We start from the raw sequence: 57,671 nt of genomic DNA, 5'->3' as shown, positions 1-57,671 counted from the left end.
CGATGTTGAGCAGCAAGATCTGGTTGAGTTGCGTGACCGCCTTGGCCGCCCAGTAGTACTGGCGCATCAGCTTTTCGCTGGCCCGCATGGCCAGACGGCCATCGCTGGTGGTGTCAGACTGGTAGCCAAAGGACTCGGCCACGCCGGTTTGCAGGTCGAACACCAGACGGTCTTCGCGGCGGCGCGCTTGCAAGTGCAGGCGCGTGCGAATCAAGCTGAGCAAAGCTTCATTGCGTTTGATCTGGCGAATTTCCAGGGGCGTAGCCAATCCCTTGCGCGCCAGATCTTCCCAGCTTTGGCCCAAGCTTGCCGCTCGGGCCACCCACAAAATGATCTGCAAATCGCGCAAGCCGCCGGGCGACTCCTTGCAATTGGGCTCCAAGGCGTAGGGCGTGTCTTCAAACTTGGTGTGGCGCTGGCGCATCTCCAGCGTTTTGGCCACAAAAAATGCTTGCGGGTCCATCGCCGATTGGTATTGCGCCTGGAACGCCTCAAACAGCTTCAGGTCACCGGTGATGGGGCGCGACTCCAGCAAGGAGGTCTGCACCGTGATGTCTTTGGCCGACTCGGCCAGGCACTCGCTCAGGGTGCGAACGCTGGAGCCGATTTCCAGCCCCGTGTCCCAGCAGCTGCCAATGAATCGCTCCAGCTGCGATTGCAGCGCGGGGTTGTTTTCGGGCGACTGGCCATCGGGCAAAAGCACCAGCACGTCCACATCGGAGTAGGGCAGCAACTCGCCCCGTCCAAAACCGCCCACCGCCACCAGACACACATCGGCCGAAAAACCGGCGTTTTGCCACAGCTGGATCAGCAAGGCATCGGCCAGGCCCGCCAAATGGTGCAAGGTTTTTTGCAGACCTCGGGTGCTGGCACCATTGGCAGCCAGGTTTTGCAGCACCGCTGCCTTGTCGCGTTTGTACGCTTCGCGCAGCGGGGCCAGCTCGGTCATGTCAAGCCGCTTTGGCGGTGATGAAGTCGGGAATGGCCGGGCTGCCTGCTGACAGGGTCAGCACTTCGTAGCCGGTTTCGGTCACCACCACGGTGTGTTCCCACTGGGCCGACAAGGAGTGGTCCTTGGTCACGATGGTCCAGCCATCGCCCAGCTCCTTGATCTCTTTGCGGCCGGCGTTGATCATCGGCTCGATCGTGAAAATCATGCCGGGCACCAGCTCCACCAGGGTGCCGGGCTTGCCGTAGTGCAGCACTTGGGGCTCTTCGTGAAAGCCCCGGCCAATGCCATGACCGCAAAACTCGCGCACCACCGAGAAGCCGTGGCCCTCGGCAAACTTCTGAATGGCATGGCCAATGTCGCCCAGATGGGCGCCGGGCTTGACCTGCTCGATGCCTTTCCACATGGCGTCGTACGTCAGCTTGGCCAGGCGTTTGGCCGCAATCGAGGCTTCGCCCACCATGAACATGCGGCTCGTGTCGCCGTGCCAGCCATCTTTGATGGTGGTGATGTCGATGTTGAGCGAATCGCCTTTTTTGAGCGGCTTGTCGTTCGGAATGCCATGGCAGACTTGGTGGTTGATCGAGGTGCAGATCGACTTGGGGTAGGGCTTGTAGCCCCCGGGGGCGTAGTTCAGCGGTGCAGGGATGCACTGCTGCACATCGACCATGTAGTCGTGGCACAGCTTGTCAATCTCGTTGGTGGTGATGCCCGGCTTGATGAAGGGCTCGATGTAGTCGAGGACTTCCGAAGCCAGGCGGCAAGCGATGCGCATGCCTTCGATGTCTTCGGCGGTTTTGATGGTGATCGTCATGGGACAGGATTATCCCATTGGGCCTTTAGTCGGTCGAAGCTCAGGGTTTCCACGGTTAAAATACCGCCTTTGCCGGTCAGCCCCAGTCAGCGGCCCCGGCGCTACGGTTTCCCGTCTCTTTACAAGGCCACCCCGTGTCCCTGCACATCACGACTTTCGAAGGCGCCAGCGCCCTCAGCGATTTCCGAATGGCCCAGCTTTTGCCCCGCCTGGCCACCGTTTCACCTCAAATTCAAGGCATTTCTGCCCGTTTTGTCCACCTGGTGGCCACCACGGCGCCCTTGCAGGATGCCCAGAAAAAAACGCTTTCAGCCCTGCTGACCTATGGCGAACCTTATGCCGGCCCCACCGATGGCCCCGTGATCGTGGTCAGCCCGCGCATCGGCACCGTCTCGCCCTGGGCGTCCAAGGCCACCGACATTGCCCACAACTGCGGCTTTGAGGTGCGCCGCGTGGAGCGCCTGACCGAATACCGCTTTGTGATGAAGTCCGGCTTGCTGGGCACCGCCAAATTGAGCGCCGAGCAACTGGGCCAGGTCGCCGCTGTACTGCACGACCGCATGACCGAGTCGGCCATGCCCAGTCGGGACGAAGCGGCTGCCCTGTTCACCGCCCTGGACCCCGCGCCCATGGACCATGTGGATGTGTTGGGCGGAGGTCGCGCTGCGCTTGAGGACGCCAACAAGGCTTGGGGCCTGGCCCTGGCCGAAGACGAAATCGATTATTTGGTCACCGCCTTCACGGGCCTCCAGCGCAACCCCACCGATGTGGAGTTGATGATGTTTGCCCAGGCCAACAGCGAGCACTGCCGCCACAAGATTTTCAACGCCGAGTTCACCATCGACGGCGTGGCCCAGCCCAAGAGCCTGTTCGGCATGATCCGCAACACGCACCAGCTGAGCCCCCAGCACACGGTGGTGGCGTATTCGGACAACGCCTCGGTGATGGAAGGCCATACCGTGGAGCGTTTTGTCGCCAGAACTTCGGCTCAAGGCGCAGCGTATCAAAGCGAACAAGCCTTGCACCATGTGCTGATGAAGGTCGAGACCCACAACCACCCGACCGCGATTTCGCCTTTCCCCGGCGCATCGACCGGCGCGGGCGGCGAGATCCGCGACGAGGGCGCCACAGGCCGTGGCTCCAAGCCCAAGGCGGGTTTGTCGGGCTTCACTGTGTCCAAACTCTGGGGCGGCATGTCGGACCAAGAGGGCGGCAAGCCCGAGCACATCGCCAGCCCCTTGCAGATCATGACCGAAGGACCGCTTGGCGGCGCGGCGTTCAACAACGAGTTTGGCCGCCCCAATTTGCTGGGCTATTTCCGCGAATACGAACAGACCGTGGATGGCGTGGTGCGCGGTTACCACAAGCCCATCATGATCGCCGGCGGTCTGGGCCAGATCGACGCCGAGCAAACGAAAAAGATTGAGTTCCCTGCAGGAAGCTTGCTCATTCAACTGGGCGGCCCCGGCATGCGCATTGGCATGGGCGGCAGTGCGGCCAGCTCCATGGCCACTGGCACCAACGCGGCCGATCTGGACTTTGACTCGGTCCAGCGCGGCAACCCCGAGATTGAGCGCCGTGCGCAAGAGGTCATCAACCACTGCTGGGCGCAAGGTGACAACAACCCGATTTTGGCCATCCACGACGTGGGCGCAGGCGGTTTGTCCAACGCCTTCCCCGAGCTGACCAACGATGCGGGCCGTGGCGCACGCTTTGATTTGCGCGCCGTCAAGCTCGAAGAATCCGGCCTGTCGCCCAAAGAAATTTGGTCCAACGAGAGCCAGGAACGCTATGTGATGGCGATTGCGCCCGAATCGCTGGATCAGTTCACGGCGTTTTGTGAGCGCGAGCGCTGCCCGTTTGCGGTGATCGGCGTGGCGACCGAAGAGCGCCAACTGGTGCTGGAAGACAAAGGCAGTGAATCCCCAGTCGACATGCCCATGGACGTGCTGCTGGGCAAGCCGCCCAAGATGCACCGCGATGTGAGCACCGTGACCCGCCAGTCGCCCGCCATGAACCTGACCGGTGTGTCCTTGCAAAAAGCCGTGATCGACGTGCTGAGCCACCCGACTGTGGCGTCCAAGCGCTTTTTGATCACCATCGGTGACCGTGCTGTGGGGGGCCTGACGCACCGCGACCAGATGGTCGGCCCTTGGCAAGTGCCGGTGGCCGATGTGGCCGTGACCCTGGCCGACTACCAAGGCTTTGCCGGTGAAGCCATGAGCATGGGCGAGCGCACGCCGCTGGCCTCGCTCAACGCCGCCGCCTCGGGCCGCATGGCCGTGGCCGAGGCCATCACCAATTTGCTGGCCGCACCTATCGAGCTGCCTCGCGTCAAGATGTCGGCCAACTGGATGGCTGCTTGCGGCGAGCCAGGCGAAGACGCCGCCTTGTACGAAACCGTCAAAGCCGTGGGCATGGAACTGTGCCCGGCGCTGGACATCTCGATCCCTGTGGGCAAAGACAGCTTGTCGATGCGCACGCAGTGGCAGGCTGACGGAGAGACCCTCAAAGTCACCTCGCCCGTGAGCCTGATCATCACCGCCTTCGCCAGCTTGCCCGATGTGCGAGGCACGCTGACGCCGCAGCTGGACGCGCAAACCGATGACACCAGCTTGCTGCTGATCGACCTGGGCCAAGGCCAAAACCGCATGGGCGGCAGCGTGTTGGGCCAAGTGTTGGACCAGTTTGGCGACCAAGTGCCTGATCTGGAAGACCCGAAAAGCCTGGTGAATCTGGTCAACGCCGTCAACGATTTGCGTGCCAAGGGTCAGATCCTGGCCTACCACGACCGCAGCGACGGTGGCTTGCTGGCCGCTGTGGCCGAGATGGCTTTTGCAGGCCATGTGGGCGTGGCGCTCAATGTGGACATGCTGGTCACCGAAGGCGACGGCATCACCGACAGCCGTGCTGACCATGGCGACGCCAAGAACTGGGCGGGCCAGGTCAGCGCCCGCCGCGAAGAACTCACCCTCAAAGCCCTGTTCAACGAAGAATTGGGTGTGGTGATCCAGGTACGTACGGCAGACCGCAACGCGGTGCTGCAAACCTTGCGCGAGCACGGCCTGTCCAAACACACGCACGTCATTGGCAAGACCCGTCCGACTCAATCGACCATTCAAAAAGGCGTGGGCGAACTGAGCATCTGGCGCGACACCAAAGAGGTGTTTGCCGCCAAGCTCGAAGACCTGCACCAAGTCTGGGACAGCGTGAGCTGGAAGATTTGCCAGCAGCGGGACAACCCCGCTTGTGCCGACGCCGAACACGCCGCCGCTGGCCAGGCCAGCGACCCCGGCATGCATGTGGCGCTGAGCTTTGACCCGGCTGAAAACGTGGCTGCGCCATTCCTGAATTTGTCGCGCCCCAAAGTGGCGATCTTGCGCGAGCAGGGCGTCAACTCGCATGTGGAAATGGCCTACGCCTTCCACAAAGCGGGCTTCGAGTCGCACGACGTGCACATGACCGATTTGCAGTCTGGCCGTGCCAACTTGGCCGACTTCCAGGGCTTGGTGGCTTGTGGCGGTTTCAGCTACGGCGACACACTGGGCGCTGGCATCGGCTGGGCGCGCAGCATCACCTTCAACCCGGCGCTGTCTGACCAGTTCAAAGGCTTCTTTGGCCGCACCGACACCTTTGGTCTGGGCGTGTGCAACGGCTGCCAGATGTTTGCCGAACTCGCCGACATCATCCCCGGCGCCGAGGCCTGGCCGCGCTTCACGACCAACCAGAGCGAGCGCTTTGAAGCCCGTCTGTCGATGGTCGAAGTGCTGGATTCGCCCAGCTTGTTCTTGCAAGGCATGGCGGGCAGCCGCTTGCCGATTGCGGTGGCGCACGGCGAAGGCTTTGCCAACTTCAAGCACCGTGGCAACGCGGCCCAGGCCATTGGCGCCATGCGCTTTGTGGACAACCACGGCCAGGCGACTGAGCAGTACCCGTTCAACCCCAACGGCAGCGCGGGCGGCCTCACGGCCGTGACCACCGCCGACGGGCGCTTCACGGCCATGATGCCGCACCCCGAGCGCGTGTTCCGCAATGTGCAGATGAGCTGGACGAGCGGTGACATCGCCGCCACCAGCCCCTGGCTGCGCGTGTGGCAAAACGCCCGCAAGTGGGTGGGTTGACCGTCTGTGCGTGTGAGAACCGAAGTGTCTGAGCAGTGGTTTCCACCGTCTCAGCTGGCGTTTTACTTTGACTCGAATGCCTGGGCCAAGGGCACGGCGCTGTACCTGCAAAACGATGACATCGTCGCCCAACTGAGCCTGCAAGCCGATGGCTGGAAGTTGGTCGCCCAGGTGCCTGAATTGCAGGCGTCACCCTTCACCGTCACAGCGCATTTGCGCGTGTCCGAGGGCGGTAACTTGCAAGCTTGGCGCTCCACCTGCAGCTGCGCGGTGGGACGCATGTGCAAACACGGCGCCGCCTTGGGCATCCATGTGGCCATGCAAGGGCGTTCTCTGCGCGAAGATGTTCGTGATGAGGATGAAACGGGTGAGTTGTCTGAACAGCAATTGCAAGCCCGTCAAGAGCGGGCCATGCAGCAATCTGAATACCAGGTGCGCGACTGGCTTGGGCGACTCGAAACGGCGGATGTGGCACAACACTTCAGCCTGCCCAGCAGCACGCCCGAACATTTTTTGTACTGCATGTCGGTGGACACCGCGGGCCAAAGGCCCGTGTTTCACCTGACCATCAAACGGGCCATCCTCAAGCGTGAGGGCCTCTGGGGCAAGCCCAAAAAAGTGACCACGGAACCCTTCGCGCACGACCCGATCTGGCAGGGCAGTGCGGCCAACGAGCGCGGTATTTTTGACCTTTTCAAAGCGTGCCCAGCCACCAACAGTTTTGGCTCGTATGGTTTTCACAGCGCGGTCAAGCTGCAAGGCTTGGCGGCTGAACTGCTGCTGCAAAAATGCAGCGAAACCGGTCGCCTGTTGTGGGAAGACGACAAGGCCATGACGCCTTTGCAGTGGACCGACGATGCCCTGCCCATCTCCGGCAGCTGGCAGGCCGTGCCCGAGCAAGACGGCGCCCCTGCAGGCTGGAGGCTGCACATGCAGGCCGGGCCAGAAGGGGTGGTTCACGGGCTGAACGAGCCGCCGATTTTTGTGGATGTCGCGCGTGGCCGCTGCGGTCGCCTCGACACCCAAGGCCTGAGTGCCGAGCGCTTGCTGCTGCTGACGCAGTCGCCTGTCGTGCCCGAGCGCGTGGCGCTCAAGTTCCAGCAGCAGTTGATGGAGCGACTCGGCCCCATGCCGCTGCCGCCCGTCATTGAACAGCTGCCCGAAATTCGGGGCGTAGAGCCTGTGGGCGTGCTGCGGATTTCGGCGGTGCCCTTGCAAAAGCGCATGGACCACGGGATTTTCCAGGCGCAATTGACTTTTGATTACGACGGCCAACAAGGCCACTGGACGCATGCCCAAAGGCGTGTGGCGCTGGGCAAAGGAGCGTCTGCCCGCATGCTGCTGCGCGACTTGGCGGCCGAACAGCGCATTGTCGAGACGCTGGAGGATTTGGGCTTCGATGTGGCGCAGGGCGCCACACTCAGCCTGACCGGCTCGCAAAGTGCGGCGCTGTGGCTCGAATGGCTGGAAAGCGACTTTGAACCGCTGCGCGAAGCGGGCCTGGAAGTCCACACCGACAGTGGCTTGAACACTTGGCTGCGTTTGGCCGATGACGTGCACATTGACCTGTCGGGCGAAGACGGCTTCGATGAAACATCGCCATGGTTCAACTTGTCGCTGGGCATGGACATCGATGGCCAGCGGGTCAACATCTTGCCCTGGGTGCCCGCCATTTTGGCGGCCTTGGCAGGCGTTAAGAATGCGGGTGATCCGACCGACATGCAGGGGCTTCCGGCCCATTTGTACCTGCCGGACTTGCAAGGCCCAGGCTACGTGAGGCTGCCCACGGCCCGCATCAAACCCTGGTTGAGCATGCTGATGGAGCTGCACGGCGAGCGCGGCCACGACTGGGATGGCGATGCCTTGCGCCTGTCGCGCATGGACGCATTGCGCACAGCCACATCCTTGGGTGAGGGGGCACGCTGGCAGGGGGCCAACAGCTTGTTGAGTCTTGTGCAGCAAATGCGCGGCCAAGCGGCCTTGACGCCCGTGCCAACACCGGAAGGCTTGCAAGCCACCTTGCGGCCTTATCAGCAGCAAGGCCTCAATTGGTTGCAGTTTTTGCGCGAGCACCGCCTGGCGGGCATCCTGGCCGACGACATGGGCCTGGGCAAAACACTGCAGACCTTGGCCCACATCCTGACCGAAAAGCAAGCGGGTCGACTGACGAAACCGGCCTTGATCGTCGCCCCCGTCAGCTTGTTGGGCAATTGGCAGCGCGAGGCAGCCCGCTTTTGCCCGGCCTTGACCACGCACATCCACCACGGCCTGTCGCGCCACGAAACCCCGCAGGAGCTGTGCCGCTACGACGTGGTCATCACTGCGTATTCGCTGCTCTCGCGTGACCGCGACATGTGGCTGGAAGTGCCTTGGCACCTGCTGGTGCTGGATGAAGCGCAAAACATCAAGAACGCCAACACCAACGCGGCGCAAGTCGTCACCGAGATCCCGGCCGTGCACCGCCTGTGCCTGTCTGGCACGCCCATTGAAAACCATTTGGGCGAGTTGTGGAGCCAGTTTCACTTCTTGATGCCCGGATTTCTGGGCAGCCAAAAGCGTTTCACCGAACTGTTCCGCAACCCGATCGAGCGTCAGGGCAGCGTTGAAAAACTCGCCCAGTTGCGTGCACGCGTAACGCCCTTCATGTTGCGCCGAACCAAAGACCTGGTGGCCAGCGAGTTGCCGCCCAAGATCGAAACCCTGATGCCTGTGCCCCTGCAAGGCCAGCAGGCGGACTTGTACGAGACGATTCGCCTGGGCATGGAAAAAACCGTGCGCGAAGCGTTGCACACCCAGGGCCTGGGGCGCTCGCAAATCACCATCCTCGATGCTTTGCTCAAGCTGCGTCAGGTGTGCTGCGATCCGCGTTTGCTCAAGCTGAGTGCGGCGAGCCAGGTGCAGCAGTCGGCCAAGCTGGAGCAGCTGCTCGACATGCTGCCCGAGATGGTTGCGGAAGGTCGCATGATTTTGTTGTTTTCACAGTTCACCGAAATGCTGGGCTTGATCGAAAAAGCCTTGCCTGCGTTGGGCATCCCGTGGGTCAAACTCACCGGCCAAAGCAAAAACCGCGATGCGATCATCGACAAATTCACCAGCGGTGAGGTGCCGCTGTTCTTGATCAGCCTGAAAGCCGGTGGCGTGGGCCTGAACTTGCCGCAGGCCGATACCGTCATCCACTACGACCCGTGGTGGAACCCTGCGGTGGAAAACCAGGCCACCGACCGTGCACACCGCATCGGCCAAAAGCAAAGTGTCTGGGTGGTCAAACTGGTGGCGCAAGGCACCATCGAAGAGCGCATGCTGGCCCTGCAAGAGCGCAAAGCCCAGTTGGCACAAGACATGTACGAAGGCGCCGTGCAGCGCAAAGAGCCCCTGTTTGGCGAGGCCGATCTGAACGAGTTGCTCAAGCCGCTGGGCTGAGCCGGGCAGGGGATACTGACACCTTGTGACGCAGACGCCGACGCAAGTCTTGAGCGCTCAGCGCAGCGCTCTTCGTGTCATTGCCAGCCAATGATGTCCAGGCCTTTTTCGCCAGCGCAGCGCTGAACAAACTGGCGGTAAGTCCCGCTGGGCTGCTGGCTCATGGCGCCGCGAGTTCCGCCCGCAGCAGCACCGACCACGGCACTTTGCGCGCCATATTTGATGGCCTGGTTCAAATCGCCACGGCCAAACACCAAGCCACCAACGGCGCCCGTGACCCCGGCCACGGCAGCGCCCATGGTCGCACCCGATGCCACCGAATTGTTGCTGTCCAACGGATGCAGACCGCTGGACTGGGCCAGGCTCAGGCATTGGTTCAGGTGCTGGTTGGCGGCGGCTTCGCCCATGGATTTGTAGGCCGTGTTGGGGTAGAGAACGGGCCTGGCTGCACCTTCTCCCATGCCCGCACAACCTGCGAAGGTCAAGACACCGAGCAGGCCAAGGACAGCGCTCAGGCGAATAAAACGGGTGGGTAAAGTTGTGGCGGTCATTGAATGCATCTCGGTGAATGGGACAGCGGGATGCTAGCAGTAGACCTCTAAAAACTTCAAAAATGACAACGTCAGTTTGTAACAAGAAACAGCTGAATCAGTGCAGACCGACCACAGGCCGCGTCTTGTAAAACTGCAGCGGGCTTTCCGGCACGGCGTTGAGCACCGATTTCTTGATCTTGCCGACCACATGCATTTCGCAGGGTTTGCAGTCAAAGCGCAGGGTGAGTTTTTCCTTGCCGTTGATCAGTTGCAGCGGCTCGGCTTTCACCGTGCCTTGCACGCCAGTCACACCTTTGGCTTGCTTGGGGCACAGGCTCAAGCTGAAACGCACGCAGTGCTTGGTGATCATCAGGCTGACTTCGCCCAGTTCTTCTTGCGCTTCGTAGGCGGCGGCGATCACTTTCACGCCGTGTTTGGCGTAAAAATCACGCGCTTTTTGGTTGAACACATTGGCCAGATAGCTCAGCGTGTCTTCGGGATACTGGGCTGGTGGCTCTACAGGCACGGCACGCGGCAGGCGGTGCAGGCCTTGGGCGCGGGCGGTTTCGAGTGCTTGCACGGCATCGCGGCGCAAGGCGTTGAGCTGTGAGGGCGGCACAAACCAGGGGCGGGGCAGGGCCACTTGCACATCCAGCGGCTCAAACAGGGTGTCGCCCAGTTTGCCCAAAGCGGTTTTGAGTTTGTCCTCGGCCTGGGCCGCGTCTTTGGGGGCTTGCCAAGCGATGGCCAGCTCGGCCGTGCCGGTGTGGCCGGCCTCGTCGGTCAGGGTCAGCTGTAAGCCATCAGCGCTTTCAGCCAATTGCATCCACACGCCCATGCGCCGCTCGGCCGATTTTTTGTCCAACGTGCGCACCCAGCTCATGTCGCGGTTGCGGTTGACCTGCACGCCTTTGCGCAAGTCCTTGAAGCCATCCATCGGGTCTTTGGGAAAGAGCTTCCACACACCTTGGGCTTTTTGCGCTTCGGCGCGGTTGATCTGCAGGCCCACCAGTTCTTTTTGCAGGTCGTAGTAGCACAGGCCGTCGCCGTTGTGCAGTTCGGTGGCGGGGTCGTCGGTGGTGATCTCGACGTGTTCGGGCGTGACTTTGCTGACCCAGCCAATGGGCTGTCCCGGGTTTTTGGGGGTGTCAAACGCACCGATGTCCTCTTTGCGGCCTTGCACAAAATAGTCGGTGAACTCGCGGTTGAAGTTCTGGTTCGGGTCCGGCTCGAAGCTGAAGGTGGTGCGGCCATGCGAGGCGGGAGCCAACTCGGGTCGCTCGGTCAGCACTTCGTCAAACAGCTTGCGGTAATGGGCCGTGATGTTCTTCACATAGGCCATGTCCTTGTAGCGGCCTTCGATCTTGAAGCTGCGGATGCCCGCATCCACCAGCGCGCGCAGGTTGTCGCTCTGGTTGTTGTCCTTCATGCTGAGCACATGTTTGTCGTGCGCGATGATGCGGCCTTGGGCGTCTTTGACTTCATACGGCAGGCGGCAAGCCTGCGAGCAGTCGCCACGGTTGGCGCTACGGCCAGTGTGCGCGTGGCTGATGAAGCATTGACCGCTGTAGGCCACGCACAAAGCGCCGTGCACAAAAAACTCGATCACGGTGCGCTCGGTGTCGATCACGTCGCGGATCGCGCTGATCTGGGGAAGGGTCAGTTCACGGGCCAGCACGATCTGGCTCAAACCGGCGTCTTGCAAAAACTTCGCCTTCTCGGGTGTGCGGATGTCGGTCTGGGTGCTGGCGTGCAGCTGGATCGGGGGCAGGTCGATCTCCAGCAGGCCCATGTCTTGCACGATCAAGGCGTCCACTCCCGCGTCGTACAGCTGCCAGGCGAGTTTGCGGGCACCTTCCAGTTCGTCGTCGCGCAAGATGGTGTTGAGCGTGACAAAAATGCGGCTGTGAAACCGGTGGGCGTATTGCACCAGCTTGGCAATGTCTTGTACCGTGTTGTCGGCCGTGGACCGGGCACCAAACGAGGGGCCGCCAATGTAGACCGCATCCGCGCCATGGTTGATGGCTTCAATGCCAATGTCAAAGGTGCGGGCGGGGGCGAGGAGTTCGAGTTGGTGAGGCTGCATGGGTTGGGATTATCCCAGCTTGTGAAGTTGGCCACTCATGCAGACCAACAGCTCTGGGCCAGCGCTCACAGCCCCAGAGCGTACGTCACAGCAATGCGCACCAACAAAAAACGCGGCCGAAGCCGCGTTTGGGATTCAAGCACCGGGCTCAGATCACTGGATCTTGGCTTTGGAGCGCAAGCTTTCCTGGAAGCCGCTGAGCTTTTGCTGTTGCAACTGCTGGGCGATCTGGGGCTTGACTTCTTCCAGCTTGGGCAATTGGGCTTCACGCACATCGTCCACGCGGATGATGTGGAAACCGAACTGGCTCTTGACCGGGGTTTCTGTCATCTGGCCTTTGTCCAGTTTGACCATGGCACCGGAAAACTCGGGCACATAGCTGCTAGCCGCTGCCCAGTCGAGGTCACCACCGTTGGCACCGGAGCCTGGGTCTTTGGAGGCCTTCTTGGCCAGGTCTTCAAACTTGGCGCCTTTCTTGATGTCAGCAATCAAAGCTTTGGCTTCGTCTTCTTTTTCCACCAGGATGTGGCGAGCGCGGTATTCCTTGCCACCATTGGCGGCCACGAACTTGTCGTATTCAGCCTTGATGTCGGCATCGGTCACAGGGTTTTTCTTCTGGAAGTCGGCAAACAGCTGGCGGATCAGGATGGTCTGGCGGGCCAGTTCAATCTGGTTTTTGTACTCGTCGGAAGCATCCAAGCCACGCTTTTTGGCTTCTTGCATGAACACTTCGCGGGCAACCAATTCTTCCTTGATTTGCGCCAGGACTTCGGGAGTCACTGGGCGGCCAGAAGCTTCCACTTGTTGCTTGAGCACTTCCACGCGGGAGGAGGGCACGGGTTTGCCGTTGACCACAGCAAGGTTTTGGGCGAAAGCTGGCGCAGCCATCAATGCCAAAACGGCGGTCGCGGCGCTGAGCATTTGCTTTTTCATGGATTCTTTCCTCAATGACGGTTCGTCAGGTATGAAACAAGGGGGGGAAGTTCAGATCAGCTCAATGGCCAAGGCATGCAAACCTTGGTCGATGAAATCTTGCAGCGCATCATACACAAGGCGGTGACGCTGAACGCGTGACAGGGGTGTAAACAAAGGTGAAGCAATGCACACACGCATGTGGCTGCCTTGGCCTGTGGCGCTGGCACCGGCATGGCCGGCGTGCGAAGCGCTTTCATCGATCACCTTCAACGCCGTCGGCTGCAGGCGCTCGGACAGGCGAGCGTGAATTTGTTCGGCAACGGAGCTCATGGGTTTTATTGGTCCTTGGGCAGGTGACGGGCCACGTAAATGCCTTGCGCCACGATGAACACCAAGGGGAACACGTAACCCCAGACCTTGAAGTTGACCCAGTCTTCGGTCGAAAAATAGGTGGCGACATAGGCATTGATGGCGGCCATGAACAGGCAATACAGCATCCAGGCGATGTTCAGTCGGTGCCAAACGCGGCCAGGCAGTTGCAGTTGTTGGCCCAGCATCATTTGCAGGAAGTTCTTCTTCATCGCCCAATGCGCGATGGCCAAAGCCACGGCCAAGCCGGTGTAAAGCAAGGTGGGCTTCCATTTGATGAAGCGCTCATCGTGCAGGCCCAGTGTCAAGGCGCCAAAGCCCAGCACCAACACCAGCGTGATCTTGTGCATGGTTTGCAGCTTGCCGTCCAACTTGTAAACCAGGGCGGTTTGCACCACGGTGGCGGCCATCAACACCGCTGTGGCGGTGTAGATGTCGGCCATTTTGTAGGCCCCAAAAAACAATGCAATGGGGAAAAAGTCGATCAGGAATTTCATGAAATCAATCGTTGGCCGGGTTCGTCACAGAGGCTCGAAGTCTAACGAAGCTGAGTTCATGCAGTAGCGCAGGCCGGTGGGGGCTGGGCCGTCTTCGAACACATGACCGAGGTGCGCGCCGCATTGGGCGCACACGGTTTCAACCCGTGTCATGCCGTGGCTGCGGTCCACATGCTCCTGAATGGCCGTGTCGGTGATGGCCTGCGAAAAGCTCGGCCAGCCACAACCGGCGTCAAATTTGGTGTCCGACTTGAACAGCTCGGCATCGCAGCAGACGCAGCGGTAGGTGCCGGGCTCCCAGTGGGCTTCGTATTTGCCGGTGTAGGGGCGCTCGGTGGCGGCTTGGCGGGTCACGGCGTAGGCCACAGGCTCGGCGCCTTTGGCTTGCAAAATGTCGCGCCATTCTTGTTCGGTTTTGATGAGGCTCATGATGAACAGCTGATTTCCAGTTGGCTGGCCCAGTCGGGCGGCAAGTCGGCATAGGCTTCAAAGCCCGGATGCTCGTCGAAGGGGGACTTTAGCAAGTTGTGAAGGGTCTCGATTTCCGAGTAGTCACCCGTCTGCGCTTGGCGGATCGCAAGCTCTGCCAGGTGGTTGCGCAAAACAAACTTGGGGTTGGTGCGCAACATGGTTTGTCCGATCCGGCCCAAGTCAGCCTGGCCCAGGCGCACTTGATAACGGCTGAGCCAAGCTTGCCAGCGATGGCGGTCGATGAACAGGTCTTGGACGTCGGTGGCAGGGGCTTGTGGCTTATGCTGACCCCATCCGTTGACCACCGCATGGCTCAGGCGTCGCCAAAACAGGGTGTAGTCCACCCGCTCTGAGGCCAGCACTTGCAGCAAGTCCTCGACCAGTTGCCAGTCGGCTTCGCGCAGGTCTTCGGTGGCCAACTCGCCCGTCAGCCCCAGCTTGGCCCGCATGGCATCGCCCAGTGCGCGAGGGAACCCGCTTTTGTAGCCCTCCAGCACTTGCAAAGTCAGGTCCTGGTCTTCGATCAATGGCAGCAGGGCTTGCGCCAGGCAAAAGAGGTTCCAGTAAGCGATGTTGGGCTGGCGGCTGTAGGCGTAGCGGCCCTGGGTGTCGGTGTGGTTGCAGATGTGGCCGGGGTCAAAACCGTCCATGAACTGGAAGGGGCCGTAGTCGATGGTCAGGCCCAGCAGGCTCATGTTGTCGGTGTTCATCACGCCGTGGCAAAAGCCCACCGCTTGCCACTGCGCCAGCAAATGCGCCGTGCGCTCCTGCACCACTTGCAGCAAAGCCGCATAGACATTGCCGTTCAGGTGTTCTGCACGCGCATGGCATTCGGGCAGGTGGTGAGCGATCGCGTGGTCTGCCAACGTCCGCAGGCTGTCCACATCGCCTTGTGCAGCAAAGTGCTCAAAATGCCCAAAGCGCAAAAAGCTGGGCGCCAAGCGGGTCACAAGGGCGGCGGTCTCAAGGGTTTCGCGCCGGACCGGCTCGGGCGAGGCCACCAGGCACAGGGCCCGGGTGGTGGCAATGCCCAGACCGTGCATGGCTTCGCTGCACAGGTATTCACGGATGCTCGATCGCAACACCGCACGGCCATCGCCACCACGAGAGTAGGGGGTTCTGCCCGCGCCCTTGAGCTGGATTTCTTGCGGACCCAGCCGAGACGGCGCTTCGCCCAGCCAAATGGCGCGGCCGTCGCCCAGCTGGCCTGCCCATTGGCCGAATTGGTGACCGCTGTACACCGTGGCCATGGGGTCCGAGCCGGGCAGCACGCTGTTGCCGGCAAAGGCGCTCAGGTGCGCGTCGTCCAGCAAGGCCGATGACCAGCCCAGCTCGTCCAGCAAGGCGCGGTTGCGCATGGCCCAGACCGGCGCGGCCAAAGGCGTGGGCTGCAGCCGGGTGAAAAAACGCGGGCCCAATTGGGTCAGGCGGTGTGTCCAATCCCAGCTGGGCGATGGGGCAGAAGAAGGCGCGGAGGCTGAAAACATGGCTCGATTGTCACGCCCTTGACAAGGACACATGGTTTGACGGGTCTTCGTTCGAGCCGGCGCGCAAGGCGGGTGCAAAATGAAAGCATCCAATCCACCACCAACAGGAGACCCCCATGCTGGGACTGATGCAACAGCAATCTTTGCTGATTTCTTCCTTGATCGAATTTGCCGAGCGTCACCATGGCGATGGCGAGATCGTCTCGCGCCGCGTTGAAGGCGACATCCACCGCTACAACTGGTCCGCCGCCGCCAAGCGCTCGCGCCAGGTCGCCAACACACTGGACGGCATGCAGATTGAAAAAGGCAGCCGCGTGGCCACGCTGGCTTGGAACGGTTATCGACACCTGGAGCTGTACTTTGGCGTGAGCGGCTCGGGTCGCGTTCTCCACACCATCAACCCGCGTCTCCACCCCGACCAGATCGCCTGGATCGCCAACCACGCCGAAGACCAGGTGCTGTGCTTTGACATGAGCTTTTTGCCCTTGGTGCAAGCGGTGCATGCCAAGTGCCCCACGATCCGCCAATACGTGGCGCTGTGCGATGCCGACAAGCTGCCGGCTGACACGGGCATCCCCGGTTTGGTCAGCTACGAAGCCTGGATCGGCCAGCAGTCCGACCGCTACACCTGGCCCGAATTGGATGAAAACACCGCTTGCACCCTGTGTTACACCAGCGGCACCACGGGCAACCCCAAGGGCGCGCTGTACAGCCACCGATCGACCATCTTGCATGCCTACGCCGCGGCTTTGCCTGATGTGATGTGCATGTCCGCACGTGACTCGATCTTGCCCGTTGTGCCCATGTTCCACGTCAATGCATGGGGCATCCCTTACAGCGCGGCCATGGTGGGTGCCAAGTTGGTCTTCCCAGGACCCGCCTTGGACGGCAAATCGGTGTACGAATTGATCGAAGCCGAAGGCGTGACCTTTGCAGCCGGTGTGCCCACCGTCTGGCAAATGCTGCTGGGTCACATGAAGCCTGCTGGTTTGAAGTTCTCCAAGCTCAACCGCACCGTCATTGGCGGCTCGGCTTGCCCGCCGGCCATGATCACCGCCTTCCGCGAAGACTACGGCGTGGATGTGCTGCACGCCTGGGGCATGACCGAGCTCAGCCCCTTGGGTACCCTGTGCACACTCAAAAACAAGCACCAGAATTTGCCCGAAGCCGAGCAAATGAAGCTGCGTATGAAGCAGGGCCGTTGCATCTTTGGCATCGAGATGAAGATCGTGGACGAGCAGGGCAAAGAGCTGCCACATGATGGCAAAGCCGCAGGGGACTTGCTGGTGCAAGGGCCGTGGGTCATCGCCTCGTATTTCAAACAAGAAGGCGCCAGCCCTTTGGTGGACGGCTGGTTCCCTACAGGTGATGTGGCCACCATCGATGCCGATGGCTTCATGCAGATCACTGACCGCAGCAAGGACGTGATCAAGTCTGGCGGCGAGTGGATCAGCTCGATCGATGTGGAAAACATCGCCATGGCACACCCCGCCGTGGCCATGGCTGCTTGCATTGGCATTCGCCACCCCAAGTGGGATGAGCGCCCCATCGTGTGCGTGGTCAAGAAACCAGGCGCTGAAGTCACTCGCGATGAATTGATTCAGTTTTACGACGGCAAAACCGCGAAGTGGCAGATCCCCGATGACGTCGTGTTTGTCGATGCCATCCCGCTGGGTGCTACCGGCAAGATGCTCAAAACCCGCCTGCGCGAACAACTGACAGACTACGTCTTGCCTGGCCTTTGATGAGCATCAAGTCACCCGTGCGGCACTGAAGTCGCACGGGTGATACGGCTTAGGTGCAAACCCCGAGCGTGTTTGTGAAATCAGCGGTTACGCTGACATCGTCTGATTCACAAACGCAGGAGACTTTGAATGAAATTCACCACCCGCTTGATCGCTGCAGCCGCATTGACCACCTGTGCCTTTGGCGCGTTTGCCCAAAAAGGCGAGACCGTCAAAATCGCCTGGATTGACCCCTTGTCTGGCCTGATGGCCCCGGTCGGCAGCAACCAGCTCAAGAGCTTTCAGTTCTTTGCCGAGAAATTCAGCAAAACCAATCCAGCGGGCGTCAAGTTCGAAGTCATCGGTATCGACAACAAATTGAGCCCCGCTGAAAGCCTGAACGCGCTCAAAGCCGCCATGGACCAAGGTGTGCGTTACATCACCCAAGGCAACGGCTCTTCGGTGGCCGGTGCTCTGATCGAGGCGGTGAACAAACACAACGAGCGCAACCCCGGCAAGGAAATCATTTTCCTGAACCACTCGGCCGTGGATCCTGACTTCACCAACAGCAAGTGCAGCTACTGGCACTTCCGCTTTGATGCCGACACCTCGATGAAGATCGAAGCCATGACCACCTTCATGGCCGATCAAAAAGACATCAAGAAGGTCTACCTGTTCAATCAGAACTATTCACACGGTCACCAGGTCGCCAAGTTTGCCAAGGAAAACCTGGCCCGCAAGCGTCCTGACATCCAGATCGTGGGCGAAGACCTGCATCCATTGGCCCAGGTGCGTGACTTCTCGCCCTACATCGCCAAGATCAAGGCTTCGGGCGCTGACACCGTGATCACCGGCAACTGGGGCTCCGACTTGGCACTGCTGGTCAAGGCCGCCAACGAGGCGGGCTACAACGGCAAGTTCTACACCTACTACACCGGCGTGACCGGCACGCCCACAGCGCTGGGTCAAGGTGGTGCAGGCCGCGTCTACCAGATCGCCTACAACCACTACAACATGGGTGGCGACATCGGCAAATGGATGGCCGAGTTCAAGACCAAGTTCAACGATGACTTCTACACCGGCTCGGTCATCTCGATCTACAACGCTTTGGGTGAGGCCATGGCCAAAGCCAAATCCACTGATCCGGCCAAAGTGGCGGCGGCTCTGGAAGGCCTGAAGTACAAGAACTACAACGGTGAAGTCGAAATGCGCAAGACCGACCACCAGTTGCAGCAGCCGCTGTACATGACGGTGTGGCAAAAGGCGGACAAGAAGTACCCTTACAGCCCTGAAAACACCGGCATGACCTTGGCCCCAGTCAAGGAGTTCCCATCCTACGTGTCCAGCACACCGACCAGCTGCCAGATGAAGCGTCCCGGCTGATCGGGGTTTGGCTCGCGGGCCCGATGACCTCATCCGTTGTCGGGCCTTTTTCTTGGGTGTTCGCGCACCCGCATCACTCGGGTTGACATGACCCACTTTCGGTAACGAAGTTAGGCTCTCGCAGCCTGGAAAGTAGCAGTACCTATGGAGTTTTTCATCATCTCCATGCTCAACGGCCTCAGTTACGGGTTGTTGCTCTTCATGCTCAGCTCTGGGCTGACCTTGATTTTCAGCATGATGGGTGTGCTCAATTTTGCGCACGCCAGTTTTTACATGATCGGCGCCTATTTCGGATACACCCTGTCCGGGTGGATCGGATTTTGGCCAGCACTCGTGTTGGCACCGCTTTTTGTGGGGGCATGCGGCGCATTGTTCGAACGCGTGACCCTTCGCAAGGTGCACCCCTTTGGCCACGTGCCAGAACTGCTGGTCACCTTTGGTTTGTCTTATGTGGTGCTCGAGTTGATTCAGCTGGTGTGGGGGCGCACGGCGGTCGAATTCACGCCCCCTGAAATTTTGCGCAGCTCGGCATTCACCTTGATCACCCATTCCATCAATGGCTTGAGTCTGGTCTGGGGCGCAGCACCCGCAGATTTGTGCAACGCCACTGACGCGGCTGTTCGTGTCGTCTGTTCTCCATTTCCAGCCACGCGTGCCTTCATGATGTTGGTGGCTTTGTTGATGCTGGTGTCCTTGTGGCTTTTGCTCACACGCACCCGCATTGGCCTGGTGATTCAAGCGGCATTGACCCACCCTGAAATGGCCGAGGCGCTCGGGCACAACGTGCCGCGTGTCTTCATGCTGGTGTTTGGCGCGGGCACGGGCCTGGCTGGTCTGGCTGGCGTCATCGGTGGCAGCACCTTTGTCACTGAACCCGCCATGGCTGCTACCGTGGGCTCTGTGATCTTTGTCGTCGTCGTCGTTGGTGGTATGGGTTCTTTGTCTGGTGCGTTTTTGGCGTCGGTCTTGATTGGTGTGATCCAGACCTTTGCTGTGGCCATCGATTACTCCTTCCTGGCTTTGGCCAAGGACATGGGCTGGGCGGTTTCGGCAGCGATGCAGGACAACACCTTTGCCAAACTCACGGTGTCGCAAGTCGCGCCGATCTTGCCGTACCTGTTCCTGGTGCTGATCCTGATCTTCCGGCCCAAGGGTCTTTTGGGTACACGCGAGGGTTAAGCCATGTCTGCTGTTTACAAATTCAAACCCTACAACGTTGGCCGCTGGGTCATCTGGAGCCTGTTTGCGCTGGTCTTGATCGCTGCGCCACTGGTCTTCACCAGCAACTTGTCCACCACCATGCTGGCCCAAATGGGCATCGCCATCATTGCCTGCCTGTCCTATAACCTGTTGTTGGGTCAGGGGGGCATGCTCAGTTTTGGTCATGCGGTGTACACGGGCTTGGGCTCCTACATGGCCATCCACGCACTCAACGCGGTCAGTGCTGGCCAGTGGAACCTTCCGGTCAGCCTCTTGCCCATCATCGGCGGCGTGGCCGGCATGGGCTTTGCCATCTTGCTGGGCTATGTGACCACCCGAAAGTCGGGCACACCCTTTGCCATGATCACGCTGGGTGTGGCCGAACTGGTGTTCGCCATGTCGCTCATGTTCTCCGAGTTCTTCGGAGGCGAGGCCGGTGTGTCAGGCAACCGCGTGGCCGGTCAAGCTTTCTTTGGCATCAACTACGGCCCGCAAATTCAGGTGTATTACCTGATCGCGGCATACACCTTTGTGTGTGTGGCGCTCATGTACGCTTTCACCCAAACGCCTTTGGGCCGCATCCTGAACGCGGTGCGTGACAACCCGGAGCGGGTGGAGTTCATCGGCTACAACACCCAGCGTGTGCGTTACATCGCCTTCATCATCGCCGGTTTCTTTGCCGGTATCGCGGGCGGTCTGGGGGCACTCAACTTCGAGATCGTCACGGCCGAAGTGGTGGGGGCAGGGCGCTCGGGCGCTTATTTACTGTTCACTTTCCTGGGGGGCGCGACCTTCTTCTTTGGCCCCATCATCGGTGCCATCCTGATGGTCATCGCCTTTGTTTTGCTGTCGGAGCTGACCAAAGCCTGGCTGCTTTACCTGGGCTTGGTGTTCCTGTTCATGGTCATGTACGCCCCAGGCGGCATTGCCAGCCTGATCATGATGAACTTGCGGGTAGCCAAGTTTGGCAAGCTCAAACAGATATGGACGAGCTACCTTGGCCTGGCTTTGACGGCATTGGTCATGTTGGCCGGTGCTGGTGCCATGATCGAAATGGTCTACCACTTGCAGCTGAATTCGGCCCTCGGGGATACCGTCAAATTCATGGGCGTCAGTCTGAATGCCAAAGGACTGGACAGTTGGTTTGGCTGCGCCTTCGTCATGCTGACCGGTCTGGGCTTGTTTGAGTTGACTCGCCGACAGTACATGCTCGAATGGGGTGAAATCCAAACCGAGATCGAAAAAGAAATCAAGCGCCGGGAGACTGCAGTATGAGTACGACCTACGCACTGGAACTGAAAGACGTTCGCAAGAATTTCGGCAAGACCGAAATCATCCGTGGTGTGAACCTGGCTGTGCAGTCCGGTGAACGTGTGGCCGTGATTGGCCCCAACGGCGCGGGCAAGTCCACTTTGTTCAACCTGATCAGCGGCCGCTTTGGCCCGACCAGTGGTGACATCTTGCTCAATGGCCAGGCCATCCAGCACAAAAAGCCCTACGAAATCAACCGCATGGGTTTGTCACGCAGCTTCCAGATCACCAACATCTTTCCCAAGTTGAGTGTGTTTGAAAACCTGCGCTGTGCGGTGCTCTGGAGCCTGGGCTACAAGTACACCTTCTTCAAGTTCCTCTCGGGCCTGAAAGATGCCAACGCACGTGCTGAGCAGCTGATGGACATGATCCACCTCGACAAGAAACGCGATGTGCTGGCGATGAACCTGACCTATGCCGAGCAGCGAGCCCTTGAGATTGGGGTGACGATTGCGGGTGGTTCCGACGTGATTTTGCTGGACGAGCCCACAGCGGGCATGAGCAAGAGCGAGACCTCGCGCTTCATCCGCCTCATCAAGGAAGTCACCGTGGGCAAAACCTTGCTGACGGTGGAGCACGACATGGGCGTGGTGTTCGGCCTGGCCGACAAAATCGCCGTGGTGGTCTATGGCGAAGTGATCGCCTTTGACACGCCCGAGGCTGTGCGTGCCAACGCAAAAGTACAAGAGGCTTATCTGGGCTCCAGTGTGGCCGACAGCCAGGCGGGAGGCCACTGAGATGCTCAAAGTCGACAACCTTCACGCCTATTACGGCAAAAGCCATGTGCTCCATGGCGTCAGCTTTGGGGTGGGCCAAGGCGAAATTGTGGCCTTGCTGGGTCGCAACGGCTCTGGCCGCTCGACCACGGCCAAGGCCATCATGGGCCTGGTCGATTGCCAGGGCAGCATCGACTGGCAGGGCCAGCCCATTCAGGGCAAGAAAGCCTACGAAGTGGCGCATCTGGGCATTGGCTATGTGCCCGAAAACCGCGACATTTTCCCCAAGCTCACCGTCAGCCAGAACCTGCAGCTGGGTCAGAAATCGGGGGCCAAAAACAGCCGCTGGTCGTTTGACGACATGTACGCCATGTTCCCGCGCCTCAAGGAGCGCGAGCACACCGAGGCCGGGGTCTTGTCGGGCGGCGAGCAGCAAATGCTGACGCTTTGCCGCACCCTGATGGGCGACCCGGACCTGATCATCATCGATGAGCCCACCGAAGGCTTGGCCCCCAAGATCGTTGAGCTGGTGGGGCAATACCTGCAGCAACTCAAGAGCCGGGGCATTTCCGTGCTCTTGATCGAGCAAAAGCTCACCATCGCGATGAACATCTCGGACCGCGCCTTGGTCATGGGCCATGGCAGCATTGTGTTTGAGGGCACACCCGACGAGCTTCGCCAGAACACCTACATCCGCAAGGAGTGGCTGGAAGTTTGAGCGCCGTCCCGGTTGAGACAGTCCGGGCTGTCATTCCTCCAATCAGCCACTACAATCTTTAAAAACGAACGACCGTTCTTTTTTATTCCACGCTCCATTTCACGCAAAGGAAACCAGCATGACAGCTGAATACAAAGTCCAAGGTGATGTCGCGGTCATCACCCTGATGAACCCGCCCGTCAACGGTTTGGGTCTGTCCACCCGCATCGGCATCACCGATGGGCTGGAGAAAGCCAACAACGATGCAGCAGTCAAGGCCATCGTCATCACCGGTGGTGGCAAGGCCTTTTCGGGCGGCGCGGACATTCGTGAATTTGGCTCGCCCAAGGCGATCCAGGAACCCAATTTGCTGAGCGTCATCCGCGCTTGCGAAAACTCGGCCAAGCCGGTGGTGGCCGCCATCCACTCGGTCGCCATGGGCGGCGGTCTGGAGCTGGCTCTGGGCTGCCACTACCGCATTGCAGCGCCTGGCACCTCGATTGCCTTGCCTGAAGTCAAGCTGGGCCTGATCCCCGGCGCGGGCGGCACGCAGCGTCTGCCCCGCGTGATCGGTGTGGAAGCGGCGCTCAACATGATCGTCAGCGGCGAAGCCATCAAGAGCGAGATGCTGGCCATGTTGCCCGGCCAGAAACTGTTTGACGCGATGGCCCAATCAGCCGAAAGCCTGCCCGAAGAAGCCCTGGCGCTGGCCCGCAAAGTGGCGGCCGCCCATGCAGACGGCTCGCCGCTGCCTCTGGTGAAAAACCTGCCTTGCAAGCACCCCCAAGGCGATGCTTATTTCCAGTTCACGCGAAACATGGTCAAGGGCATGGCCAAAAACCTGCCAGCCCCAGGCAAATGCGTGGACGCGGTCGAAGCGGCCACCAAGAAGAAGTTTGAAGACGGCATGGTCTTCGAGCGCGAAATCTTCATGGCCCTGATGATGACGCCCGAATGCCGCGCACTGCGCCACATCTTCATGGCCGACCGTGCGGCCTCCAAGATCCCCGATGTGCCCGAGGACACGCCCAAGCGCGATGTCAAATCCGTGGCCGTCATCGGTGCTGGCACCATGGGCGGCGGCATCTCCATGAACTTCCTGAACGCGGGCATCCCGGTCAAGATCCTGGAGATGAAGCAGGACGCGCTGGACCGTGGCGTGGCCACCATCCGCAAGAACTACGAAGCGCAAGTCAAAAAAGGCAAGCTCAAGCAAGAAAAATACGACGAGCGCATGGCGCTCTTGTCCACCACGCTGAGCTACGACGACATCGGTCAGGCCGACCTGGTGATCGAAGCCGTGTTCGAAGAAATGGGCGTGAAGGAAGCCGTCTTCAAGAAGCTCGACGAAGTGATGAAGCCCGGCGCGATCCTGGCGTCCAACACCTCGACGCTCGACGTGAACAAGATCGCCTCCTTCACCAAGCGTCCGCAAGACGTGGTGGGCATGCACTTCTTCAGCCCCGCCAACGTCATGAAGCTGCTCGAAGTGGTGCGTGGCGCCCAAACCGGCAAGGACGTGCTGGCCACCGTGATGGCCATCGGCAAGAAGATCAAGAAGACCTCGGTGGTCTCCGGCGTGTGCGACGGCTTCATCGGCAACCGCATGATCGAGCAGTACAGCCGCCAAGCTGGTTTCCTGATCGAAGAAGGCTGCACCCCCGCGCAAGTGGACAAGGCCGTCGAGAAATTCGGTTTTGCCATGGGGCCGTTCCGCATGGGCGATTTGGCAGGCAACGACATTGGCTGGGCAATCCGCAAGCGGCGCTACACGGAAAAGCCGAACCTCAAGTACAGCAAAACCGCTGACTTGCTGTGCGAGATGGGCCGTTATGGCCAAAAGACCGGCGCAGGCTGGTACGACTACCAGGCCGGCAAGCGCGACGCGATCCCGAGCGCAGTGGTGGTCGAGATGATCGAGAAGCACCGCGCCGCGCAAGGCATCACGCCCCGCAAGATTTCCGATGACGAGATCGTGCAGCGCCTGGTGTACTCGCTGGTCAACGAGGCCTGCCACATCCTGGAAGAAGGCATTGCCAGCAAGGCCAGCGACATCGACATGGTCTACATCACCGGTTACGGCTTCCCGTTCTGGCGCGGTGGCCCCATGAACTACGCCGACACCATTGGCCTGTTCAACGTGGCCGAAGCCATGAAACGCTTTGCCAAAAATCCGCATGACGACGCCCAATTCTGGCAACCCGCGCCTTTGTTGGCACGTTTGGTGGCCGAAGGCAAGACATTCAACTGATTTTTTAAATTTTTGGCGGGACAGATCTTTAGCTCTGTCTCCCACATGAAAGGACCATCATGACGAATGCTGTCATCGTATCCACCGCCCGCACCCCTCTGGCCAAGAGCTGGAAGGGCGCTTTCAACATGACCCACGGTGCCACGCTGGGTGGCCACGCCGTGCAACACGCCGTGGCCCGCGCCGGCATTGATGCCGCCGAAGTCGAAGACGTGATCATGGGTTGCGCCACACCTGAAGGCGCCACAGGCGCCAACATCGCCCGCCAGATCGCCCTCAAGGCCGGTCTGCCGATCTCGGTGTCGGGCCTGACCGTGAACCGTTTTTGCTCGTCGGGTCTGCAAACCATTGCCTTGGCTGCGCAGCGCATCATCGCGGGCGAAGGCCAGGTCTATGTGGCCGGTGGCGTGGAAAGCATCTCCTGCGTGCAGCAAGAGATGAACACCCACATGCTGCAAGACCTGTCTTTGGCCAAGATGAAGCCCGAGATTTACTGGAACATGCTGCAAACCGCCGAGCAAGTGGCCAAGCGCTACAAGATCGGCCGCGACGTGATGGACGCGTATGGCGCGGCCAGCCAGCAAAAAGCCTGCGCTGCGCAAGCTGCTGGCCTTTTCAACGACGAGATCGCGCCCATCACCGTGACGCAAGGCGTGATTGACAAGGTCATGGGCATGACCACCAAACAAGTGACCGTGAGCGTGGACGAAGGTCTGCGCGAAGGCACCACCGTGGAAGCCATCAGCGGCTTGCGCTCGGCTTTGCCTGGTGGTTTGGTGTCGGCGGGCAACGCCAGCCAGTTCTCGGACGGCGCAGGCGCTTGCGTGCTGATGGACGAAAAGCTGGCCGAGCAACGCGGCATGAAGCCCCTGGGCCGATTCCTCGGTTTTGCCGTGGCCGGTTGCGAGCCTGACGAAATGGGCATTGGCCCCGTGTACGCCGTGCCCAAAGCGCTGGCGCGTCTGGGTCTTACCGTGAACGACATCGACCTGTGGGAACTCAACGAAGCGTTTGCCGTGCAGGTGCTGTACTGCCGCGACAAGCTGGGCATTCCGGCAGATCGCCTGAACGTCAACGGCGGCGCGATCGCGGTGGGCCACCCCTACGGCGTGTCGGGCCAGCGCCTGACAGGTCACGCCCTGATCGAAGGCAAACGCCGTGGCGCCAAGCGCGTGGCGGTGACCATGTGCATTGGCGGCGGCATGGGCGCTTGCGGCATTTTTGAAGTGCTGTGAACGTGACCGGCATCGGCTGTCGCCTGGATGGCTGATCCGAACAGGGGCAAGAGGCATGATGCTTCTTGCCCTTTTTCATTTGGAAGAGATGAACTGACATGAGCCTGCGCCCCACCGTTGATTTTTTGCTCCACGACTGGTTGAAAGTCGAATGCCTGCAAAGCCGCGAGCGTTTTGCCGACCACAGTCGCGAAACCTTTGATGCGGTGCTCGATACCTGCGAGCGCATTGCGCGTGAGAAGTACGCGCCGTTCAACCGCCTGGTCGACACGCAAGAGCCTCATTTCGATGGCGAAAAAGTCACGCTGCCGCAAGCCACGCACGAGGCCTACAAAGCCTATGCCGAGTCGGGCATGTTGAGTGCCGCGCAAGACTACGAAGTGGGCGGCATGCAGCTGCCCTACACGGTCGAAGCCGCAGCCAACGCCTTTTTTGCGATGGCCTCGGTCAGCATCGGCTCGGGCATGCTCACCAGCGGCAACGCCAATTTGCTCATGGTGCACGGCACCGAGTTGCAAAAGCAGGTCTTTGCCTTGAACGAATTCAGTGGCCGTTTCTCCGGCACCATGTGCCTATCCGAGCCGCAAGCGGGCTCGTCGCTGAGCGACGTGATGACCCGCGCCACGCCCGATGGGGCCGACTTCGAAGCCGATGCTTTGGGCGCACGCTACCGCCTCAAGGGCAACAAGATGTGGATTTCGTCGGGCGAGCACGAACTCTCCGAGAACATCATCCATTTGGTGCTGGCCAAGATCCCCGACAGCTCAGGCCAACTGGTGCCGGGCGTCAAAGGCATTTCGCTGTTCATCGTGCCCAAAAAGATGGTTGGCGTGGATGGGCAGTTGACCGGCGAGCGCAACGATGTGGCGCTGGCGGGCCTGAACCACAAGTGCGGCTGGCGCGGCACCACCAACACGCTGCTGAACTTTGGCGAGGGCAAGTACCCGGTCAGAGGTGATACAGGTGGGGGCCTGGACGGCGCTGTAGGCTACCTCGTCGGCAAGCCTGGCGAAGGCCTGCGCTGCATGTTCCACATGATGAACGAAGCCCGCATCGGCGTGGGCATGGCCGCCACCATGCTGGGCATGGCCGGTTATTACGCCAGCCTCGACTACGCCAAAAACCGCCCACAAGGCCGGCCCACCGGGGCAGGGGGCAAGGATGCGAGCCAGCCCCAGGTGCGCATCATCGAACACGCCGACATCAAGCGCATGCTGCTGGCTCAAAAAGCCTACAGCGAAGGCGCTTTGGCACTGGCTTTTTACAGCGCCCGCTTGGTCGACGAGCAGCACACCGGCACCGCCGAAGACGCCGATGTGGCGCGCCTGCTGCTGGAAGTGCTGACGCCCATCGTCAAGAGCTTCCCCAGCGAATGGTGTCTCGAAGCCAACAGTCTGGCCATCCAGATCCACGGCGGCTATGGCTACACGCGTGACTTCCCGGTCGAGCAGTACTGGCGCGACAACCGCCTGAACATGATCCACGAGGGAACGCACGGCATCCAGGCCATGGACCTGCTGGGCCGCAAGGTGCTGATGGAAAACGGACGCGGCCTGCAACTGCTCGCCGAGCGCATGCTGGCCACGGCCACCAAAGCCGAATCGGCTTGGGGACCGGAAGCGGCGGCCTTGCGCGATGCATTGAAACAAATCGGCCAAGCCACCCAGCAAGCCTGGGCCGGTGCCGAGCCCGCACAGGCCCTGGCCAATGCCGTGCCCTATTTGCAGGCCTTTGGCCACACGGTGATCGCCTGGATCTGGCTCGACGTGGCCAGCAGCCTGGGCGATGACAACAGCCCGGCAGCCCAAGGCCGCCGCGCCGCTTGCCGCTATTTCTTCCGTTATGAATTGCCCAAGATCGGCGCTTGGCTCAACGTGGTCAAAAGCCGCGACCCCACTTGCGCCGACTTGCACGAGGAGGCTTTCTGATGATCCGACACATCGTGATGTGGAACCTGCAAGACCATGCCGCAGGGGCCGACAAAGCCACCAACCTCGTCAAAGCCAAAGCTTTGCTCTTGTCGTGCGCCCAGGTGGTGCCCGGCATTCAGACTTTTGAAGTGGCCACGGCCACACCCGGCATGGACTGCACCAACGATCTGGTGCTGCACATGCTGGTCGATGACGCGCAGGTGCTAGCGGCTTACCAAAATCACCCTGATCATGTGGCCATCAAGCCTTTCATGAAGTCGGTGGTCAAAGAACGACGCTGCATGGATTACACGGTCTGAATTCACATTCCATTTTCAAAGGAGCCCCGACATGGCACGCACAGTCCAACAACTTTTTGATTTGACCGGCCAAGTGGCCTTGGTCACCGGCGGCTCGCGCGGCCTGGGCCTGCAAATGGCCCATGCGCTGGGTGAGGCGGGCGCCAAGATCATGCTCAGCTCACGCAAAGCAGCCGATCTGGAAGAGGCCGCCGCCGAGTTGCAAGCTGCAGGCATCGACGCCCGCTGGATCGCTGCCGATTGTGGCAAAGAAGAAGACATTCGCCGTCTGGCGGCAGAGACCATCGAACGCATGGGCCCGATCGACATCCTGGTCAACAACGCCGGTGCCAGCTGGGGCGCGCCCGCCGAAGAGCACCCGGTCGAGGCCTGGGACAAGGTCATGAACCTGAACGTGCGCGGCTATTTCATCTTGTCGCAGGAAGTGGCCAAGCGCTGCATGATCCCGCGCAAAAAAGGCCGCATCCTGAACGTGGCCTCCATTGCGGGTTTGGCTGGCAACCCGTCCGAGATGAAGACGATTGCCTACAACACCTCCAAAGGTGCGGTGGTCAACTTCACCCGAGCACTGGCAGGTGAGTGGGGCGAGCATGGCATCACTGTCAACGCGATTTGTCCCGGCTTTTTCCCCAGCAAGATGACCTATGGCCTGTTGGAAAAATTGGGCGCAGACAACATGGCCAAAGGCGCACCGCTGCGCCGATTGGGCGATGACGAAGACCTCAAAGGCTTGGCCTTGCTTTACGCCTCGGACGCAGGCAAGCACATCACAGGCCAATGGATGGCGGTGGATGGTGGCGTGAGCGCCATCATCGGCGGCTGATGCGAAAGTCCTTGAGCATGAGCATCCCTTTCGGCGCCAAGATTCCCTTCGTTGACCATTTGGGTTTCTCTCTGGAGAAATTTGAAGGCGGCGAGTCCGAGCTGCATTTCGCGCCACGACCCGAACATCTCAATTCATTCGATGTCACGCACGGCGGTGCGGTCATGACTTTTCTGGATGTGATCATGGCCACTGCTGCGCGCAGCGTAGACCCAGAAATGGGCGTGGTCACCATCGAGATGAAAACCACCTTCATGCGCCCCGCCAAAGTGCCCGCCGGACAAGCGCTGGTGGGCAAAGGCCACTTGCAACACCGCACCCGCAGCATGGCCTTCACCGAGGGCAGTGTGTTCGATGCCCAAGGGCAGCTGTGCGCCCACGCCACCGGCACCTTCAAATACGTGAGCCGCCGCCAATCCCCTTCGCCTTCCACCGATTAACGCTTTCAAATTCACTGGAGACACACATGCCCATCAACCACCGCATCGTTCTGGACAACCGCCCGCAAGGCGAAGCCACTGTGAACAACTTCAAAATGGTCGAGCTGCCATTGCCCGAACTCAAAGACGGTCAAGTGCTGGTTTGCCACCATTACCTGAGCCTGGACCCCTACATGCGTGGCCGCATGAACGAGAGTAAGAGCTATGCCGTGCCCCAGCCCTTGGGCGAAGTCATGATTGGCGGCACCGTGGGTGAGGTGGTGGACAGCCGTCATCCCAAATTCAAAGCTGGTGACTCGGTGGTCGGCATGGGCGGCTGGCAGGAGTACAGCGTGGTCGATGCCAACGTGATCGGCGCCCTGCGCAAGGTAGACACCACCCATGTGCCGCTGTCGCACTACTTGGGCGCGGTGGGCATGCCCGGCGTGACCGCCTGGTATGGCTTGGTCAAGATCATCAACCCCAAAGCTGGCGAAACCGTGACCGTGAGCGCCGCCAGCGGTGCGGTGGGCAGCGCTTACGGCGCGCTGGCCAAGGCACGTGGTTGTCGCGTGGTGGGCATCGCGGGTGGCAAAGACAAATGCGACTACGTGGTCAAGGAGCTGGGCTTTGACGCCTGCATCGACTACAAGGAACACAAGGACTACATCTCATTGTCCAAAGCCCTGCGCGAAGCTTGCCCGAACGGCATTGACGGCCACTTTGAAAACGTGGGCGGCATGGTGCTCGACGCCGTGATGCTGCGTACCAACGCGTTTGCACGCATCGCCGTGTGCGGCATGATCGCTGGCTACGATGGCGCGCCGCTGCCCATGAGCAACCCGGCGCTGATCCTCATCAACCGCATGAAGATCGAAGGCTTCATCGTCAGCGAGCACATGGAAGTCTGGCCCGAGGCCCTGCAAGAGTTGGGCACCTTGGTGGGCACCGGCAAGCTGCGCCCCCGCGAAACGGTCGCGCAAGGCCTGGCTGCTGCGCCTGAGGCTTTCCTCGGTCTGCTCAAGGGTAAAAACTTCGGCAAACAACTGGTCAAGCTGATCTGAGGCGAGCCACATGTCCGAGCTGATCCTCCACCATTACCCGACCTCGCCGTTTGCCGAAAAGGTCCGTCTGATTCTGGGCCACAAGCAGTTGGCCTGGAAAAGCGTGTTCATCCCGATGATCATGCCCAAGCCCGATCTGACGGCGCTCACGGGCGGTTACCGCAAAACCCCGGTGCTCCAGATCGGCGCGGACATTTACTGCGACACCGCGCTCATTTGCGACGTGCTGGAGCACATGGCGCCCAAGCCCACGATCTACCCTGAAGCCGTCAAAGGCGCGGCGCGCATCGTGGCGCAGTGGGCCGACAGTGCCTTGTTCACCGCAGTCATGGCGTATAACTTTCAGCCCGCTGGCGTGGCGCAGGTCTTTGCGGGCGCACCGGCTGAGGTCGTGCAGGCCTTTGTGGCCGACCGCGCCGCCATGCGCAGTGGCGCTGCGCGCATGTCCTCCACCGATGCCGCCGCCACTTACAAAAGCTACCTGCGCCGCATTGCCAACATGCTGCATGGGCAAGACTTTTTGTTCGGTGCCCAGCCTTGCGTGGCCGACTTTGCGGCTTACCACCCGCTGTGGTTCACGCAAGAACGCACGCCAGCTTTGGCGGGCATTCTGGATGCGACGCCCGAAGTCAAAAGCTGGATGGTCCGCATGAAGGCCATTGGCCACGGCACGCCCAGCAAATGCAGCGCAGAAGAAGCCTTGCAAACCGCCCGCAGTTCAACACCTGCGGTAGTGCAGGGCGAGGTCTTCCAGGACGAGCACGGCATCGCGCTGGGCAGTCAAGTGGTGATCGCTGCCGACAACTTTGGTCTTGAGCCGACCGAAGGTGAGCTGATCGCCGCCACCCGCACCCGTTACACCTTGCGCCGCAGCGATGAGCGTGCGGGCACGGTTCATGTTCATTTCCCGCGCGTCGGGTTCACACTCAAAAAGGCAGCCGCATGATCGACAACTTTCAAGGCAAAACCGCCGTGCTGACCGGCGCAGGCTCGGGCTTCGGGCTGGAATGCGCCCGCATTGGCGCCAAGCTGGGCATGAACCTGGTGTTGGTCGATGTGCAGCAAGACGCGCTGGACAAGGCCGAAGCTGAAATGAAGGCCCAAGGCGTTCAGGTGCTGGCCCGCAAGGTCGATGTGTCCAACGCCCAGGCCATGGAACAGCTGGCCGCCGATGTGAAGCAGCGCTTTGGCGCACCACATTTCGTGTTCAACAATGCGGGCGTGGGGGCAGGGGGCTTGGTCTGGGAAAACTCGGTGGCCGACTGGGAATGGGTGCTGGGCGTCAACCTCTGGGGCGTGGTGCACGGCGTGCGCCTGTTCACCCCCATGATGCTCGAAGCCGCCAAGGCCGATCCGGCTTACCGTGGCCACATCGTCAACACCGCCAGCATGGCGGGTTTGCTGACGCCGCCCAACATGGGCATCTACAACGTCAGCAAACATGCGGTGGTGTCCCTGACCGAAACCCTGTACCAGGACTTGCAGTTGGTGAGCGACCAGGTCAGCGCCAGTGTCCTGTGTCCTTATTTTGTGGCCACAGGCATCAGCCAAAGCGAACGTAATCGTCCATCTGCACTGGCTGCGGACAAGCCAACGGCCAGTCAATTGATAGGTCAGGCGCAAACCGACAAGGCGGTAGGCAGTGGCAAGGTCTCAGCCCAGGATGTGGCCCAGAAGGTGTTTGACGCGGTGGCCTCGGGCCAGTTTTATATCTACAGCCACCCACATGCTTTGGGCAATGTGCAAAGCCGCATGGAAGCCATTGTGCAGGGACTTAACCCACCTGACCCGTTTGAGGCTCGCCCTGATGTAGGCGAAAAATTGCGCGCAGCCTTACGAGCTTCTTGAGCTCGGGTGCCGGGCGATCTACAAATCGCCCAGCTCAGCTTCACTTGCTGAACCTGGCTGGTTCACTGGACCATTCGCGCTCATCGCGGCTGTTGGTCAAGTTCCACAAGGTCTGTGCTTTGTTCAGGCGCGCACCGCCATCCCTGATCAGCGGTTGCCAGGTGAAGCTCATGGTTTGGGTTGACCACGCCGTCAGGAAAGCATCAAAGGGAATCGAAAAGAACACACCTTTGTCAAAGCTGCCTTCACCAAAACTTGCAGAGGACACATTGGTTTTGGTCACCCAAGCCCCCATCCTGGTCCCATTTTTGAAGCGTCTTGAGACTTCCAATGTGGCACCTTTGTCGCCAGCCAAATACTGACCGACCATCAGCTTGGCTTCGACCCCTTTCCATCGCGTGTCCCAATACGCGGTGATGTGACCACTGTTGACACGGTAATCCCGCAAACTGAAGCGCTGGTCAAAATCTCTTTGGGCCAACTTGTTCATGTCGGCGCCAAGAGCCAACTGGCTCCCTGCAGGTCGCCACATGACCTCTGCACCCACGCCTGCAAACATCGACTCCAACGCGCCGGCATAAACCAAGCTGTACACGCTGTCACCCCATTGGTTCAATTGGTTGAGCTGAGCGTTGGGCAAGGTGACGCGTTGCTTGGTCAAGTACTCACGCACCAGTGTTCTGACCCGCGGCAAGTCACTTTGTGCGGTGTAGTGGTACTTCTCATAGTTGTCGACCAAGCGGGCCTTCAATGTACCCTGGACCCAGGCGCCTTTCCACAAAGGCCATTGCCCCTCTGTGGTCGCATTCAGCGAATACAAATAACCATCGGGGCCACCCAGATGTTGCTGGTAACCCAGTCCCATGCTGGCTGAGGGTTTTCTGTTGGATGATTCTGCGGTTGGTGTCAGATCGGTTGGTGCGTGTACAGAAGCATGGCTGGGCGATTGTCCCCGCCATGCATAACGGGTGTCAGCCCAAGTGCCCCTGTCGATCAATCGACTGCTGACTGGAACTCCTTGCTGCATCAAAACAAAACGTACTGAACGGACATGTGCGGGCGCCGTTTCATGCACAACGCTCATGCCGCGATCAATTCGCTCAGGTAATGAAAAGCCTTGCACATTGTCAAGTTCAACGATCCAAGTGTTTTCTTCCTGACGCAGATCACGAACAAGCCAACCCGTTTGGGCCTCAATGGCACCTGCCACAGCAGGACTTGGCGTCAATGCAGCGGAAGATGTCCCCATCACAGAGGGGGAAAAATGAGAAGGCGCTATTTGCGCTGCTCGTTTGACTGGCCAAGCGGCTGGTTCGCTGCGTTTGGACTGCGTGAGTTTGGTCAGATCGGTGCTCAATGAGAGCCCCAGCATCCACTGTTTGCCGCGCTCGTAGCCCACGCTCAGGCTCAACGGACCGTTTTGCCATGCAAGACCCCAATTCAATGGTGAGCGAGCACCGCCCACGTCATTGTTGGAAGGTTCGTTTTTGTAGTTGTTGCCGTCGACTTCAACTTTCACGACCAATTGCGGGATGGGTGTTTGCCATTGGACGCCGCCGAACAGCGCTGTTCGTCCCGTGAACAGAGGAGAAAGTTGGGCAGTTCCGCCTGAGCCAACAGTGCTGTTTTGTCTTGTTGTGAACCTTTGGCCCAGAAAACCCAATGGATTGCCCAAGTTGCCACGTGAGCCTAGATAGCCCCAGCCAAGGCCCATGCTCACATCCAAGTTTTGCCAGCGCTTCGAAGCGACCAAATACTCTCCTGCAAAAAGACCTGTACCACCCAGGTCACGCAAGCCTACTGCCAATGCGGGACGAGAGGCCGTTTCTTCGAGCATGCGCCATTTGATTTCTGATGACTTGTCCTTGTATGACTGATTTCCAGCGATGTCAGGGCCGTAGAGCCGATTGGCGATGTCGGTGTATCTGAAACCCAGTTCCAGACTGTCAAATGGACTGATGGCCAAAGTGGTGTGGGTGTAAGGCCAGACTCGGTTGGCTGTTAACGCGACATGCCCAGCACTGGGTGATCTGGCTGTTGCGGTTTGAAGCAAACCTGTCACACCCCAATCATTGGCGAAAATTGCCAAGTCTTTGGGCTCGTTGGCGGACGTGCTCGGAAGTGGCGCCATAGGTTCCGCCCCTTGAGCCAAACCCTGAGTGGACATGATTTTGGCGATACGCTCACTCAAGTCATGCGAAGCGATGACTGGGGGAACCCAAAGCCACGCGCCAGGTGCTGGCGCTTCTTGTGCGTGTTGATTCCAAGTGCCGACACCCAATCGGGTAACTTGCCCATCTGGCTGGATCAGCCAAGCGGTGTCGACTTCGGAATCCATGCCACAGGCACGGAAGTAATCGATGGCCCAGGTGGCCGATTTCACAGGAACATCGCAAGATTGCGAATCTGCATTGATGACTCGCACGCGGTCTGTACGACCTGCGATGAGCAGGCTATCACCCTCACTGATGACGGGCTCCAGGTGACTGTGCGCTTGCATGAGCCAAGGATCCTGCAACAACAAGGGCTTACGACCGGTGATCGGCATGGCAGACAACAGTGCTGTCAACTTGTCCAGCTGAGGTGCTGCATCGGTGTTGCCCGCGGCAAGTTTTGCCAGTTCATTGACCAATTGTTTCTTGTCGGATGACTGTTTGTTTGCCTCCAAAGTATTGAGCCACATTGTCCCTGGCCAATACATCGATTCGGCAAGCGCGGTGTGGTTTTGCGTCAGCCATGCGCCAAGCCTCAATCCGGCGGGCGGAGACAGTTTGACAGACGTGGATGCCGTGAGCTGTTTAGCGTCTTGCGCATTGGCAAGCACTGGCGCCACAAAAATCAGTGCACCAACACACGGCAAAAAAAAATACTTCATAAAAGAGGATCAGAGGCTTTGGCCGGCCATGTTTGCCAACGCAAACACCATTGAGCACTCATGCAACGGTGTCCAGCTGTAATTTGGTTGCTGCTGTTCAAACCATACAAAGCGGTGCGCTCACCTGTATTTGAATCAACCTCTTCCTGCCAGCGCAGAGCAAGAGAATGGTCAACCCAAGCCATGGCTTGCTCGCTTGCAGGTAAAACTTTTTGGTCGACGGTACGCATCACCCCCATGCGATAGCCGGGTTGAGCATCGCTCGTTTGCGTGAGCCGCGTGATTGATGAACCAGGGGGCGGCGAGGTGACGATGGATTCCGAAATCAATTGCCAGTGTCGGCGAGGCTCGGATACCCCGACAAGCTTGCCATTGACGAGACGAATGATCACGCCGTCTGAACTGACCCAGACACTGGCCTGTCCGAGTCTGTGGGGTTCATTGCCAATCCAGACCATGAGGGCTTCTTGGCCGTCTGTTTCCACCAGCAGGTAACGGTAATCAGGTTGAAGTGCTGTTTTTCGCACATCCGATCGGCTGGGCATGACTTCGTCTTTCAGAGTCATGAACCCAGCTTTCATGCCAGAACTGCAACCTGACAAGAACAGACTTGCTAAAACAGCCAATCCGGTCTTGATCAGGTGCATCTTGAATACTTCAGGAATCAATCAACGAGTGGTGCCTGTAGTGCCAGTTGTGCCGGTATCACCGTTGTTGTGGACCAAAATTGCGCCAACGGCCAACACACCGGCAACGCCCAGCGCTTCTTTCCAACCCAATGAACCCTGAGCTGCACCAATGGCCGCTGAAACAGGTGCTGGTGCAACTGGTGCCACGACAGCAGCAGGTGCTGTGGCGACTGTTGCCGCAGGCACGTTAGCAGCAGGTGCAACGGCTGCTTTCATCGCCACAGGTGTCTGTGGGATGGGGCGTGGCATGTTGGCGGCAAAACGGTTGTCGCATTGCTTCATGGTTGCACGAACTGGCTGGCCCATTTTGTTGAAATAAACGTTCACAGGCATGTCTGGGCTGTAAGGCACATATTTACCTTGCAAAGACTGCGAGACACCATTTTGACCAGCCTTGGGACCGAGACCGATTTCGCAAGCGCCGCGCTTGTAGTCGTTGGCTTGGTAGCTCATTGATTTCACGGTGTCTTGTGGAATCACCAAATCTTTCAAGGTCATCACCTGGGTGCGGGTTTCACCGGCACGCAGTACTGCAGGTTTTTTGGTGAAAGGCTGATAAAACTTGGCAGTGCCAGCGTTCACAGCGGCATCGCATTCGGCGAGCGTGTCATAGCCAACGTTGCCATGGCTGTCTTTGACCATGCCGGCAAATGCGCCTTGGCTTGCCAACAGGGATGCCAACAAAGCGCTGGCAGCAAAATAGTTTTGATTGGACATGATGATCTCCTGAGGATGTTCTAGAACCAATTCATTCTAGCTCTAAAAAAAATGAAATAGATGCTAAAGAAATTTTTCAGATGTAAATATTGTTTGAAAGTTCTCTTGCCTCTCAATGAAAGTGGCCTTCAAAACAGTGGCGAACTTCATGTCCCAGAGCCACATGAGATGTGCGGGTACCCGTGACCACTGTGCATTCTTTGAGCGGGGTGTTCCAGATCGCGCACGCAACAGGCGGTGTCAGGAACGCTTGTTCCTTGCCCATGCCCTTGGCCTTGGCACAAAAATCGGCTACATCGTCACGCACCTCCCAACTGACCTTCACCTGATTCAGAATGCGTTTGCTTGGGATGGCCGGACTGAACTGCGCATACTCTTCCATGGGGAGTGTGTTGCAGCCTGTGGTCAGGATGATCAGGCTGCTGATGCCCAACAGGCGCGCCAGAGCACCGGACTTGGTGGCTTTCATGTTCATTCCTCCGCTCAGTTGCTTTTTGCAACTTGAATTGTCAATATTGATAATTAATGTAAATAAGCGGACTTAAACAGTCAATACCAACCAAATCGACAACTGTTAAATTTTTAGCATCTAATTATTATTTTTCTGGAATTTCAATCGAAAATTTGTAACTGAGGGCTGAAAACAAGCCTGCAGTGGGCTCCAGGAGTCGACAGGGGCACTGTGGCAAACTTGCCCGCTTCGTCTCTCTTTACCGAATTGCGCATGCAGAAAATCCTGGCCCAACTGGCCGCAGAAATCCGTATACGGCCTGATCAGGTCAACACCGCCGTTGAGCTGCTTGATGGCGGTGCCACTGTCCCCTTCATCGCCCGTTACCGCAAGGAAGTGACCGGTGGCCTGGACGACATCCAGCTGCGCGAACTGGAAGCACGACTGGACTATCTGCGTGAGCTGGAAGACCGCCGCGCTGCCGTGATCAAGAGCATCCAGGAGCAGGGCAAGCTGACCCCAGAACTGCTCGCCGCCATCGAGGCCGCGCCCACCAAGCAGGAACTCGAAGACATTTACCTGCCCTACAAACCCAAGCGCCGCACCAAGGGCATGATCGCCCGCGAAGCAGGGCTGGAGCCGCTGGCCGACAAGCTGTTTGCCGATCCCACGCTCGACCCGCATGCCGAAGCTGCCAACTTTGTGCTGGCTGCAGGCGCGATTGAAGGCGCCGACTTCACCACCACAGCGGCCGTACTGGACGGTGTTCGTGACCTGCTGAGTGAGCGCTGGGCCGAAGACGCCTCGCTGGTGCAAGCCCTGCGCGAATGGCTGTGGAACGAAGGCCTCTTCAAAAGCAAGCTGGCCGACGGCAAGGACGAGAACAACGCCGACGTGGCCAAGTTCCGCGATTACTTTGACTACGACGAGCCGATTGGCCGCGTGCCTTCTCACCGTGCATTGGCGGTATTCCGTGGCCGTGCATTGGAAATGCTGGACGCTAAATTGGTTCTCCCGGTCGAGCCCGAACCCGGCAAACCCAGCATCGCCGAAGGCAAGATCGCCATGCACCTGGGCTGGAGCCATGCGGCCCGCCCCTCGGACGACCTGATCCGCAAATGCGTGGCCTGGACCTGGCGCGTGAAACTCAGCCTGTCCACCGAGCGCGACCTGTTTGCCCGCCTGCGCGAAGAAGCCGAAAAAGTCGCCATCAAAGTGTTCAGCGACAACCTGCGCGACCTGCTGTTGGCCGCGCCTGCGGGTCCCCGTGTGGTCATGGGCCTGGACCCGGGCATCCGCACCGGCGTGAAAGTCGCTGTGGTCGATGCCACCGGCAAGCTGGTGGACACATCGACCGTGTACCCGCACGAGCCGCGCAAGGACTGGGAGGGTTCACTCTTCACCCTGGCCAAGCTCTGCGAAAAGCACAACGTCAACCTGATCGCCATTGGCAACGGCACCGCCAGCCGCGAGACCGACAAATTGGCCGGAGATCTGATCAAGCAGCTGGCCCGCCTGCGGGATGGCCTTGAGATCCAGAAGGTGGTGGTCAGTGAAGCGGGTGCGTCGGTGTACTCGGCCAGCGAATTCGCAAGCCAAGAAATGCCCGATGTGGACGTGAGCCTGCGCGGTGCGGCCTCCATTGCCCGCCGCCTGCAAGATCCACTGTCTGAATTGGTCAAGATCGACCCCAAAGCGATTGGCGTGGGCCAGTACCAGCACGATGTGAACCAAAGCGAGCTGGCCAAAACTTTGGACGCGGTGGTCGAAGACTGCGTGAACTCGGTGGGCGTGGACCTGAACACGGCAAGCGTTCCCTTGCTCACCCGCGTGTCGGGCCTGTCGGGCAGCGTGGCCAAGGCCGTGGTGCGCTGGCGCGATGCCAATGGCGTGTTCAAAACGCGGCAAGATTTGCTCAAAGTCACTGGCCTCGGGGCCAAAACCTTCGAGCAAAGCGCGGGCTTTTTGCGCATTCGCGGCGGCGACAACCCGCTCGACATGACGGGCGTGCACCCCGAAACCTACCCGGTGGTCGAGCAGATCATTGTCAAAACCGGCAAGCCGATTCAGGAGATCATGGGCCGCAGCGATGTGCTCAAAACCCTCAAGCCCGAGCTGTTTGCCAACGACAAATTTGGCGCGATCACCATCAAGGACATCTTGGGCGAGCTGGAAAAACCCGGCCGCGACCCGCGCCCCGACTTCAAGGTGGCCCGCCTGGCCGATGGCGTGGAAGACATCAAAGACCTGAAAGAAGGCATGACCTTGGAGGGCACTGTGAGCAACGTGGCCCAGTTCGGCGCGTTTGTCGATTTGGGCGTGCAACAGGATGGCCTGGTGCATGTGAGCCAGCTGGCGAATAAGTTCGTGAGCGACGCCCGCGAGGTGGTCAAGACCGGCGACATCGTCAAAGTGAAGGTGCTCGAAGTTGACGTGGCCCGCAAGCGCATCAGCCTGACCATGAAGCTGGACGCAGCACCTGCTAGGCGCGATGGCCCGCGTGACAACAAGTTTGAAGGGGCAGGGCGCGACAACCGGCAGCGTGGCGGTGGCGGCTACACCTCCCCACCAGCCGCTGGCTCGGGTTCGGCCATGGCCAGCGCCTTTGCCAAGCTGCAGGGCCTGAAAAAATGAGCCCGCTGGACTGCCACGCTGCGCTCGCAGTGACATATCGACTTGTCATCGCGAGGAGCGCAGCGACGCGGCGATCCAGTGTGAACACCTGATCCCATGCAAGCCCTCCACATCCACGCTGGCCCCAAGGCCTTGGCCCATATCCGAGAACACGGCTTGCGGCCCGAGCACATTGGGGTGATTCCGGGCGCAGCGGGCGGCCCCAAAGGGCTGATCCTCGGGGCGCTGGACCGCTTCATCTTTGGAGAGTGGTTGGCCCAGAGCCAGCAGCCAGTGGACTTGGTGGGCGCGTCGATTGGGGCGTGGCGCATGTCGACCGCCTGCCTGAACGACCCCGTGAGTGCCTTCGAGCGCCTGGAGCACGATTACATCCACCAGCACTACGAACCTTTGCCGGGGCAAAAGCGTGTGACTGCACAGCAGGTCAGCGAGGCCTTTGGCCACAGCCTCCAAGCCTTTTACGGCGGGCGTATCCAAGAGGCGCTGAGCCACCCACGCTACCGCTTGCACATCGTCACCTCGCGCGGGCAGCACGTCTTGCACCGCGAACACCTCTTGGCCACGCCCTTGGGTTACGCCGGGGCTTATCTGAGCAACGCCGTGAGCCGCCGTGCCCTGGGCGCTTGGCTGGAGCGGGTGGTGTTCTCTGCGCAGAGCGCCGCCTTGCCCTTTGACACGCAAGACTTCCGCACCCGCGCCGTGGCCCTGACCGAAGGCAATTTCATGCTCGCGTTGCAAGCGAGTTGCTCGATCCCGTTCGCGCTCAAAGCCGTGCACGACATCCCCGGTGCACCCGCTGGCGCGTATTGGGACGGCGGCATCACCGACTACCACCTGCACCTGAACTGGTCAGCCCCTACCGATGGCCCCGAACGCGCCATCGTGCTGTACCCGCACTTTCAGCAAAACGTGGTGCCCGGCTGGCTCGACAAAGCGCTCAAGTGGCGCCATGGCGCGACGGCCTTCTTGGACAACACCATCGTCCTGGCCCCCAACCCCGAATGGGTGAAAACCTTGCCCAATGGCAAGCTGCCCGACCGCAAGGATTTCATGAGCTACGACCGCGATTTGGCGGGGCGGGTTAAGGTGTGGACGGCTGCAGCCAAGGCCAGCGAGCAGTTGGCCGATGAATTTGACCAGTGGTTGGCACAGCCCGACCTGGCCCGACTGCAGCCCTTGTGATCAGGCTGGGATAATCCCTTCATGAATTCCGCGACCCCGTACCTCACCGCCGCCCTCTACAAATTCGTCGACCTGCCCGACTTCGTCGACTTGCAAGCGCCTTTGCAAGCCTGTTGCGAGGCCAACGATGTGAAGGGCACGCTGCTGTTGGCCCACGAAGGCATCAACGGCACGATTGCCGGCCCTGAGGCTGGCATCCGTGCCGTGCTGGCTTTTTTGCACGCCGACCCGCGCCTGGCCACGTTGCAACACAAAGAATCCTGGAGCCCCAAGCCCCCGTTCACTCGCATGAAGGTCAAGCTCAAAAAAGAGATCGTCACCTTGCGCGTGCCCGAGTTGGACCCGAACAAAACTGTGGGCCAGTACGTCAAACCCGCCGACTGGAACGCCTTGCTGGCCGACCCGAACGTGGTGGTCATCGACACGCGCAACGACTACGAGGTGGCCATTGGCACCTTCAAGGGCGCGGTCAACCCGAACATCAAGACCTTTGTGCAGCTACCCGCCTGGCTGGACGCGCAGGAAAACCTGCAAGGCGAAGCCGCCAAAAAGACCAAAGTGGCCATGTTCTGCACCGGTGGCATCCGCTGCGAAAAATCCACCGCGCTCATGAAAATGCGCGGCTTTGAAGAGGTCTACCACCTCGAAGGCGGCATCCTCAAATACCTCGAAGAAATCCCGCCCGAGCAAAGCACCTGGGAAGGCGATTGCTTTGTGTTCGACGAACGCGTGAGCGTGGGCCATGGCTTGGGTGTCGGCCACCACGAGCTGTGCCGCTCTTGCCGCTGGCCATTGAGCGCGCAAGACAAGCAGTCACCGCATTACGTGTTGGGCGTGAGCTGCGCACACTGTCACGACCAGCGCACCCCTGAGCAAAAAGAAAAATTGGCCGAACGCCAGCGCCAAGTGGAATTGGCCGAGGCGCGGGGCGGGGTGCATGTGGGGGCCAAGATGCCCGCGCACGACTGACACAGGCGTCAGGCATGGCCAGCTCCAAGGAGTTCATCGAGTTTCTGCACGAGGTCTTCGAGTCTTTCGGTCCGATCCAGGCCAAGCGCATGTTTGGCGGCTACGGCATTTACCACGATGGTTTGATGTTTGGCCTGGTGATCGACAACCAGCTGTACCTCAAGAGCGACGCGGAAAACCTGGCTTTTTTTGAGGCCGAGGGCCTGGGGCCATTCATCTACAACATGAAGGGCAAAGCGGTTCAGCTGTCCTACCACCAGGGCCCCGAAGCCATGCTCGATGAACGCGAGCTGGCTGCGCAGTGGGCCAGGCGATCATGGGATGCCGCTTTGCGTGCCCAAGCTGCCAAAATGCAGCAAGCCGAGCGTGCCAAGGCACGCCAGCGCAGCCGTCGCGCCTGAGACCCAAAGCATTAACGTCTGCTCACAACTGCCTACGGCCCAGTGCGTGAGTGCAGCGCTTTGGCCGCAAAAATAGCGGCCCATGTTCTGCCCCCGCGCACAGGTGATGCCTTGAATGATTTGCCCCATGTTTTTAGTGCCGCCCCTTGGCGGCAAGCCACTGCTTATCTGGCCACTGCCCTGGCCTTGCTCGGTATGAGTGCCTGTGAACCGACTTCAGCGGGACCACGCCCCCAGCAAACGCCTGTGGTCGGGGCCGATGCCGACGCACACGGCTGCAAGGGCTCGGCAGGCTATGTGTGGTCCGATGCGCAGCAGCGCTGCATGCGTTTGTTTGAAGAGGCCTTGTCTTTTGACCCCTATGTGGACAACCCGGATCAAACGCTCAAAGCCTTTGTCGTGCTGGGCCCCGATACCACCCAAGCTCAGAAAGCCGAACTGTTTTTGCCTCAATCACCCAAGCCTCTGCCGCTGGAAGTGGTCAAAACGCCCGAAGGCGACATCCGTCCCACCGTGCTGCGCAATTCGGCCGAGCAGATCGAAGTCGTCCGCGTCAAAGACATGTATGTGCTGTCCATCAAGGGGCAAGTCAAATTCACCCATGACGCGCTGATCGACAGCCCTCTGGGCAAAATTTGATCGCTTCAGCTGGCCATCACAAGCTCGTTTGCAGCATGTCCCGGTATTCCTCGGCGCTGGCGATGCGCGGGTTGGTCTTGTGGCAGTGGTCGGCCAGCGCACCGGTGATGACCTGATCGAACAGGCTTTCGGTCACACCCATCGCCCCCAGCCCGGTGGGCAGGCCCAGGCGGGCGTTCATGTCTTTGATGGCGTCGGGGATGTCCGAGCCGCTTTGCAAGCCCATGGCCTGCGCCATTCGGGCCAGGCGCTTGTCTTTTTGCACGGTTTCAGCGGCAGCGTTGAAGGTCACCACCGCAGGCAAAAACATGGCGTTCAAAGTGCCGTGGTGCAGGCGCGGGTTCACGCCACCCAGGCTGTGGCTCAAGGAATGCACGCAGCCCAAACCCTTTTGAAAGGCCATGGCGCCTTGCATGCTGGCGCTCATCATGTTCAGACGGGCTTCGCGGTCTTGGCCGTTGGTGGTGGCGCGTTCGATGTGCGCCCAGGCGCGTTGCAGGCCGTCGAGCGCAATGCCGTCGGCAGGCGGGTTGAAGGGCGCGGCCATGAAGGTTTCCATGCAGTGCGCCACCGCGTCCATGCCCGTGGCGGCCGTCAGCATGGGCGGCAAGCCCAGCGTGAGTTCGGGGTCGCAAATGGCGGCACGGGGCACGATGAACCAGCTGTGAAAACCCAGTTTGCGGCCGTCATCCACGATCAAGATGGCCCCCCGAGCCACTTCGGAGCCCGTGCCTGCGGTGGTGGGTACGGCAATCAAGGGCGCCACCCGGTCTGTGATCTTGAGCGAGCCGCCTTCGATGGTGGCGTAGGTCTTGAGCGGGCCTTCGTGTGTGGCGGCAATGGCCACGCCCTTGGCGCAGTCGATGGACGAGCCGCCGCCCAGCGCGATCAGACCGTCGCAGTTGTTTTGTTTGTAGACGGCGGCAGCGGCGCGCACAGCGGCCTCGGTCGGGTTGGACGGTGTCTGGTCGAACACGCTGACCTGCAGGCCGGGCAGGGCGGCAAGGGCCTTGTCCAGGATGCCCACGGCCTTGACGCCCGCATCGGTCACGATCAAGGGTCGGGTGATGCCCACGCGTTCGCATTCGGCCTTGAGCAAGCTGATCGCGCCAAAGTCGATCTGGATTTGGGTGACGTAATTGATGAATGACATGCAAAGTTCTCCAGGATGTGTGCAGGTGACAGACCCCTGCTGCGGGGCGTTGTACGATTTGCGTTCATTTTGATTCAGGAACCGGCTTTGTCCACCCGGTGCAAGGCCCCAGCCGTCACGTTGGCAACACCCGAACCCCACCAACTCCAGTTTTCATGAGCAGCCACCACAGCAACCCCAGATCCCTGTTGAACCCGGCCACGCGCACGCTGATCGACCGTGTGCAGAAGGCAGGACGACCGCCCATGCACGCCATGACGGCAGAGCAAGCCCGCGCGTTTTACGACATCGGCGGCCCCATCCTGGACCTGCAGCCTGCACCCCATGTGGACCGGGTGCAGGACATCACCATCCCCGCACGCGATGGCCACCCCATGCCCGCGCGCCTGTACGCCCCCCACAGCGACAGCGCTTTGCCGGTGTTGCTCTACCTGCACGGCGGCGGTTTCACCGTGGGCGGCCTCACCACCCACGATGTGCTGTGCCGCCAACTGAGCCGCCAGGGCCACTGCGCTGTGGTGTCGCTGGACTACCGGCTGGCCCCCGAGCACCGCTTTCCGACAGCCGTGCACGACGCTTGGGACGCGCTGAACTGGCTGCACCAGCAGGGCCACACCTTGGGCCTGGACTCCACGCGCCTGGCCATTGGCGGCGACAGCGCAGGCGGCACTTTGTCTGCCGTGTGCGCCCTGATGGCCCGCGATGCCGGTCTGAAGCTCGCCTTGCAGCTGCTGTTTTACCCCGGCTGCGGCTCCAAGCAAGACACGGCCTCGCACCACAGCTTTGGCGAAGGCTTCATGCTCGACAAAGACACCATCGCCTGGTTTTTTGACGGCTACATCGACCAAGCCGACCGTGACGACTGGCGTTTTGCCCCCGGCAACGCCCCCGATCACTCTGGCCTGGCCCCGGCCTGGATGGGCCTGGCCGAATGCGACCCATTGGTGGACGAAGGCGTGCGCTACGCCGACACGCTGCGCATGGCGGGCGTGCCGGTCGATCTGGAAATTTACCGGGGCGTGATCCATGGCTTCATCACCATGGGCCGCGCCATCCCTGATGCCCTGAAGGCCCACGCCGATGCGGGCCGGGCTTTGAAACACGCTTTTGAAAGTTGAACCCATGAAACGCCAGGACTTCCGTTTTTCTCACCGCATGCGCGTGCGCTGGGTCGAGGTGGACATGCAAAAGATCGTCTTCAACGGTCACTACCTCATGTACTTCGACACCGCCGTGACCGACTACTGGCGCAATCTGGCCATGCCTTACGCCGACACCATGCACCAGCTCGGCGGCGACCTGTATGTCAAAAAAGCCAGCGTTGAGTACCACGCCAGCGCCGAGATGGACGACTACATGGATGTGTGCATGCGCTGCGACCGCATCGGCAACTCGTCCATGACCTTCGCCGGAGCGATCTTCCGCGGCGACGAACTGCTGATCACCAGCGAGTTGGTCTATGTCTACGCTGACCCGGTGGCCAAAAAGAGCCAGCCCATCCCGCCCCAGCTGCGTGAAATGCTGGAAGGATTTGAGCGCGGCGAAGACATGGTGCAGCTGCACCTGGGCTCTTGGCACGACTTCCAGAAGCTGGCCGCACCGCTGCGCACCGAAGTGTTCGTGGATGAACAAAAAGTGCCCGCCGACATGGAGTGGGACCACGACGACGAAACCGCTTTGCACTGCGTGGCCATCAACCGCATGGGCATGGTGCTGGCCACGGGCCGCTTGCTCCAACACGCCCCGGGCGTGGCCCGCATTGGCCGCATGGCCGTCAAAAAGCAGATGCGCGGCAGCGATTTGGGCCGGCGCATCTTGAACGCACTGATGGACGCGGCCAAAGCGCGAGGCGACACGCAAATGGTGCTGCATGCCCAATGCAGTGCCGAAGGCTTTTACAAACGTTCGGGTTTCGAGCCGCACGGGGCCATTTTTGAAGAGGCGGGCATTGCGCACATCGAGATGGTGCGCACGCTGTAGGCCCGGCGCCTGAGGCGGGATTGGCGCACGCAAAGCGACGACATGGGCGCCAAGGGCTGTGCTTCTGTGGGCCTCCGCTCAGATGTCTTCAAGCAAAGCGTAGGGCAAAGGCAGCAGCGCCAGAACAGCGCCGTCGACACTGCCCACTCGCCAGCCAGTCTGTTGGCTCTCCAGCGTACCGCTGACCAGCGCATCAAAGCCTTGACCATCGGGCCTGGCCGCGGTCAGCACCACGGTGGCGCAAGGCTGCTCGGGATTGGTGGGGGTGAACACCTCTTGCCCAGCCGTCAACGCCACAGGGCTGTGCACCAGCGCCATGCGGCGCTTCAATGTGCCGCGAAACTGGCTGCGGGCCACGACTTCCTGACCGGGGTAGCAGCCTTTTTTGAAGTTCACGCCGCCCACCGATTCGTAATTGAGCATTTGGGGCACGAAGGCCTCGAACAAGGGCTGGCTGAGCAGGGGCACACCGCTCATGACTTCGGACCATGACCAGATCGCAGTCGAAACTTCAGGGGCTTGGGGCAAGGCCTGAGTTGGCGGCGCCAGCCAAAGAGCGCGGGGCACTTGAACGTCAGCCACGACGGCCGGGTAGAGCGCGACCGCGTGGGCCGCATCGGCCGATGCGGTGTGCCAGGGTGAGGCATCGCCGAGCAAGGCACGAGCGCTGTCGCCCAGCAAACCACGCAACTGCCATTGCTCACTGGCATCGCTGAGCTTGACCTTGGCACGCAGAACGAACATGGACAGGCGCTTGAGCGTCTGGGCCAGCAAATCCTGGCTCATGACCAGCAGCACCGTATCGGGGGCTGTTTTGATCACCACAAAACTGGCCTGCATGCGTCCTTTGGCCGAGCAAAAAGCCGCCAGACGGGCCTGGCCCACGGGCAAGAGCAGCACATCGTTGGTCAATTGGTTGTGCAAGAAGTTGGCGGCATCTTCGCCCTGGGCCTGAATCACGCCCCAATGGGGCAGAGCGGCCAAGCCGTTGAGCAAGCGGGGATCTGCTGGAGAAAAGGTCTGGGTGGACATGGTGCGCTTTGACAAATGGAGCCCAAGGTCAGGGGCGAGGGTGCAGGGTAAGCCCTGAATTATGATCAAGCCTCGTTTTGACGGGGCCGACACGGCTATTTTTCACGGTATTTTGCAAAAGGCCTCGGGTGATCAAAAGTTTGTTCAAGGGTGTGGTGGTGTTGCTTTTGCTGGCCGGGGCTTTGGCCGCCGGGGCCTACCACTGGCTCCAACAGCCGATGGGGTCCCGCATGGGCGGGATGGAAGCACTGGATTTGTCGATTGAACCCGGGACCTCGCCCAAAGCGATTGCCCAAATGGCGGTGGATGCCGGGGCCGATGTGCCGCCTCTGGCTTTGTACGCTTGGTTCCGCTTGTCGGGCCAATCGCGCCAAATCCGGGCCGGCAGCTACGAGTTCAACGCGCAGACCACGCCCGTGCGGCTGTTGTCCATGCTGGTTCGCGGCGAAGAAAGCCTGCGCACCCTCACGCTGGTGGAAGGCTGGAACATCCGCCAGCTGCGCCAGGCGCTGGCCCGAGCCGACCAGCTCAAACCCGACAGCCAAGCCTTGGACGATGAGGCCTTGATGGTGCAATTGGGGCGCCCTGGCGTGCATCCCGAAGGCCGGTTTTTTCCGGACACCTACAGCTACGCCAAGGGTTCCAGCGATCTGGCGGTCCTCAAACGCGCCATGAAAGCCATGGACAAACAGCTGGACAAGGCTTGGCAAGCCCGCTCGGCCCTGGCCGCAGTCAAGTCGCCCGAAGAAGCGCTGATTTTGGCAAGCATTGTAGAAAAGGAAACCGGCAGAGCCTCTGACCGCCCTCAGATTTCAGGGGTGTTCAACAACCGCCTGCGCATCGGCATGCTGTTGCAGACCGACCCGACGGTGATTTATGGATTGGGCGCTGCTTTTGACGGCAATTTGCGCCGCAGCGATTTGCGCACCGACACGCATTACAACACCTACACCCGCGGGGGCTTGCCCCCCACGCCGATCGCCATGCCCGGCAAGTCGGCCATGCTGGCTGCTGTGCAACCGGCCGACACGCGTGCCGTGTATTTTGTGGCCAAAGGCGATGGCAGCAGCCACTTCAGTGCCACCTTGGACGAGCACAACCGTGCGGTCAATCGCTTCCAGCGGGGGCGCTGACGGGATGGCACGCGCTTGGCTTAGGCGACAATCGACGATTCACTTCACACCTCTATGACACGCGGCACATTCATCAGTTTTGAAGGCATCGATGGTGCGGGCAAATCCACCCACATCGAGCGCGTGGCTGCGCTTTTTCGTCAAGCGGGCAGGGCGGTGGTGTTGACCCGTGAGCCCGGTGGCACCGCCTTGTCCGAAAAGTTGCGCGAACTGGTGCTGCACGAGCCCATGGATGCGCTGACCGAGGCGCTGTTGATGTTCGCCGCCAGGCGCGAGCACCTGGTGCAGGTCATCGAGCCAGCGCTGGCCCGTGGCGATGTGGTGCTGTGTGACCGATTCACCGACGCCACCTTTGCCTACCAAGGCGGTGGCCGTGGTTTTGACTGGCAAGTGCTCCTTCAGCTGGAGCGCATGGTGCAAGCCACGCCTGAAGGCCTTCTGTGCCAACCCGAACTCACGGTCTGGTTCGACCTGGACCCACAGATTGCGGCCGAGCGACTGGCCTCGGCCCGCGTGCCCGACAAATTTGAATCCCAACCGACGGCCTTTTTTGCGGCGGTGCGTGCCGGTTATGCCCGCCGTCAAACCGATATGCCCGAGCGTTTTGCCCGCATTGATGCCGCGCAGACCCGCGAGGCAGTGGGGGCCGATGTGGCGCGGGCCGTGCAAGCTTTCTTAGAAAGGGGCCATGCATGAGCGTTGTCTTGAATGCCCCTTGGATCACCCGCCAGACCACCGAATTGCTGACCCAGCGTGGCCACGCGTGGTTGCTGCAAGGGCCTTCGGGTTTGGGGCAGTACGAACTGGCGCTGGCCCTGGCATCGGCCTGGTTGTGCGAAAAACCGACCGAGCAGGGCGCTTGTGGCGAATGCCCCAGCTGTCATGCCATTGCCGTGCGCACCCATGCCGACCTGGCCGTGCTGATGCCCGAAACCCAAATGATGGAGCTGGGCTGGCCACTGTCTGAAAAGGCGCAAGCCGAGATCGACGACAAAAAGCGCAAGCCCAGCAAGGAAATCCGGGTGGAAGCCATGCGCGATGCGGTGGAGTTTTCGCAGCGCACCGATGCCCGTGGTCGCGGCAAGGCGGTGCTGGTCTTCCCGGCCGAGCGCATGAACACCGTGACAGCCAACGCTTTGCTCAAGACACTCGAAGAGCCGCCCGGCGATGTGCGCTTTGTGCTGGCCACCGAGGCCAGCCATTTGCTGCTGCCCACCATACGCAGTCGTTGCTTGGCCCACACCATGAAGTGGCCTCAAGCCGATGAAGCCATGACCTGGCTCAAGGCACAGGGTGTGCCCGATGCGGTGGCGCAAGCCCTGTTGCGCAGCGCAGGCGGACGCCCAACCGATGTTTTGCGGCAGGCCGAAAGTGGCTTGTCACCTGACTGGTGGGCCGCTTTGCCCAAGGCCATGCTGCAAGGCGATGCCCGTCATCTGGCCGATTTGAGTCCGGCCCAAGCCATCGACGCCCTGCAGAAGCTTTGCCATGACCTGGTTTTGCGCCAAGCCGGTGCAGATCCGAGGTTTTTTGAGGTCAGTCAACTGCCCACCAGCCAGGCATCGGTGACGGTTCTGACCGACTGGTTCAAACGCCTGATGCTGTCGGCACGCAGTGCAGAACACCCCTTCAATGCCGGTCTGATGCTGGAAGCTTTGACCGCCGATGCCCAACAAACCCTGCGCACGCAGGGCTGATCCATGTACACCGACTCCCATTGCCATCTGAATTTTCCTGAACTGATGAGCCAGCTGGACACCATCCAGCATGCCATGCTGGCCGCCAAGGTCACCCGTGCTCTGTGCATTTGCACCACACTGGAAGACTTTGACAGTGTTCATGGCCTGGCCATGGCCCACGACAACATGTGGGCGACGGTGGGCGTGCACCCCGACAACGAAGGCGTGCGCGAACCCAGCTTGCAAGACCTGCTGGACGGCGCAGCGCGACCCAAAGTGGTGGCCATTGGCGAGACGGGCCTGGATTATTACCAGATGGAAGAACGCAAGGGTGGGCGAACCGTGGCCGACATGGAATGGCAGCGTGAGCGATTTCGCACCCACATCCGTGCCGCAAGGCAGACACAATTGCCGTTGGTGATCCATACCCGGCAGGCTTCTGACGACACCATCGCGATATTGAAAGAAGAGGGCGAAACCGGCGGTGCCGCTTGCGCGGGAGGGGTGTTTCACTGCTTCACCGAAAGCCAGCAGGTGGCGCGGGCGGCCTTGGATCTGGGCTTTTACATCTCGTTTTCCGGGATACTGACTTTCAAGACCGCCGCCGATCTGCGAGAGGTGGCCAAGTTCGTGCCCGATGACCGTTTGCTGATCGAGACCGACAGCCCTTATTTGGCACCGGTGCCTTACCGGGGCAAGACCAACAACCCGTCCTACGTGCCCTTTGTTGCCAAGCAATTGGCCGAGCTGCGAGGATCTACCGCCGAGGCGATCGGTGAATTGACCAGCTTCAATTTCAATCAGTTGTTCTCTAAAATATCAGCAACTTAAAGCTATGTCTAACTTTAAAAAAGTCAAATATATCCTTGTTTTTATTGGTTTTTTTTCATTTTTACATACTTCATTTGCGGGCTCTTATGAGGATTTCTTCAGAGCCCTGATGGTGGACGATGACAAGGGTATTGAGCGTTTGCTGAGCCGCGGGTTTGACCCCAATACACACGATGAAAAAGGCCGTCCCGCTTTGCTTTTTGCGTTGCAAGTACCAGCGCCCAAATCGGCCGAAGTCTTGATCCGTGCAGAAAAAACCCAAGTTGAGCTGCGCAACGACAAGGATGAGAGCCCCTTGATGCTGGCTGCTTTACGGGGCGAAAAAGCATTGGTTGAATTGTTGATCTGGCGCGATGCAGATGTGAACAAGTCTGGCTGGACGCCTTTGCATTACGCAGCCAGTTCGGGACAGGTGGGCATTGCCAAATTGCTGTTGGAGCACAGCGCTTACATCGACGCTGAATCGCCCAATGCCACCACGCCCTTGATGATGGCCGCGATGTACGGCACACCCGAGGTGGTCAAATTGTTGATTGAGGAAGGTGCTGATCTTTCTTTGAAAAACCAGCTTGGCATGACCGCATTGGATTTCGCCAAGCAAGCCAGCCGCAAAGACGCTATCCAACTGCTTCAAACTTTGCCACGTACTCGCAAGGCGCCTTTGCCTGTGCCATCTGATAACGGCTTGCTTGAAATTCGTTCTGGTGACAAGGGCACTGGGGTTCTTCGCGTCGAATAAGGGACTGTCTTGGAGTGTCACACTCCTTCTATCAACAAGTTCGTACGATGTATATTATGTTAAGTCATTCAGATATGCATTCAAAGATGAATCCAATGAAGCATGAATGAGCGCCAACGCACCGTCCATTCTGGTTTGAAAAGCTATCTTCTGAGCTGACGATCGACAACTGTGCTGAGTACACAGAAACCGTCTCAGAAGGAAAACGCCATGAAAAACACATCTGCGATCATTTCGGCTTTGCTGGCTGTGACGCAAGCGTGCTGGATGCTGGAGCCCGCCAATGCCCAACCGGGCCACGACAAACGCGACAAACCTCACAAGCCTCAAACGCACCAAGGCCAACAGCAGCAGCGGGAAGATCGTCAAGCAGGTCGCGACATGCCTTACCGTGAAGGCAGGCACCCGCCCTCTTACAACGGACCCGTTCAGATCGGTTCCTATTTTCAGTCGCACCACCGCGAAGCGGCCCAGGAGTATTACGGGCGCCCCGAAAACAGAGGCTATTGCCCGCCTGGGCTCGCCAAAAAAGGGGGCAGTTGCATGCCGCCTGGACAAGCCCGAAAGTGGCAGCGCGGCCATCCCTTGCCTGCAGGCTTGGTCTATTACGAAGTGCCCCGCAGCGTGGTGCTGACCTTGGGTGTACCGCCCTCGGGCTACCGCTACGTCAGGGTCGCCTCCGACATCTTGCTCTTGGCTGTGGGCACCAACATGGTGGTCGATGCCATCGAGGACCTGGTTCGATGAGCCATCTGCGGCCAAGCTCAAGGGGTCAATATCAGGGTGTGTTGGGGTTTGCTTTGGGATTTCAAGGACCTGTAATGCCCCGAGGCCCAAGCTTTGGCCATGTCTCGGCTGCGCGGGTCAAAGGCATGGCCTGATTGACCCGTTTGGTAAATGAACACCGATTGCTCGGGTTCGGCCAGGTCGTAGACCGCCCGCATCGACGCCGCATGGCGGTTGGCAAAGAGTTCTTTGGGGTCGTTGGCCCAGTATTGGCCCACATTCACCGTGAACAAGTCCCCTGCACTCTCAGTGCGCACATCAAACACGGCGTTCAAATAAGGCACTTTGCCAAAGGGTTTGTGGCTGCTGATGGCCGGGTGCCAAGCACCCCATCGCCAGGTGCGCATGTCCTTGCCATGTTGGGGGGCAATGCGGGTCAAAGCACGATCGAGCGCAGCAGACACTTGCACCGGGCAGCCTGCAGCGCCGCACCAAAAAGCGTCCGAGCGTTTCACAATGCCTTCCACCGCCGCACGGAAATGGCGTTTGCCATACAGCGCCTGAAAACGCTCGGCCCCCAGATGCGGCACCAGCAAACCGCGTGTCAACTCGTCGGCCCAGACGTTGAACACCAGCGCAGCAGCGCTGTCTGCTGTCATTTGCCCGTCAAAAGTGGCCAGCATTTTCAGGGCTTGATCGCCCAGCGGGTGTTGAGCTTTGGCGGTCAGAACCACCGGCAGCAGGGCTTTCGCACCCAGCGACATGACGTCGTTTTGTATGGCTTGCAGGCTTTCCCGGCTGTGTTGAGGGCTGGCGGCCAGCAGTTGTTCGATGCGGTCAAAGCGTTCAGGCGTGGTCCAGTCGCCGCCCACAAAATGTGCATAGCCCGGAGGCAGGACGTTTTGGTTGGCGGTGGCGTGCCAGCCTTTGGATTCGATGGTTGGGCGATCGACTGTGGGGTTTTCCGAGGCGGGCAGCCAGCCGGTCCAGTCGTATTGGGCCAGCCATCCGGGGGCAGGCGCCACGCCCCGAATGTCGTTTTGAGGTGAGCGAATAGGCAGCTTGCCCACGGCCTGAAACGCCACATCGCCCAACGTGTCGGCCATGACCACGCTTTGCATGGGCGCATGGTTGTCGGTGAAGGCTTTTTGCAACTCGGGCACGGTTTGCGCCCAGTTGGTCAGCATGCCCGCTTCGACTGTTTTGTTGTCTTCGGTCAAAGCCGACCAGCGCAGGCTGATGGCGTAGCGCTGCTTGTTGATGAGTTTGCCGTACTGAGCTTGTACGTCGCTGATGACCGGCCCGTGGCGCGTACTGCGCACTTGCAGGGTCACATCGCCCTGCCCTTTGATGCGGATGGTTTCGGCGCGCTGTTCAAATGCAGCCCATCCGGTGGGCGTGCGGTATTGGCCGGGTTGGGCTGCGTCCAGCTGCTCCAGGTACAAATCCTGAACATCCGGGCCGGTGTTGGTAAAGCCCCAGGCCACGCCTTGGGTACGGCCCAGCACCACAAAGGGCAAACCAGGCAAGGTGGCCCCGATCACATCCAGCGCGGGGTGTTTGTGTCCACCGGGCAACTCGCCCGCAGGCGCTTTGAGGTGCGCGAAATACCAAATGGCGGGCGAACTCAAAGCCAAGTGCGGGTCGTTGGCCAGCAGGGGTTTGCCGCTGACGGTGCGGCTGCCGGGCACCACCCAATTGTTGCTGCCCTTGCCTTCCAGAACGCCAACATCGCGCACCCAGTCGGCTGACCATTGGGCCAGGGCGGTGGGCGCCGGCTCGATGGCCAATGCGTTTTTGTCCTTGGGGGTGTAGACGCCCAACTCGGCATACAAGGCGGGCAAATCCACTGCGGTGGCGGGTTTTTCGCCCGGGTACGGTGGCAAAAGTTGCCACAGCTGCTCACGGTTGAGCACCTGCGAGGCCGACAAACGGGCGAATTCCTGCCCCCAGTTGCCCCCCAAATCAAGCGCCATCATCAGCGCCCAGCCCAGGCTGTCTTCGGGTGACCAAGCTTGACCTTTGGGGCCACCGGCCACGGTGCCGAGCAGCTTGAATTCGGGCGATGGCCGCACAGCGCCACTGGCCCAGGCGTTTTGAATGCCTTCGCTGTAGGCCTGCAGGGCCGCTTGTGTTGCAGGCGATAAACCCTTCAACTGTTTTTGGGCCATGCCGATGATGCCCAGCGTGCGCATGAGTTTGTCGGTGTCCAGCGTGGCCGCACCCAACATTTCAGACAACTCGCCGCGCATCAGGCGGCGGTTGAATTCGAGCTGCCAGCCGCGTTCTTGCGCATGCACAAAGCCCAGCGCACGCCAAGTATCCAAGGCGGTGGCACCTTCGATGTGCGTCACATCAGCGGCATCGCGGGTGATGCTGGCCGGGGCACTCAAGCCCGCCAGTTTGAGCTGTCCGTCTAGTTGCGGCATGCTGCGCAGCAAGTGCACGGCCAATGCGCCGCCTGACACCAACACGGCGGCCAGCAGCAGCAAAACGAGTCTTCCAATCCATTTCATGGGTGTCTCCTGTTGGGCGTTGGGCACGCCTCTTGTCTGGCCTGTTCAGGCTTTGATGCTTTTTTAAATATGGCCCCAAACCATCAGCGCGTCACGCCCTTCGGTGACAAGGTCCACCTTGGCGCCCACGGGCAGCAGCACCTTGGTTTCGACATGGCCAAAGGGCAAGCTGGTGAGCACAGGCGCCTTTATCTGGGTGCGCAGCCATTCGACCACCGTGGCCAGCTTGAAGCCTTTGTCGTGCGCGGGCACCAGCTTGTAATTGGTGAACTGCCCCATCAACACCGCTTTTTGCTGAGCCAACACGCCCGCATGCAACAGCTGCGTGAGCATGCGCTCGATGCGGTAAGGGTGCTCTCCCACGTCCTCAAGAAAGAGCACGCCACCCTTGACTTGCGGGAAGTACGGTGTGCCCAACAGCGAGGTCAGCACCGTCAGGTTGCCGCCCCACAGCGCCGCGTCTTTGACCAACACGCGGCGCTCGGCCTCCAGCTTGGGCAGTTGCCAGCCGGTGCCCTCGCCCTGCTCCAGCAGCAAGTCGTCAAAGCAGGCTTGCATGATGTCGTCGGGCTGCTGTTCGGGACCGAAGTCTTCGCCCAATGCGGGGCCTTGCCAGCTGATGCGGCCAGTCTTGGCATACACCGCCTGGTTGACGGCGGTGAAATCGCTCAAGCCCACAAACTGCGTGCCTCCATCGATGGCTTTGGCGATCTGTTTGTAGGGCAAGGCGGACAGGATGCGCGTGAGGCCGTAACCACCACGCGAAATCAGCGCCACATCGGCCCCGCTGGCGGCTGCTCGCGTGATGGCCGCGATGCGTGTCGCGTCGTCGCCCGCAAAGCGCATGTGGCTGGCCAACGCCGCTTCGTCCACCTCGACTTCATGGCCTTGGGCTTGCAGGCGCTTCACGCCACGGCGGAAAGCGGCTTTGTCGCGCACCGCGCTGGAGGGGGAAAAAATGTAGATATGGGCCATGATCTTTGTTCAATTGCGGTCACGCTTCGCTGCGCTTTGGTGCTCGGCAAGGGCCGTGCGCAAGCGAATCAAGGCCTGAAGTGTCGCACAGCCGCTTCGGCAATCGCCCTGCCCTGCTCCTGTACAAAATGCCCCGCATCGGGCAGCAGCATGGGCTCTGGGCAGCCATGGATCTGGCTTTGCAAATGGCGCATCACCGGCTCGCCCAGCACCGGGTCTTGTTGGCCAATGGCCATGAAGCTTTGGCCTTGCCAGTCGTTGCGCCAAAAGTCACGCGCTTGCCGCGAGATGGCCGCGCCGGGCGAATCGGCGAACTCCGGCACCATGGGTGGAAAGGCGCGCAGTGCGGCGCGGTAGCCCTTGTCCGGAAATGGCGCGTTGTAGGCGGCCGTCTCGGCAGACGTCATGTGGCGGTTGCCCCGCGCAAACAACTTGCCCACGTCAAACAGCGGCTGGCTTTGGCACCAATCGCGCCAAGCCAAAAAGCCGTCGCTCAGCGGCTGCTCGCCGGTGGCCAATGTCGTGTTCATGACCAGCAGGCCCTTGTAACGCTCGGGCGCAGCCATCGGCAAAGTCAGCCCCAAAATGCCACCCCAGTCCTGTACCACCAGCACCACGCGCGGCAGATCAAGCCGCTCGATCAAATCGAGCAAGGACTGGCGATGGGTTTCAAACTGGTGAAAACTGTCCTTCTTGGGCTTATCGCTCTTGCCAAAGCCGATCAGGTCGGGCGCCACCACGCGGTGCCCCGCCGCCAGCCAAATCGGAATCATCTTGCGGTACAGGTAGCTCCAGGCCGGGTTGCCATGCAAGCACAGCCAGGTCAAAGGGGCATTCACATCGCCTTCGTCCAGATAGTGCATGCGCAGCCCGGCGATGCTGGGCAGGTCGTTCACGTAGCGGGGCAGCCAGGGGTAATCGGGCAAACCGGCAAAGGCTGCATCTGGCGTGCGCAAGGCGTCTTCGCGCACCGGGTCGGCGTTGATGCGCCGGGGCTTGAAAAAGTCTTTGAGCAACTGACCGCATTCATCGGCCAGCACACCGCCCGTGACTTGGGTCTGGTGGTTCAACTGCGTGTGCTCAAAAAGGTTGAGCACGGAACCCGCCACCCCGGTGCGCGGGTCGGCCGCGCCAAACACCACGCGGTCAACCCGGGCATGCAGCATGGCCCCGCTGCACATGGCGCAAGGCTCCAGCGTTACATACAGCGTGCAGCCATCCAGCCGGTAGTTGCCCAATACGCGGGCCGCTTCGCGCAGCGCCATCACCTCGGCGTGCGCGGTGGGGTCGTGGCTGCCAATGGGGGCGTTACGACCGGTGGCAATTACCTGGCCGTCTTTGACAACCACCGCGCCCACAGGCACCTCGTCCGCTGCAGCGGCTTCGTGGGCCTGCTCCAGGGCCAGGCGCATGCCCTGCTCATCGCGCCAGCCGTTCATGCGTCAACGTCCTCTTCGATGTGAAAGCGGTGCAAAAACCGGTGCAACACGGGTGCGCCCAACACGCCCACACAAATCAGCGCCACAAAACCACTGTACAGCGCGTAGGTGCCTGCAAACAATTTGCCCGCAGTGCTCAGTGGTTCGCCCACCGGACCCATGCCAGACAAGATCATGGCGGCGCTCAGGTAAGCATCGATCCAGGGCATGCCCTCAATCGCGTGATAACCGACCATGCCCACCCCCAATGAAACGCCAATCAGCAGCAAAGCCAAGCCTGCGGCGCCAACCAATCGGCGGTGGTAGTCCGCCTTGGGAATCAGCGGTTTGCTGTAGTGTTCAAACACG

General features: G+C 60.2%; 49 protein-coding genes (1 of these 49 only partly in view). 30 read left to right on the top strand and 19 right to left on the bottom strand.

Annotated elements, in window-relative coordinates:
* On the bottom strand, window positions 1–949 hold part of the coding region annotated (locus Q1W40_RS13550; protein ID WP_300712952.1) for a nucleotidyltransferase domain-containing protein (this coding region is incomplete at its 3' end). 423 nt of the annotated region lie to the left of the window's left edge; 949 of 1,372 annotated nt are visible.
* 1 nt (window position 950) lies between these two features.
* Window positions 951–1,763 carry a type I methionyl aminopeptidase gene (gene map, locus Q1W40_RS13545; RefSeq protein WP_300712950.1) on the bottom strand — a complete coding sequence of 271 codons (813 nt, stop codon included), beginning with the start codon at window positions 1,761–1,763 and terminating at the stop codon, window positions 951–953.
* Between the two features lie 134 nt (window positions 1,764–1,897).
* On the opposite strand from map, the gene purL reads away from it, so the two are divergent.
* Both purL and Q1W40_RS13535 read left to right on the top strand, forming a co-directional pair.
* Window positions 1,898–5,884, top strand: coding sequence for a phosphoribosylformylglycinamidine synthase (purL, locus tag Q1W40_RS13540; protein WP_300712949.1), 3,987 nt, complete (start codon window positions 1,898–1,900; stop codon window positions 5,882–5,884).
* Between the two features lie 6 nt (window positions 5,885–5,890).
* Window positions 5,891–9,304 (top strand): DEAD/DEAH box helicase, encoded by a 3,414-nt coding sequence (locus Q1W40_RS13535; RefSeq protein ID WP_300712947.1) that lies wholly within the window; start codon window positions 5,891–5,893, stop codon window positions 9,302–9,304.
* Window positions 9,305–9,381: 77 nt separating this feature from the next.
* On the opposite strand, the gene Q1W40_RS13530 is transcribed toward Q1W40_RS13535, so the two are convergent.
* The 7 genes from Q1W40_RS13530 to Q1W40_RS13500 form a co-directional block, all read right to left on the bottom strand.
* The gene (locus tag Q1W40_RS13530; protein WP_146183906.1) at window positions 9,382–9,855 is read right to left on the bottom strand and encodes a glycine zipper family protein; all 474 of its coding nucleotides are present in this window, start codon (window positions 9,853–9,855) and stop codon (window positions 9,382–9,384) included.
* A gap of 97 nt (window positions 9,856–9,952) precedes the next feature.
* Window positions 9,953–11,923, bottom strand: a complete 1,971-nt coding sequence (locus Q1W40_RS13525) for a U32 family peptidase (protein ID WP_300712941.1) — start codon at window positions 11,921–11,923, stop codon at window positions 9,953–9,955.
* Window positions 11,924–12,076: 153 nt separating this feature from the next.
* Complete coding sequence (locus Q1W40_RS13520; protein WP_300712939.1) at window positions 12,077–12,856, bottom strand: peptidylprolyl isomerase; 780 nt, start codon at window positions 12,854–12,856, stop codon at window positions 12,077–12,079.
* Between the two features lie 51 nt (window positions 12,857–12,907).
* Window positions 12,908–13,168, bottom strand: coding sequence for a BolA family protein (locus Q1W40_RS13515; protein ID WP_300712937.1), 261 nt, complete (start codon window positions 13,166–13,168; stop codon window positions 12,908–12,910).
* Between the two features lie 5 nt (window positions 13,169–13,173).
* Window positions 13,174–13,704, bottom strand: coding sequence for a septation protein A (locus Q1W40_RS13510; RefSeq protein ID WP_300712935.1), 531 nt, complete (start codon window positions 13,702–13,704; stop codon window positions 13,174–13,176).
* 24 nt (window positions 13,705–13,728) lie between these two features.
* Window positions 13,729–14,133 (bottom strand): peptide-methionine (R)-S-oxide reductase MsrB, encoded by a 405-nt coding sequence (gene msrB / locus Q1W40_RS13505; RefSeq protein ID WP_108322668.1) that lies wholly within the window; start codon window positions 14,131–14,133, stop codon window positions 13,729–13,731.
* A complete protein-coding gene (locus tag Q1W40_RS13500) occupies window positions 14,130–15,662 on the bottom strand; it encodes a protein adenylyltransferase SelO (protein ID WP_300712932.1) in 1,533 nt (510 codons plus the stop codon). The genes msrB and Q1W40_RS13500 overlap by 4 nt, the downstream gene beginning before the upstream one ends.
* 116 nt (window positions 15,663–15,778) lie before the next feature.
* Between Q1W40_RS13500 and Q1W40_RS13495 the strand changes: the two genes are divergently transcribed.
* From Q1W40_RS13495 to Q1W40_RS13425, 15 genes are all read left to right on the top strand, one after another.
* On the top strand, window positions 15,779–17,407 hold the full coding sequence (locus tag Q1W40_RS13495) for a 3-(methylthio)propionyl-CoA ligase (protein ID WP_300712930.1): 1,629 nt from the start codon (window positions 15,779–15,781) through the stop codon (window positions 17,405–17,407).
* A 129-nt stretch (window positions 17,408–17,536) separates the two neighbouring features.
* Window positions 17,537–18,769 (top strand): branched-chain amino acid ABC transporter substrate-binding protein, encoded by a 1,233-nt coding sequence (locus tag Q1W40_RS13490; RefSeq protein WP_300712928.1) that lies wholly within the window; start codon window positions 17,537–17,539, stop codon window positions 18,767–18,769.
* 144 nt (window positions 18,770–18,913) lie between these two features.
* Window positions 18,914–19,948 carry a branched-chain amino acid ABC transporter permease gene (locus Q1W40_RS13485; protein WP_300712926.1) on the top strand — a complete coding sequence of 345 codons (1,035 nt, stop codon included), beginning with the start codon at window positions 18,914–18,916 and terminating at the stop codon, window positions 19,946–19,948.
* A 3-nt stretch (window positions 19,949–19,951) separates the two neighbouring features.
* Window positions 19,952–21,244 carry a branched-chain amino acid ABC transporter permease gene (locus tag Q1W40_RS13480; RefSeq protein WP_300712924.1) on the top strand — a complete coding sequence of 431 codons (1,293 nt, stop codon included), beginning with the start codon at window positions 19,952–19,954 and terminating at the stop codon, window positions 21,242–21,244.
* Window positions 21,241–22,017, top strand: coding sequence for an ABC transporter ATP-binding protein (locus tag Q1W40_RS13475; protein WP_300712922.1), 777 nt, complete (start codon window positions 21,241–21,243; stop codon window positions 22,015–22,017). Before Q1W40_RS13480 ends, Q1W40_RS13475 begins: the two co-directional genes overlap by 4 nt.
* 1 nt (window position 22,018) lies before the next feature.
* Complete coding sequence (locus tag Q1W40_RS13470; RefSeq protein WP_300712920.1) at window positions 22,019–22,714, top strand: ABC transporter ATP-binding protein; 696 nt, start codon at window positions 22,019–22,021, stop codon at window positions 22,712–22,714.
* A gap of 118 nt (window positions 22,715–22,832) precedes the next feature.
* Window positions 22,833–24,944, top strand: coding sequence for a 3-hydroxyacyl-CoA dehydrogenase NAD-binding domain-containing protein (locus tag Q1W40_RS13465; RefSeq protein WP_300712918.1), 2,112 nt, complete (start codon window positions 22,833–22,835; stop codon window positions 24,942–24,944).
* Window positions 24,945–25,003: 59 nt separating this feature from the next.
* The gene (locus tag Q1W40_RS13460; protein WP_300712916.1) at window positions 25,004–26,179 is read left to right on the top strand and encodes an acetyl-CoA C-acyltransferase; all 1,176 of its coding nucleotides are present in this window, start codon (window positions 25,004–25,006) and stop codon (window positions 26,177–26,179) included.
* A gap of 98 nt (window positions 26,180–26,277) precedes the next feature.
* Window positions 26,278–28,107: an acyl-CoA dehydrogenase gene (locus Q1W40_RS13455; protein ID WP_300712914.1), complete on the top strand. Its 1,830-nt coding sequence runs from the start codon at window positions 26,278–26,280 to the stop codon at window positions 28,105–28,107.
* Window positions 28,107–28,409 carry a Dabb family protein gene (locus Q1W40_RS13450; protein ID WP_300712912.1) on the top strand — a complete coding sequence of 101 codons (303 nt, stop codon included), beginning with the start codon at window positions 28,107–28,109 and terminating at the stop codon, window positions 28,407–28,409. The genes Q1W40_RS13455 and Q1W40_RS13450 overlap by 1 nt, the downstream gene beginning before the upstream one ends.
* A gap of 31 nt (window positions 28,410–28,440) precedes the next feature.
* Window positions 28,441–29,232, top strand: a complete 792-nt coding sequence (locus tag Q1W40_RS13445) for an SDR family oxidoreductase (protein WP_300712910.1) — start codon at window positions 28,441–28,443, stop codon at window positions 29,230–29,232.
* A gap of 17 nt (window positions 29,233–29,249) precedes the next feature.
* Window positions 29,250–29,672 (top strand): PaaI family thioesterase, encoded by a 423-nt coding sequence (locus tag Q1W40_RS13440; protein ID WP_300712908.1) that lies wholly within the window; start codon window positions 29,250–29,252, stop codon window positions 29,670–29,672.
* Between the two features lie 26 nt (window positions 29,673–29,698).
* Entirely contained in the window at window positions 29,699–30,715 is a 1,017-nt protein-coding gene (locus Q1W40_RS13435; RefSeq protein WP_300712905.1) for an NADP-dependent oxidoreductase, read from the top strand.
* A 10-nt stretch (window positions 30,716–30,725) separates the two neighbouring features.
* On the top strand, window positions 30,726–31,661 hold the full coding sequence (locus tag Q1W40_RS13430) for a glutathione S-transferase family protein (RefSeq protein ID WP_300712903.1): 936 nt from the start codon (window positions 30,726–30,728) through the stop codon (window positions 31,659–31,661).
* Window positions 31,658–32,563 (top strand): SDR family oxidoreductase, encoded by a 906-nt coding sequence (locus Q1W40_RS13425; protein ID WP_300712901.1) that lies wholly within the window; start codon window positions 31,658–31,660, stop codon window positions 32,561–32,563. Before Q1W40_RS13430 ends, Q1W40_RS13425 begins: the two co-directional genes overlap by 4 nt.
* A gap of 40 nt (window positions 32,564–32,603) precedes the next feature.
* Here the strand turns inward: Q1W40_RS13425 and Q1W40_RS13420 are convergent, their stop codons facing one another.
* The 4 genes from Q1W40_RS13420 to Q1W40_RS13405 all read right to left on the bottom strand — a co-directional run bounded on the left by Q1W40_RS13420 (window position 32,604) and on the right by Q1W40_RS13405 (window position 37,313).
* A complete protein-coding gene (locus Q1W40_RS13420) occupies window positions 32,604–35,438 on the bottom strand; it encodes a YjbH domain-containing protein (protein WP_300712899.1) in 2,835 nt (944 codons plus the stop codon).
* The gene (locus tag Q1W40_RS13415) at window positions 35,435–36,085 is read right to left on the bottom strand and encodes a hypothetical protein (RefSeq protein WP_300712897.1); all 651 of its coding nucleotides are present in this window, start codon (window positions 36,083–36,085) and stop codon (window positions 35,435–35,437) included. Before Q1W40_RS13415 ends, Q1W40_RS13420 begins: the two co-directional genes overlap by 4 nt.
* 21 nt (window positions 36,086–36,106) lie before the next feature.
* Entirely contained in the window at window positions 36,107–36,844 is a 738-nt protein-coding gene (locus Q1W40_RS13410) for a hypothetical protein (RefSeq protein WP_300712895.1), read from the bottom strand.
* A gap of 112 nt (window positions 36,845–36,956) precedes the next feature.
* Complete coding sequence (locus tag Q1W40_RS13405; protein WP_300712893.1) at window positions 36,957–37,313, bottom strand: hypothetical protein; 357 nt, start codon at window positions 37,311–37,313, stop codon at window positions 36,957–36,959.
* Window positions 37,314–37,568: 255 nt separating this feature from the next.
* Here Q1W40_RS13405 and Q1W40_RS13400 point away from each other — a divergent pair, with 255 nt between their 5' ends.
* From Q1W40_RS13400 to Q1W40_RS13380, 5 genes are all read left to right on the top strand, one after another.
* Complete coding sequence (locus Q1W40_RS13400) at window positions 37,569–39,929, top strand: Tex family protein (protein ID WP_300712892.1); 2,361 nt, start codon at window positions 37,569–37,571, stop codon at window positions 39,927–39,929.
* Window positions 39,930–40,025: 96 nt separating this feature from the next.
* Entirely contained in the window at window positions 40,026–41,111 is a 1,086-nt protein-coding gene (locus tag Q1W40_RS13395; protein WP_300712891.1) for a phospholipase, read from the top strand.
* Between the two features lie 21 nt (window positions 41,112–41,132).
* The gene (locus Q1W40_RS13390; protein ID WP_300712889.1) at window positions 41,133–42,080 is read left to right on the top strand and encodes a rhodanese-related sulfurtransferase; all 948 of its coding nucleotides are present in this window, start codon (window positions 41,133–41,135) and stop codon (window positions 42,078–42,080) included.
* A 14-nt stretch (window positions 42,081–42,094) separates the two neighbouring features.
* A complete protein-coding gene (locus Q1W40_RS13385) occupies window positions 42,095–42,481 on the top strand; it encodes a TfoX/Sxy family protein (RefSeq protein ID WP_300712887.1) in 387 nt (128 codons plus the stop codon).
* Between the two features lie 111 nt (window positions 42,482–42,592).
* Window positions 42,593–43,120 (top strand): hypothetical protein, encoded by a 528-nt coding sequence (locus Q1W40_RS13380; RefSeq protein WP_300712885.1) that lies wholly within the window; start codon window positions 42,593–42,595, stop codon window positions 43,118–43,120.
* Between the two features lie 16 nt (window positions 43,121–43,136).
* On the opposite strand, the gene Q1W40_RS13375 is transcribed toward Q1W40_RS13380, so the two are convergent.
* On the bottom strand, window positions 43,137–44,273 hold the full coding sequence (locus Q1W40_RS13375) for an iron-containing alcohol dehydrogenase (protein ID WP_300712883.1): 1,137 nt from the start codon (window positions 44,271–44,273) through the stop codon (window positions 43,137–43,139).
* A 155-nt stretch (window positions 44,274–44,428) separates the two neighbouring features.
* Between Q1W40_RS13375 and Q1W40_RS13370 the strand changes: the two genes are divergently transcribed.
* Together Q1W40_RS13370 and Q1W40_RS13365 are read left to right on the top strand one after the other, a co-directional pair.
* Window positions 44,429–45,391: an alpha/beta hydrolase gene (locus Q1W40_RS13370; protein ID WP_300712881.1), complete on the top strand. Its 963-nt coding sequence runs from the start codon at window positions 44,429–44,431 to the stop codon at window positions 45,389–45,391.
* Window positions 45,392–45,395: 4 nt separating this feature from the next.
* A complete protein-coding gene (locus Q1W40_RS13365) occupies window positions 45,396–46,253 on the top strand; it encodes a YbgC/FadM family acyl-CoA thioesterase (protein ID WP_300712879.1) in 858 nt (285 codons plus the stop codon).
* 78 nt (window positions 46,254–46,331) lie between these two features.
* Here Q1W40_RS13365 and Q1W40_RS13360 read toward each other — a convergent pair whose 3' ends face one another.
* Window positions 46,332–47,285, bottom strand: a complete 954-nt coding sequence (locus Q1W40_RS13360) for a folate-binding protein (RefSeq protein WP_300712877.1) — start codon at window positions 47,283–47,285, stop codon at window positions 46,332–46,334.
* A gap of 131 nt (window positions 47,286–47,416) precedes the next feature.
* Here Q1W40_RS13360 and mltG point away from each other — a divergent pair, with 131 nt between their 5' ends.
* From mltG to Q1W40_RS13330, 6 genes are all read left to right on the top strand, one after another.
* A complete protein-coding gene (gene mltG, locus Q1W40_RS13355) occupies window positions 47,417–48,418 on the top strand; it encodes an endolytic transglycosylase MltG (RefSeq protein ID WP_315169069.1) in 1,002 nt (333 codons plus the stop codon).
* Between the two features lie 54 nt (window positions 48,419–48,472).
* Entirely contained in the window at window positions 48,473–49,114 is a 642-nt protein-coding gene (gene tmk, locus Q1W40_RS13350) for a dTMP kinase (RefSeq protein ID WP_300712875.1), read from the top strand.
* Window positions 49,111–50,115 carry a DNA polymerase III subunit delta' gene (locus Q1W40_RS13345; RefSeq protein ID WP_300712873.1) on the top strand — a complete coding sequence of 335 codons (1,005 nt, stop codon included), beginning with the start codon at window positions 49,111–49,113 and terminating at the stop codon, window positions 50,113–50,115. The genes tmk and Q1W40_RS13345 overlap by 4 nt, the downstream gene beginning before the upstream one ends.
* Window positions 50,116–50,118: 3 nt before the next feature.
* Window positions 50,119–50,928, top strand: a complete 810-nt coding sequence (locus tag Q1W40_RS13340; RefSeq protein ID WP_300712871.1) for a TatD family hydrolase — start codon at window positions 50,119–50,121, stop codon at window positions 50,926–50,928.
* Window positions 50,929–50,932: 4 nt separating this feature from the next.
* Window positions 50,933–51,667 carry an ankyrin repeat domain-containing protein gene (locus tag Q1W40_RS13335; RefSeq protein WP_300712869.1) on the top strand — a complete coding sequence of 245 codons (735 nt, stop codon included), beginning with the start codon at window positions 50,933–50,935 and terminating at the stop codon, window positions 51,665–51,667.
* 210 nt (window positions 51,668–51,877) lie between these two features.
* A complete protein-coding gene (locus Q1W40_RS13330; RefSeq protein WP_300712867.1) occupies window positions 51,878–52,414 on the top strand; it encodes a hypothetical protein in 537 nt (178 codons plus the stop codon).
* Window positions 52,415–52,431: 17 nt separating this feature from the next.
* On the opposite strand, the gene Q1W40_RS13325 is transcribed toward Q1W40_RS13330, so the two are convergent.
* From Q1W40_RS13325 to Q1W40_RS13310, 4 genes are all read right to left on the bottom strand, one after another.
* Window positions 52,432–54,909: a penicillin acylase family protein gene (locus tag Q1W40_RS13325; RefSeq protein WP_300712865.1), complete on the bottom strand. Its 2,478-nt coding sequence runs from the start codon at window positions 54,907–54,909 to the stop codon at window positions 52,432–52,434.
* 63 nt (window positions 54,910–54,972) lie between these two features.
* On the bottom strand, window positions 54,973–55,884 hold the full coding sequence (locus tag Q1W40_RS13320; protein WP_300712863.1) for an LD-carboxypeptidase: 912 nt from the start codon (window positions 55,882–55,884) through the stop codon (window positions 54,973–54,975).
* Between the two features lie 68 nt (window positions 55,885–55,952).
* The gene (tadA, locus tag Q1W40_RS13315) at window positions 55,953–57,323 is read right to left on the bottom strand and encodes a tRNA adenosine(34) deaminase TadA (RefSeq protein WP_300712862.1); all 1,371 of its coding nucleotides are present in this window, start codon (window positions 57,321–57,323) and stop codon (window positions 55,953–55,955) included.
* Window positions 57,320–57,670, bottom strand: coding sequence for a hypothetical protein (locus tag Q1W40_RS13310; protein ID WP_300712861.1), 351 nt, complete (start codon window positions 57,668–57,670; stop codon window positions 57,320–57,322). The genes tadA and Q1W40_RS13310 overlap by 4 nt, the downstream gene beginning before the upstream one ends.
* Window position 57,671: the final 1 nt, after the last annotated feature.

The organism is Limnohabitans sp. (genome assembly GCF_030158565.1).
Classification (GTDB): Bacteria; Pseudomonadota; Gammaproteobacteria; order Burkholderiales; family Burkholderiaceae_C; genus Limnohabitans_A.
The sequence above is the reverse complement of the archived record's forward strand: the minus strand, read 5'-3'. Positions and strand labels throughout refer to the sequence as shown.

Coding starts and splice junctions, on each gene's coding strand:
- map (WP_300712950.1), bottom strand. CDS start 1,763: ATGACGATCACCATCAAAACCGCCGAAGACATCGAAGGCATGCGCATC.
- Q1W40_RS13530 (WP_146183906.1), bottom strand. CDS start 9,855: ATGACCGCCACAACTTTACCCACCCGTTTTATTCGCCTGAGCGCTGTC.
- Q1W40_RS13525 (WP_300712941.1), bottom strand. CDS start 11,923: ATGCAGCCTCACCAACTCGAACTCCTCGCCCCCGCCCGCACCTTTGAC.
- Q1W40_RS13520 (WP_300712939.1), bottom strand. CDS start 12,856: ATGAAAAAGCAAATGCTCAGCGCCGCGACCGCCGTTTTGGCATTGATG.
- Q1W40_RS13515 (WP_300712937.1), bottom strand. CDS start 13,168: ATGAGCTCCGTTGCCGAACAAATTCACGCTCGCCTGTCCGAGCGCCTG.
- Q1W40_RS13510 (WP_300712935.1), bottom strand. CDS start 13,704: ATGAAATTCCTGATCGACTTTTTCCCCATTGCATTGTTTTTTGGGGCC.
- msrB (WP_108322668.1), bottom strand. CDS start 14,133: ATGAGCCTCATCAAAACCGAACAAGAATGGCGCGACATTTTGCAAGCC.
- Q1W40_RS13500 (WP_300712932.1), bottom strand. CDS start 15,662: ATGTTTTCAGCCTCCGCGCCTTCTTCTGCCCCATCGCCCAGCTGGGAT.
- Q1W40_RS13495 (WP_300712930.1), top strand. CDS start 15,779: ATGCTGGGACTGATGCAACAGCAATCTTTGCTGATTTCTTCCTTGATC.
- Q1W40_RS13490 (WP_300712928.1), top strand. CDS start 17,537: ATGAAATTCACCACCCGCTTGATCGCTGCAGCCGCATTGACCACCTGT.
- Q1W40_RS13485 (WP_300712926.1), top strand. CDS start 18,914: ATGGAGTTTTTCATCATCTCCATGCTCAACGGCCTCAGTTACGGGTTG.
- Q1W40_RS13480 (WP_300712924.1), top strand. CDS start 19,952: ATGTCTGCTGTTTACAAATTCAAACCCTACAACGTTGGCCGCTGGGTC.
- Q1W40_RS13475 (WP_300712922.1), top strand. CDS start 21,241: ATGAGTACGACCTACGCACTGGAACTGAAAGACGTTCGCAAGAATTTC.
- Q1W40_RS13470 (WP_300712920.1), top strand. CDS start 22,019: ATGCTCAAAGTCGACAACCTTCACGCCTATTACGGCAAAAGCCATGTG.
- Q1W40_RS13465 (WP_300712918.1), top strand. CDS start 22,833: ATGACAGCTGAATACAAAGTCCAAGGTGATGTCGCGGTCATCACCCTG.
- Q1W40_RS13460 (WP_300712916.1), top strand. CDS start 25,004: ATGACGAATGCTGTCATCGTATCCACCGCCCGCACCCCTCTGGCCAAG.
- Q1W40_RS13455 (WP_300712914.1), top strand. CDS start 26,278: ATGAGCCTGCGCCCCACCGTTGATTTTTTGCTCCACGACTGGTTGAAA.
- Q1W40_RS13450 (WP_300712912.1), top strand. CDS start 28,107: ATGATCCGACACATCGTGATGTGGAACCTGCAAGACCATGCCGCAGGG.
- Q1W40_RS13445 (WP_300712910.1), top strand. CDS start 28,441: ATGGCACGCACAGTCCAACAACTTTTTGATTTGACCGGCCAAGTGGCC.
- Q1W40_RS13440 (WP_300712908.1), top strand. CDS start 29,250: ATGAGCATCCCTTTCGGCGCCAAGATTCCCTTCGTTGACCATTTGGGT.
- Q1W40_RS13435 (WP_300712905.1), top strand. CDS start 29,699: ATGCCCATCAACCACCGCATCGTTCTGGACAACCGCCCGCAAGGCGAA.
- Q1W40_RS13430 (WP_300712903.1), top strand. CDS start 30,726: ATGTCCGAGCTGATCCTCCACCATTACCCGACCTCGCCGTTTGCCGAA.
- Q1W40_RS13425 (WP_300712901.1), top strand. CDS start 31,658: ATGATCGACAACTTTCAAGGCAAAACCGCCGTGCTGACCGGCGCAGGC.
- Q1W40_RS13420 (WP_300712899.1), bottom strand. CDS start 35,438: ATGAAGTATTTTTTTTTGCCGTGTGTTGGTGCACTGATTTTTGTGGCG.
- Q1W40_RS13415 (WP_300712897.1), bottom strand. CDS start 36,085: ATGCACCTGATCAAGACCGGATTGGCTGTTTTAGCAAGTCTGTTCTTG.
- Q1W40_RS13410 (WP_300712895.1), bottom strand. CDS start 36,844: ATGTCCAATCAAAACTATTTTGCTGCCAGCGCTTTGTTGGCATCCCTG.
- Q1W40_RS13405 (WP_300712893.1), bottom strand. CDS start 37,313: ATGAAAGCCACCAAGTCCGGTGCTCTGGCGCGCCTGTTGGGCATCAGC.
- Q1W40_RS13400 (WP_300712892.1), top strand. CDS start 37,569: ATGCAGAAAATCCTGGCCCAACTGGCCGCAGAAATCCGTATACGGCCT.
- Q1W40_RS13395 (WP_300712891.1), top strand. CDS start 40,026: ATGCAAGCCCTCCACATCCACGCTGGCCCCAAGGCCTTGGCCCATATC.
- Q1W40_RS13390 (WP_300712889.1), top strand. CDS start 41,133: ATGAATTCCGCGACCCCGTACCTCACCGCCGCCCTCTACAAATTCGTC.
- Q1W40_RS13385 (WP_300712887.1), top strand. CDS start 42,095: ATGGCCAGCTCCAAGGAGTTCATCGAGTTTCTGCACGAGGTCTTCGAG.
- Q1W40_RS13375 (WP_300712883.1), bottom strand. CDS start 44,273: ATGTCATTCATCAATTACGTCACCCAAATCCAGATCGACTTTGGCGCG.
- Q1W40_RS13370 (WP_300712881.1), top strand. CDS start 44,429: ATGAGCAGCCACCACAGCAACCCCAGATCCCTGTTGAACCCGGCCACG.
- Q1W40_RS13365 (WP_300712879.1), top strand. CDS start 45,396: ATGAAACGCCAGGACTTCCGTTTTTCTCACCGCATGCGCGTGCGCTGG.
- Q1W40_RS13360 (WP_300712877.1), bottom strand. CDS start 47,285: ATGTCCACCCAGACCTTTTCTCCAGCAGATCCCCGCTTGCTCAACGGC.
- tmk (WP_300712875.1), top strand. CDS start 48,473: ATGACACGCGGCACATTCATCAGTTTTGAAGGCATCGATGGTGCGGGC.
- Q1W40_RS13345 (WP_300712873.1), top strand. CDS start 49,111: ATGAGCGTTGTCTTGAATGCCCCTTGGATCACCCGCCAGACCACCGAA.
- Q1W40_RS13340 (WP_300712871.1), top strand. CDS start 50,119: ATGTACACCGACTCCCATTGCCATCTGAATTTTCCTGAACTGATGAGC.
- Q1W40_RS13335 (WP_300712869.1), top strand. CDS start 50,933: ATGTCTAACTTTAAAAAAGTCAAATATATCCTTGTTTTTATTGGTTTT.
- Q1W40_RS13330 (WP_300712867.1), top strand. CDS start 51,878: ATGAAAAACACATCTGCGATCATTTCGGCTTTGCTGGCTGTGACGCAA.
- Q1W40_RS13325 (WP_300712865.1), bottom strand. CDS start 54,909: ATGAAATGGATTGGAAGACTCGTTTTGCTGCTGCTGGCCGCCGTGTTG.
- Q1W40_RS13320 (WP_300712863.1), bottom strand. CDS start 55,884: ATGGCCCATATCTACATTTTTTCCCCCTCCAGCGCGGTGCGCGACAAA.
- tadA (WP_300712862.1), bottom strand. CDS start 57,323: ATGAACGGCTGGCGCGATGAGCAGGGCATGCGCCTGGCCCTGGAGCAG.